The organism is Schaalia sp. ZJ405, assembly GCF_011038885.2.
Classification (GTDB): Bacteria; Actinomycetota; Actinomycetes; order Actinomycetales; family Actinomycetaceae; genus Pauljensenia.
Window position 1 is genome coordinate 1,898,411 of record NZ_CP064952.1, and the last position, 57,671, is coordinate 1,956,081.

The window sequence follows — 57,671 nt, forward strand, 5'->3', positions numbered from 1 at the left end:
CCTTTCGATCGTCCTTGTCGTGGCTACGGAAAGTACGCGTTGGAGCGAACTCACCGAGCTTGTGGCCCACCATCGACTCAGTGACGAAGACGGGGACATGCTTACGACCGTCGTGCACGGCAATGGTCAGGCCCAGGAAATCCGGGGTGATGACCGAGCGGCGCGACCAAGTTTTAATGACGTTCTTCGAACCCGACTCGTTAGCGGCGTCGACCTTCTTGAGCAGGTGGTCGTCGACGAACGGGCCCTTCTTCAAACTACGTGGCATATTTATCGACTCCTACTTAGCGGTTCTTGCCGGTCTTACGACGGCGAACGATCAGGCGATCGCTCGGCCTATTCGGACGACGGGTACGACCCTCGGGCTTACCCCAGGGGCTGACAGGATGACGGCCACCGGAGGTACGGCCTTCACCACCACCGTGCGGGTGGTCAACCGGGTTCATGACGACGCCACGAACGTGGGGGCGCTTGCCCTTCCACCGCATGCGGCCAGCCTTACCCCAGTTGATGTTGGACTGCTCAGCGTTGCCAACTTCACCGATGGTTGCACGGCAGGTAACTTCCACGTTGCGGATTTCGCCGGAGGGCATACGCAGCTGCGCGTAAGCGCCTTCCTTCGCAACGAGCTGGACCGAGGATCCCGCGGAGCGCGCAATCTTCGCGCCGCCACCGGGCTTAAGCTCAACGGCGTGCACAACGGTACCCAGGGGGATGTTGCGCAGCTGGAGCGAGTTGCCCGGCTTGATGTCGGCGCCAACGCCAGCTTCGATGCGGTCACCCTGCTTGAGGCCCGCCGGGGCGAGGATGTAGCGCTTGGCACCATCGGCGTAGTGCAGGAGAGCAATACGAGCGGTGCGGTTCGGGTCGTACTCAATGTGAGCGACGACCGCGGGAACGCCATCCTTGTCGTGACGACGGAAGTCAATGACGCGGTACTGACGCTTGTGACCGCCACCGCGATGACGCGACGTCACGCGACCATTGGAGTTGCGTCCACCGGTCTTGTGCAGCGGCCGCAGCAGAGACTTCTCAGGTTCGCTGCGCGTGATCTCGACAAAGTCGGAGACCGACGAGAAGCGACGACCCGGAGTCGTGGGCTTGTATTTACGGATTCCCATGTCTGTCTATCCCTCCGGGTCTCAGGCCTGATCGCCGAAGATATCGATGGAGCCCTCACGGAGCGTGACAATGGCTCGCTTAACGTCTTTACGCTTGCCCAGCCCGTCACGCGTGCGGTAGGTCTTACCCTTGCGGTTCTGGGTGGCAATGGAACCGACCTTGACACCGAAGATGCGCTCAATCGCGATCTTGATCTCGGTCTTGTTCGCTCGGGGATCAACCTCGAAGGTGTACTTGCCCTGATCCATGAGGACCGAGGACTTTTCCGTCACCACAGGCTTGAGGATGATGTCGCGCGGATTCTTTTCCGCTTCGATCGTGCTCACTTGGTCTCCTCCTTGGTGCCGAGGAAGGCCTCAAAGGCAGCCTGCGTGAAGATCACGTCGTCGGCGTCGAGGACGTCGTACGTGTTCAGCTGGTCCGCCCACAGGACGTGAACCTCGGGGACGTTACGCAAGCTCAGAGCGGTGAGCTCATCGTTGCGATCGATAACGACGAGGACCTGGCGGTCATCGACGATGGCCTTGAGCGACGCGAGAGCAGCCTTGGTCGACGGCTTTTCGCCTTCGATGAGCTGGGTCACGACGTGAATACGATCGGCGCGGGCACGATCAGACAGAGCCGAACGCAGAGCGCCCTGCTTCATCTTCTTCGGGGTGCGCTGATCGTAGGAACGCGGCTGCGGGCCGTGGACAACGCCACCGCCGGTGAAGTGCGGCGCACGGATCGAGCCCTGACGAGCGTTACCGGTGCCCTTCTGGCGGAACGGCTTCTTGCCACCACCGGACACCATGCCGCGCGTCTTAGTTGCGTGCGTGCCCTGGCGTGCCGCAGCAAGCTGAGCGACAACAACCTGGTGCATCAGCGGAATGTTGGTTGGAACGTCGAAAATCTCGGCGGGCAGCTCAACCGAAGCTGTCTTCTGACCGGCGATATCGACAACGTCGACGGTACGAACGTCAGACATGATCACGCACCCTTCACTGAGGAGCGAACGAGGACCACGCCGTTCTTGGGACCCGGGATGGCGCCGCTGATGAGCAGCAGGCCTTTCTCGGTGTCGACGGCCTGGACCTTGAGGTTCTGAACGGTCCGGCGCACGTTACCCATGCGACCAGCCATACGCAGGCCCTTGAAGATGCGACCGGGGGTCGCGCAGGCGCCGATAGAGCCGGGCTTGCGGTGGTTGCGGTGTGCACCGTGGGAGGCGGAAACGCCGGCGAAGCCGTGACGCTTCATGACGCCGGCGAAGCCCTTGCCCTTGGTGTTGCCGGAAACGTCAACACTCTGACCGGCCTCGAAGATGTCCGCATTGAGTTCCTGGCCGAGCTCGAAAGAGTCAGCCGCGGAGGTGCGAACCTCAGTGAGGTGACGGCGAGGCGCGACGCCAGCCTTTGCGAAATGGCCCGCGAGGGGCTTGGTGACCTTGCGCGCATCGATTTCTTCGAAACCGATCTGAACAGCGGTGTAGCCGTCAGTCTCTTCTGTGCGCAGCTGCGTCACAACGTTGGTGCCGACCTGCACGACAGTGAGGGGCACGAGGCGGCCTTCGGCATCCCACACCTGGGTCATGCCGAGCTTGCGGCCGAGCAGCGCCTTAACAGGCGCGCCAGCGTGCTGCTTATTGTCAGTTGTCATTGCAGAAGTCCTCAGAGCTTGATCTCGATGTTGACGTCCGCCGGCAGATCGAGACGCATGAGCGAGTCGACGGCCTTGGGCGTCGGGTCGATGATGTCGATAAGCCGCTTGTGAGTGCGCATTTCAAAGTGCTCGCGGCTGTCCTTGTACTTGTGGGGCGACCGAATGACGACAAACACGTTCTTTTCGGTCGGCAGCGGCACCGGGCCCACGACTGTGGCGCCCGCACGCTGCACGGTGTCCACGATCTTGCGCGCGGAGCTATCGATGACCTCGTGGTCATACGACTTGAGCCGGATGCGGATCTTCTGTCCCGCCATGCCGTCTTACCTCTTCTCGTACAGATTCGTCACCGGTCCCCGCTACGTCATGTGCCGTTTGGCTCACCTATTCGCGGTTCCCCCGTCTGTCGGGAGGCGGACCGTTGTCTTGTCTAAAGATCTTGGGCGGAATGCCCGTGTCAACCGGTCGGGTGACCGGATAACAATGCCTCGCGTGCGCGAGGCAACCGTGCCAGTCTTCCAGATTCATACGCACTCAGACAAGTGCGTCACTCACATTGAGCGTGTGAATCGTCCAACAGGCCGATCTGGATCTCTTGCTACCGGGTTCATCACCACTGAGGCGTTGATTCCCTTTGTAGCACCGGGTAAATACACTACCCCGCGCTCGGGCGTGTCGCAAAATCCTGTGGATGTGAGACTCGCCTTATTCGGTGCGTCACTGTGCTTTTATCGCCTTGCTTAAGACTCCCAGGCGAGGTCACGTGTATTCAGCCAGCACCCACTGTGGTGGCCGACTACGTCACAACGAATAGATTCATTGCGACACAAACGGCGAAAAAGCAGCCTTATGAGCCTATTTCAAGCCAAAAACGTCACACTGCAAAAATTCATTGCTACGCCGGCGGCTCTCAAGCATCGAATGTCAGGCAAACACAAAGGGACCCCAGTCCGAAGACTGGGGTCCCTCATGTGTGAGATCAGCGGGTCTGAGACCCTACCGGATCACTTGGAGATTTCGGTCACACGACCGGAACCAACGGTGCGGCCACCCTCACGGATAGCGAAACCGAGGCCCGGCTCCATAGCGATCGGCTGGATGAGCTCGACGGAGATTTCCGTGGTGTCGCCAGGCATGACCATGTCGGTGCCCTCGGGGAGGGTGATGACGCCGGTCACGTCGGTTGTACGGAAGTAGAACTGCGGACGGTAGTTCGAGAAGAACGGGTTGTGACGGCCACCCTCGTCCTTCTTGAGGATGTAGACCTGGCCGGTGAACTCCGTGTGAGGAGTGATCGAACCGGGGACAGCCACAACCTGGCCGCGCTCAACTTCGTCACGCTTGGTGCCGCGCAGCAGCAGACCACAGTTCTCGCCTGCCCATGCTTCGTCCATCGACTTGTGGAACATCTCGATACCGGTGACGGTGGTCTTCTGAGGCTCGCGGATACCGAGGATCTCGACCTCGGAGTTGATGGCGAGCTTGCCACGCTCAACACGGCCGGTGACAACGGTGCCACGACCGGTGATGGTGAAGACGTCCTCGATCGGCATGAGGAACGGCTTGTCCATGTCGCGCTCGGGGGTCGGGACGAACTCGTCCACAGCGTCCATGAGCTCTTCGACCTTCTTGGTCCACTCGGGGTCACCCTCAAGAGCCTTGAGAGCGGAAACCTGAATGATCGGAGCTTCACGATCGAAGCCCTGGGACTCGAGCAGGTCGCGGCATTCTTCCTCAACGAGCTCCAGCATTTCCTCATCGTCGACCATGTCGGACTTGTTGAGGGCAATGAGGATCGTCGGAACGCCAACCTGGCGAGCAAGCAGAACGTGCTCGCGGGTCTGCGCCATCGGGCCGTCGGTGGCGGCGACAACGAGGATCGCGCCGTCCATCTGAGCAGCACCGGTGATCATGTTCTTCACGTAGTCAGCGTGACCGGGGGCGTCAACGTGTGCGTAGTGACGCTGCTCGGTCTGGTACTCAACGTGAGAAACGTTAATGGTGATACCGCGGTCGCGCTCCTCAGGAGCGTTGTCGACCTGGTCGAACGGCGTGTAGTCGTTCAGCTCGGGGTACTTGTCGTGCAGCACCTTGGTAATTGCAGCGGTAAGCGTCGTCTTGCCGTGGTCAACGTGACCGATCGTGCCGATGTTGACGTGCGGCTTGGTGCGCTCGAATTTGGCCTTCGCCACTTGTGTCCTCCTGGACTCGGGTAGATTTCTCAGCCTTTGGCTAGGTGTCACTCTAACACCCACTAGGGCCTGAGACCTACAGGGATTTTATTGGTGTGAGGCGGCTCGCTTCATCGCCGTAGTCTGAGCTGCGGAACAGACTCAGCGAGCCAACCCCGGTGGGACTCAAGCGCCCCGAGACTTTCCAACGATTTCGTCGGCAACGTTGCGCGGAACCTCAGCGTAGGAGTCGAACTCCATTGAGTAAACCGCGCGGCCCTGCGTCTTGGAACGCAGGTCGCCGACGTAACCGAACATTTCTGACAGCGGCACCTGCGCCTTGACAACGCGGACACCGTGCTGCTCATCCATCGAAGAAATTGAACCACGACGGGAGTTCAGATCGCCAATGACATCACCCATGTACTCTTCGGGAGTACGAACCTCAACGGCCATGATCGGCTCGAGGAGAACGGGGCTTGCCTTCTTCGCGGCCTCGCGGAAGGCCATCGACCCGGCAACCTTGAACGCCATTTCCGAAGAGTCAACCTCGTGGTAGGCGCCGTCAAGCAGCGTCGCCTTGATGTCAACCATCGGGTAGCCGGCAAGAACACCGGACTGCATGGCGTCTTGAATACCCGCGTTGACAGACGGAATGTACTCGCGAGGAACGCGGCCACCGGTGACCTTGTCCTCGAATTCGTACTCTTCCTCAGAGTCGGCGGGAATCGGCTCGAGCGCGATGATGACGCGCGCGAACTGACCGGAACCACCGGTCTGCTTCTTGTGGGTGTACTCGTACTTGTCAACCGTCTTGCGGATGGTCTCACGGTAGGCAACCATCGGAGCGCCGACGTTCGCCTCAACCTTGAACTCGCGACGCATACGGTCAACGATGATGTCGAGGTGAAGCTCACCCATACCACCGATGATCGTCTGGCCGGTTTCCGGATCCAGCTCAACGGTGAAGGTTGGGTCCTCTTCGGCCAGCTTCTGGATCGCGACGCCCATCTTCTCCTGGTCAGCCTTTGACTTCGGCTCAACCGCAACCTGGATCACAGGCTTGGGGAAGGTCATGGATTCGAGGACGATCGGCTTGTCCTGTGCACACAGGGTGTCACCTGTCGTCGTGTCCTTGAGGCCGATAACCGCGTAGATGTGACCCGCGTGGGCAGCATCAACCGGGTTCTCCTTGTTGGAGTGCATCTGGAAGATCTTCCCGATACGCTCTTTCTTGCCCTTGGTGGAGTTGAGAACCTGGGCGCCCGACTCCATCTTGCCGGAGTACACGCGGACGAATGTCAGCTTGCCGTAGAACGGGTGCGCGGCGATCTTGAAGGCAAGGGCCGACAGCGGCTCGTTCTCATCAGGCTTACGAGTCTCGGTTTCTTCTTCGGTATCTGAACCGGGCAGGAAGCCCTTGACATCACCGATGTCGAGCGGGGTCGGCAGGAAGTCAACAACCGCATCGAGCACGGGCTGAACACCCATGTTCCGCAGGGCGGTACCGCAGTAAACGGGGAACGCCTGACCGGAAACCGTCAGAGCACGGATGCCTTCCTTGATCTGGTCGATGGTGAGTTCACCGTTCTCAAGGTAGGCCTCGGTCAGTTCGTCAGAACCCTCGGCGGCGGCCTCGATGAGGGCCTCGCGGTATTCCTCGGCCTGAGCCTGGTATTCCTCGGGGATCGGTCCGCGAACAACGAGGGAGCCGAGGGTCGGCTGTCCTTTGTCGTCCTTGGCCGGGTAGGTCAGGGCTTCCATCGTCAGCAGGTCAATGTTGCCAACGAAGTCATTTTCGGCACCCATCGGCACCTGCATGACGATCGGGGTTGCGTGGAGGCGATCCTTGATGGTGGACACCGAGAAGAAGAAGTCGGCGCCCATCTTGTCCATCTTGTTGATGAAGCAGATACGCGGAACGCCGTACTTATCGGCCTGACGCCACACGGTTTCGGACTGCGGCTCAACACCTTCTTTACCGTCGAACACTGCGACAGCGCCGTCGAGGACGCGCAGTGAGCGCTCAACCTCAACGGTGAAGTCAACGTGTCCGGGGGTATCGATGATGTTGATCTGGTTGCCCTTCCAGAAGGACGTCACGGCAGCAGACGTAATCGTGATGCCGCGTTCCTTCTCCTGCTCCATCCAGTCGGTCGTTGATGCGCCGTCGTGGGTTTCGCCGAGCTTGTAGTTAATACCCGTGTAGAACAGGATACGTTCCGTCACGGTTGTCTTGCCGGCATCGATGTGAGCCATGATGCCAATGTTGCGGACCTTGTTGAGATCCGTGAGCACCTCTTGTGCCACGAGTGTGGTTCCTTCGTTCGAAGTTTATGGGTGAGGATGCCGGGAACATCCAGGTGAAGAGGGCGAATAGTCGCCCTCGCCACCCGGTGCCTTACCAGCGGTAGTGAGCGAACGCGCGGTTCGACTCGGCCATCTTGTGCATGTCCTCGCGACGCTTGACAGCGGCGCCAAGACCATTGGACGCATCGAGGATCTCGTTCGCGAGGCGCTCGGTCATCGTCTTCTCACGACGCTGACGAGAGAAGTCAACGAGCCAGCGCAGAGCAAGCGTCGTCGCACGAGCGGGACGAACCTCAACGGGAACCTGGTAGGTTGCGCCACCGACTCGGCGGGAACGAACCTCCAGCGCGGGGCGGATGTTGTCCAGCGCGCGCTTGAGCACGGAGACGGGCTCCTGCTCGGTGCGTTCGCGGACCGTTTCGAGTGCGCCGTAGACGATGCGTTCGGCGACGGTCTTCTTGCCGTCGAGGAGAACACGGTTGACAAGCTGGGTAACGACCTTGGAGCCGTACACCGGATCATCAACGAGGGGGCGCTTGGGAGCCGGGCCCTTACGAGGCATTACTTCTTCTCCTTCTTCGCGCCGTAGCGAGAGCGGGCCTGCTGGCGACCGCGCACGCCCTGAGTATCAAGTGAACCGCGAACGATACGGTAGCGGACACCGGGGAGGTCTTTCACACGACCACCACGAACGAGCACGATCGAGTGCTCCTGCAGGTTGTGGCCTTCACCGGGAATGTACGCCGTAACCTCAATGCCGGACGAAAGGCGCACACGAGCAACCTTACGGAGGGCTGAGTTCGGCTTCTTCGGAGTGGTTGTGTACACACGCGTGCACACGCCGCGACGCTGGGGTGAGCCCTTGAGCGCAGGGGTCTTCACCTTCGCGCGCTTGGAGCTGCGTCCCTTGCGAACGAGCTGTTGAATGGTAGGCACCGGATCTCCAGTTCTTTCCGTCGTCGGCTCCTCACCTGATGGTGTGGAGCCCTGGTAGGTCAGTCATCCGCGACTGTGGATCCCCCGCGGACACACTGCGGTCCATCAGGGGCCGGTGCGTCATGATAGCCACCGAAGTGGCCAGAGAATCACGCCCGGAACTCCGACGGAAGGAGTCCGCTACCGATAACGATCTGGTGAATGTTCAGCAGTCGCTCAATCGGCCGTCAGCATGTGAGCCGACGTTGAAGATCCCGCTTGTCACGGGAACCGTCCTCCAGGTTACGCGGTGAGCATTGGGGCGGTCAAAAGCCTACGACGTGAGTTGCAGCGCATTTCCTTCCCCAGATTCAGCAAACACCGCTCGTCCTCGTCAATTCTAATGAACGAGGACGAGGCGCCTCTCCCCCGGTCTGTTCCGCTGACCGGTCCGCCGGTTCCCCTCAGATAAGCAAATAAAGAGCCGGCGGGCAAACACGGAAGCCGCAGCTTCTGCGCTTGCCCGCCGGCATGGAATCACCGCACCGATCACGTCATGCGTGAACAGGTCACGAGCGGCATTCTCGGAGGTTTATTCCTCGACGCGTGACGAGGAATCAGCCAAACCCGATTCTTCGGGATCCGCTGCCGGCTCCACGGAAACCGTGGACTCAGCTCGACGAATCCGGTAACGCTTGATCGCGAGGACCTCAAGCCCGAGAGCAACGAGGACGATGAGCGCAAGACCACCCCAGGCGATGTACTCCCAGGCCGCACGCTCAACCTTCGGCTGCCCATCCTCGTAGATCCATGAGTTCGCCACCGTGTAGAGGATGTTGTGAGCGGAAGTGCGCAGAGCCTTCACACCGGTCGCACTGCGGTCCTTGACGTGGTTAACTCCCAGGTCCAGGGTTGCCAGGGCCATGTCGCCACCGTTACGGGTCAGCTGATCCATGTTCTGGTAGCCGTAACCGGCGAAGTAGTCCGTCAGCGTCATCCCTTGGAAGCCCCACTCACCTCGCAGAACATTCTGCTGAAGCTCGGGGAGAGCACCGGCGTACACCGTGCCGATGTAGTTGAACGCGGTCATGACGCCGTGGGCGCCACCCTCCTTGATGCCAATCTCGAAAGGACGCAGGTAGATTTCACGAATCGACTGCTCATTTGCCCAGGTCGCAAGCATGTGCGTACGGTTCGTCTCCTGATCGTTGAGCGCGAAGTGCTTAACGAACGCGTAGACGCCGTGCTCAGCTGCACCTTGGATTTCTTGAGCAACCTGTGTACCGGCAAGCATCGGATCCTCGGAGAAATACTCGAAGTTACGGCCTGCGTATGCGTAGCGATGCGTGTTCGTTGCGGGGGCGTACCATCCGGCAACATCCATGTCGTGAGCCATCGTGCCAATGGCCTCACCGAAGTCCTTCGCGATCTCCTTGTTAAAGGTCGCAGCAACAGACACAGCGGCAGGCAGACCGATGGATCCCACGCCGGTGAAGTTGTTGTTGAGCGAGGCCGGACCGTCGACATCGGAGACGCGAACCTTCCCCACGGACTTCACTGCGACGGAGCCATAGCCGCCGTTGGCGACCAGTGAATCCATGTCGTCAACGCTCAGCTGGTCAAGCAGTTGCTCCCACTTGGGATCGTCGTAGTCCAATCCGTACATGTCACCGAGGACGAGACCGTTCTTCGCTCCGGTCGTCGGCATCTCATCGGCCTCATCGTTGAATTTCTCCGCCTTGTAGTTGGAGTTCGCAACGAATGCGTCCTGGTGAGCTTTCGACATCTCAAAGTTCGTCGGAGCAGCGGTCGCCTGATCACGGTTGGCAAAACCATTGGCGCGTGACAGGTAGGTGACGTCGCCGGCTGCCTGATCAAACTGGTTCGTCGCGGGAACACGGTCACCCGCATGGGACATGTCCTCGGAGTTGTAGACGACGGTTTCGTCGACAGTGACAACAGACGAATCAATTTCCGTATGTGAATTTTCACGAATCGACACCGTGTAGTCACCGGCCTCAAGCACATATGCCTTGGCATTGACCGAATCGTAGGAGGCCATCTCGTCCTCGTTAAAGGAGATCGTCACCGTCTCGGAGGCACCGGGTTCCAGGAGAGATGTCTTGGCATAGTCAGCGAGGTTGACGGATGCCTTTTCAATACCGCCATTTGTGTATGGGGCTGAGTAATACGCCTGAACAACGTCCTTTCCTGCGACATCACCAGTGTTCGTCACGGTGACGTCAAAAGAAATCTTTCCATCGGCGCGGGTGATGTTCCCCATCTTCTGCTCGAATGTCGTGTAGCTCAAGCCGTAACCAAAGGGGTAGACCACCTCGTCGTCATAGTTGATGACGCCTTCCTCAGCAGCGGTCTCATACCAGCGGTAGCCCACGTAGATTCCCTCAACGTAGTTGACAAACGAGGGGTAGGTCGTGTTGTCGGAGAACGGGTCATCCTGACCGTATTCCTTCATGTTCGTGTAACCGAAGTTGCCGAAGTTCTTCGCCGCAGGCGAGTTCTTGATCGTGCGCGCGAAAGTATCCGGAGTCTTCGCCGACGGGTTGACCTCACCATCAAGAATGCGCCCAAGAGCGTTGAAACCGACTTGTCCGCCGGGGATCGCCCAGACAATCGCATCAATCTCCGGATCGTCATTGAGCTCGCCGAGCTGGAAGGCGTTCGCAGCATTGACCACGACGACGACCTTGTCAGAGGCCGACTTCGCTAGCTCAATCATGTCCTTTTCAGGGCGGGTCAGCTCAAGGTAGCCCTGACCATCCTCAAAGTCCGCGTATTCCTTGGAGTTATTCGTGTAGGAGAATGCGCCATTCTCCTTCACTTCCTTGTTCACATCCTGCGGCAAGTCGAAGCCTTCACCACCGGAGCGCGCGATCGTGACAATCGCCGTGTCAGAGTATGACGTGACGTTGGAAATCAACGAATCGGAATACATGTCTTTCGTGGGCTCAGGCAGGGACCAGTCAGCCTGGAACATCCCGATTTCGGGGCGGTCTTCCCGGAAGTCCATGTAGAACTTCGTCAGTTCATCATTAGTCTGAAAACCGGCATTGTGCAGGCCGTCAATCAGCGAGGTCGTCGGATTGTCAGGGTTAAGAGAGCCTGAGCCAGTTCCACCGTAAATCGGGTTCGTTGAGGCCCATCCCCAGACGTTGACCTTCGAGTCCGCAGCAAGCGGCAGGGTGTCCTCTGAGTTCTTCAGCAGAACCATGCCTTCATCAGATATTTCGTTGCCGAGCTTTTCAACACTGGCTTTCGTTTCGTCCGTCAGTACGCCCGAGCCGGAAGCTAGGTCAAGAACAGTCTTAAAGCCGCCGTAGAGCATAGAGACAAAGGCAACTGCGACGGCGACGAGTGCGGCAACCCACGTGGTTGCGCGAGTGAGTTTGCGCTTGGGTACGGACAGTTTCCTGACCGCGATCGTGACAAGGAGCGCCACAAGGAGGATCACGCCAATGGCGATCAGCTGGAACTTGATCGATTCGACGAGCTTTGCAACGTCATCCCAGTTGATGGAGAGCATGTGGAAATACCTCTCAGGTCGGGGCACCGATACGGTGTGGATGGCCATGTCCTGGGGCCGAGAAACATAGGGATTTCTCGCTCAGATCACGGATGAAATTCCCTTGATTTCACACATGCGTTTGCTTCCGCTCGCGCTGTCATCCTCGACTGTGGATCGACTGTGAACCTTGTGTGAAACCGAGTGAGTTCCACTGGTATTCAACCCATCGTCGGATCGGATTCCTACAGAGCTCAATAATCTGCATTTTCGGGGGCACAGTCTGCCACGCACAGCTACTCCTGTGCCTCACCTTAAGCAACGAAAACATAGGTTTTCTTAGTGATCATTAACGAGGACGCATCGGGGGTGGGCTCGAACTCTGAAATGTTCGAGCCCACCCCGTACGACGTCATGCCGATCCGCTAAAGCTCCGAGTATCCGTCCCCGGTTTCACTCGGGTCATTCAGCGACGCCATCGTTTGTGTTGACGCGGTGAGGATGTCTCCTCGTGACACGTTCATTCAGTGATGGACGTCGGATGTGAAGCATCCTCATCGGAATCTGAAGGAGTCTCCCCCGTCGCAGTGTCAGTAGGCTCCACCGTCACCGTAACCTCGTCTCTGCCCCGCGCGATGAAACGACGCAAGGCAACGACGAAGAGCACAACGGCGCCGGCTGTCAGAAGAAGAGCCACACCCCACGCGATCCACTCCCACGGGAGCATCGGTGAAGCGGGTGTCCCGTCGGCGTAGATCCATGAGTTCGCCGTTGTGTAGAGGATATTGTGTGCGGCTGTGCGCATGGCGATCACCGATGTCGCACTACGGTCGTGAACGTGGTTGGAATCAAGGTTCAACGAAGCGAGCATTGTGTCGCCACCAGCACGGATGATCTGATCGGCATTCTGATATCCGAAGTCAGCGAAGTAGTCCGTGAGAACCATGCCTTGGAATCCCCACTCATCACGCAGAACTCCCTGAAGAAGCCCCGGCGTTGCGCCCGCGTAGACCGGTCCGATGAAGTTATAGGCACTCATGACAGCGGTTGCTCCGCCATCTTTCACCAGGGACTCAAAGGGCTTGAGGTAGATTTCACGCATCGTCTGCTCATCCGCCCACGTCGTCAGCTTCGACATGCGGTACGTTTCCTGATCATTGAGAGCAAAGTGTTTCATGAACACGTAAATGCCCTCGGCCTGAACCGCAGCAGCCTGATGCGCCGCGGTCTCTCCGGTGAGGAAAGGATCCTCCGAGTAGTACTCGAAGTTACGTCCCGCATAGGCGGAGCGATGCGTATTGACGGCTGGTGCATACCAACCCGAAACTTGCATCTCCTTGCCCATCTTCGCGATCATCTCACCATACTGGGTAGCCAGATCCGTGTTGAAGCTCGCTGCAAGGGAGACACTGGCGGCCATACCGATAGACCCGACCCCAGTGAAGTTATTATTCAGAGCCGCGGGACCATCAACGTCAACGTTCTGAACCTTTGCAATGGACGAGACCGCGGGGGTTTGATATCCACCGTTAGCGATGAGTTGATCCATGTCGTTAACACTCAACTGGTCAAGCAGCTGCTCCCACTTGGGATCGTCATAGTCCAATCCGTACATGTCGGCAAGCTCGATGCCATTCTTGGCTCCGGTTGTCGGCATTTCGTCAGCCTCATCGTTATGTTCTGCGGGATCGTAGTTCGTGTTATCCACAAACTGCGCTTTACGCTCATCGGACAGCTCAAAGTTCGTCGGAGCTGCCGTTGCCTCGTCAAAGTTGGCGAAGCCATCAGCACGCGACAGCAGGGTGAAGTCGCCTCGCGCATAGTCGAAACGGTTCGTTGCTGCTGTCTTATCCCCGTTGTGCGTTGTCTGTGCGGAGTATGTGATCGTTGCAGGAATGTTGAGTGTCTGTTCCTGGAGAATCTCGTGAGAGTTTGCCCGAATCGAAAGGCCGTAGTCTCCGGCCTCCAGCACATAGGCTTTGGCATTTGCGTAGTCATACGAGGCCAGATCCTCGCGGTTAAGTGTCAGCGTCAGCGTCTGCGAAGCTCCGGGGTCAAGAATCTGAGTCTTGTCGTAGGCGACAAGGTTCGCTGAAGCCTTTTCAATCCCACCGTTGGTGTAAGGCGGGTTCGAGTAGAGCTGGACAACATCTTTACCGGCAGCGCTTCCCGTGTTCGTCACGGTGACGTCGACGGTGATTTCACCCGTGGCAGGATCGAGGACGGGAGCAGACATCGTCTGCTGGAACGTCGTGTAGGACAAACCGTAACCAAAGGGGTACGTCACCCATTCGTCGTAATTGATGAGGCCCTCTTCGGCAGCTGTCTCCCAGAAGCGGTAGCCCACATAGATACCTTCAACGTAGTTCGAGAAGGTCGGATGGTAGGTATCCCCAGACCACTGCATCTCGTAGACGTGCTCATCCATGTTCGTGTATGTGAACACGCCAAAATTCTTCGATGTTGGCGTGTTATTCAGGTCCTTCACAAAGGTATCTGGAGTCTTCGCAGAGGGGTTGACATCACCGTTGAGGATCCGTCCCAACGAGTTGAAACCGACCTGACCGGGCAAGACCGTCCAAAGGATCGCATCAATCTCGGGATCTTTCGCTAGTTCGTCAAGCTCAAAAACGTTTCCACCGTTGTAGAGGACAACGACCTTGTCAGAGTTGGCTTTCGCAACCTCAATCATGTCCTTCTCAGACTGAGTGAGAGACAGATAGCCCTGGCCATCGGCGAAGTCCTTGTAGTCCTTGGAGTTCTCTTTGTATTGGTATTGATTCTTCGCGGCAACAGTCGCGTTCATATCCGAGGGGAAGTCATAGCCTTCGCCGCCGCTGCGAGAAATCGTCACAATAGCGGTATCTGAAAAATCACGGACCGAGTTCAGGAGTTCATCGGTGTAGGAATCGGCAGGGGGCTCGGGAAGAGAGATATCCGTATCCGAGAACATTCCGGCGACCGGCCGCTCCGCCGCGTAGTCGGTGTAGAAGTTCACCAGGTCGTTGTTCACGCTGAATCCCGCATTTTCCAGGCCAGTGAGCAGTGATGCAAGCTGGACATCAGTGCGCATTGAACCGGATCCCGTACCACCGTACACGGGGTTAGTCGATGCCCATCCAAAGGTGTTGAGTGCACTGCCTTTACTCAGGGGAAGAGTGCCGTTCTGATTCTTGAGGAGAACCATTCCTTCGTCGGACATCGCTTCGTTGAGGCTCTTGACCTCATCCATTGTTTCCTGCGTGAGCGCTCCACTGCCGGATGCGAGATCAAGAGGGGTCTTCAACCCGCCATAGAGCATGGTCATCACAGCAACGATGACGGCAAGGAGTGCGGCGATCCATGTTGTCGAACGGACGAATTTACGTGTGCGGGTCTTCATCTTGAAGACAGCGATGGTGATGATGATAGCGAGGGCGAGGACGATGCCGATAACAACGAGCTGGGTCTTGAGCGAATCCAGCAGTCGAATGACGTCCTCCCAGTTGATCGCGAGCATTCTGGCTCACCTTTCCTTGAGTCGCGTCGATGGGACATGCGGTGATTTACCTCGGCGCTTCGTTACGCCGCTCCCCTCATTCAGGAACATCGGCGTTCTCAGCTGCTGAGGTATCTCACGTGCTATCCCAACACCGCATCATTCAGACATGGACGCGTTTTCGGTGTTCTGTCCTTTCCCGTACGTAAACTGCACACTCACATCGCTTCGGCGCTCGTGACCCCACACATCGTGCTGCCAACCCATTCAAGATACGGGAAACGACATGCTCTCCGGTCTACCGGGACATAACAAAAGGGTGCGCGTGCTGCCTTGTGCAGCACGCGCACCCGATGACGTCTTCAGCAGGCTGAGCATTCAGCTTGCTGATGCGTTCAGTGGACGCTTACTCGTGGAAGGTCATCCCGAAGTCGATGGAGCCGAGGGCGTCGAGGAAGTCCTCCGACACCTCGCCGTCCTGGAAGTCGATCTCGGAGTAGTTCGAGTTCGCCAGCGCCTCAGGTGTCGGCTCAACGACAACCTGATTGTAACGCAGCAGACCCGTACCAGCCGGGATGAGCTTACCGAGAATGACGTTCTCCTTGAGCCCAACGAGCGAATCAGACTTACCGTTCATCGCGGCCTCGGTCAGAACCTTCGTTGTCTCCTGGAAGGATGCAGCCGACAGCCACGAGTCCGTTGCAAGCGACGCCTTCGTGATACCCATGAGCATCTGACGACCCGAGGCCGGCTGTCCGCCCTCGGCGGCAACCTTACGGTTCTGCGTCAGGTACGCCATGCGGTCAACAAGCTCACCCGGCATGAACGTGGTGTCACCCGGTTCGAGGATCGTCACGCGACGCAGCATCTGGCGAACAATAACCTCGATGTGCTTGGAGTGAATACCGACGCCCTGGTCGCGGTAGACCTTCTGCACCTCATCCACCAGCTGCTTCTGAGCGACGTTACGACCCATGATCCGCAGGATTTCCTTCGGATCAAGCTGGCCCTCAGTCAGCGGAGTGCCCGCGTCGATGTGCTCGCCCTCGGACACGAGAAGCTTCTGACGACGCGACACCTCGATGACCAGGTCTTCCTTGCCGTCATCACGGGTGATGACAACGCGACGCGCCGCAGGATCCTCATCGTCGATGTGGACGCGGCCGGCGGCCTCGTTCATCTTCGCTTCGGTCTTGGGCGAACGCGCCTCGAAGAGTTCCTGCACACGCGGCAGACCCTGCGTGATGTCAGCTGCCGAGGCAGCACCACCGGTGTGGAAGGTCCGCATCGTCAGCTGCGTGCCGGGCTCGCCAATCGACTGAGCGGCGATAATGCCGACGGCCTCGCCAATGTCAACCTGCTTGCCGGTCGCCAGGGAGCGGCCATAGCAGGCAGCACATGTGCCCACCTGGGACTCACAGGTGAGGACCGAACGCACGGTGATCTCACCAACACCGGCTTTGACCAGCTGCTCAAGCTGCTCATCTCCGAGGTCGGAGCCCGCCGTCATGACGACCTCTCCGTCCTCGTTCACCGCATCACGTGCGAGGTTACGCGCGTAGGCAGTCGTGTCGATGGTCTCCAACGCTTCCCACTCGCCGAACTCGTTCTTCTCGGCGATCTGGATCTTCACACCCTGACGGGTTCCACAGTCGGCCTCGCGGACGATGACATCCTGTGAAACGTCAACCAGACGACGGGTGAGGTAGCCCGACTCCGCGGTACGCAAAGCCGTATCAGCCAGACCCTTACGAGCGCCGTGCGTCGCAATGAAGTATTCAAGAACCGTCAGGCCCTCGCGGTAGTTCGCCTTGATCGGACGCTCAATGAGCTTCTGCTTCGGGTCAGACACCAGACCACGCATACCGGCGATCTGCTGAACCTGCGACCAGTTACCACGAGCACCCGAGGACACCATGCGGTAGACGGTGTTGCGCTCGGTGAAGTTGGACCGCATGTCGTTCGCAACTTCTTCGGTGCATTCAAGCCACAGCTTGACCAGCTCTTCGTAACGGGTTTCCTCAAGGATGATACCCGTCTCGAACTGCTCCTGAATCTCAGCGGCTTTCACCTCGTAACGCGCGAGGATCTCTTCCTTACGCGGCGACTGCTCAATGTCAGAGAACGCAATGGTGATGCCTGACCACGTTGACCAGTAGAAGCCCGCGGACTTCAGCGCGTCAAGGGACTCGGCAACAAGAACGTTCGGGTAGCGCTGCGTCAGGGCGTTGACGATCGCTCCCAGCTGCTTCTTGCCCACAACCTCGTTAACAAACGGGAAATCAACGGGAAGCTGCTCGTTGAAAATGGCGCGTCCCAGAGATGTTTCGAGGACGATGTCGTCACCCTCGGACCATCCTTCCGGGGCCTGCCAATTCGTGGGCGGCACGATGTCGGTGAAACGAATCCGAGCCGTTGCATTGAGGTCCAAGTCGCCCTTGTCGAAGGCCATGCGGGCCTCAGCCGCGGAGGAGAACTCCGGAACAATCGCATTGCCCTGCTCATCTGTGGCGACCGCGACGGACGGATCCGGGGTCGACGTCAGGTGGAACAGGCCAATGATCATGTCCTGCGACGGCATCGCCACGGGGCGACCGTCGGACGGCTTGAGGATGTTGTTCGTCGACAGCATGAGGATACGGGCCTCAGCCTGCGCTTCCGCGCCAAGCGGAAGGTGAACGGCCATCTGGTCGCCATCGAAGTCAGCGTTGAACGCGCCACAGGCCAGCGGGTGCAGCTGGATCGCCTTGCCCTCAATGAGCTGAGGCTCGAAGGCCTGAATACCCAGGCGGTGCAGCGTGGGTGCGCGGTTAAGCAGCACCGGGTGCTCGCGGATGACATCGTCGAGGACGTCCCACACCTCGGGGCGCTGACGCTCAACCTTGCGCTTAGCTGCCTTGACGTTCTGCGCGTAGTTCTTCTCAACGAGGCGCTTCATGACGAACGGCTTGAACAGCTCAAGGGCCATCTGCTTGGGCAGACCACACTGATGGAGTTTGAGCTGAGGGCCAACGACGATAACGGAACGACCGGAGTAGTCAACGCGCTTACCCAGGAGGTTCTGACGGAAACGCCCCTGCTTGCCCTTGAGCATGTCCGAAATCGACTTCAGGGGACGGTTACCCGGTCCGGCAACGGGACGTCCACGACGACCGTTGTCGAAGAGAGCATCCACGGATTCCTGAAGCATGCGCTTCTCGTTGTTGACGATGATCTCCGGTGCGCCCAGCTCAAGCAGGCGCTTGAGGCGGGTGTTGCGGTTAATCACTCGACGGTACAGGTCATTCAGGTCGGAGGTAGCGAAGCGACCGCCGTCCAGCTGGACCATCGGACGAAGATCTGGCGGAATAACCGGGATATTCGTCAGCACCATCGACGCCGGGGAGTTCCCGGTGTGAACAAAGGCGTTGATGACTTTCAGGCGCTTGATCGCGCGGGCCTTACGTGGACCCGAGTCGTTAGCGATCGTCTGACGCAGAGCCTCAACTTCGCTCTGCAAGTCGAAAGTCTCCAAGCGCTTCTGAATTGCGGCAGCGCCCATGTCACCCTTGAAATAGGTGCCGTAGTTTGCCACCATCGCACGGTAGAGTCGTTCATCGCCCTCAAGGTCACCAACTTTGAGGTTCTTGAATCGATCCCATACATCTTCCATGAACTTGATGTCGTCATCGAAGCGCTTGCGGATCTTCTGCATGTCACGCTCGCCGTTCTTGCGGGCGCGTTCACGCTCAGCCGCTGTGGAGCCTTCCTGCTCCATCTGGGCCAGCCTCTTCTCCAGGTCTTCTGCGAACTCGTTGATCGCAACGTCACGCTGGTTTTCCAGCTGCGACTGGCGAACTTCAAGTTCGTTGCGAAGATCCATGAGGTCTTCCTGGCGGCCCTTGTCATCGACCTCGGTAATCATGTACGCGGCGAAGTAGATGACCTTCTCCAGGTCCTTCGGCGCGAGGTTGAGCACGTACCCGAGGCGGGACGGCACACCCTTGAAATACCAAATGTGCGTGACGGGGGCGGCAAGGTCAATATGTCCCATGCGTTCACGACGCACCTTGGACCGCGTGACCTCAACACCACACTTCTCACAGATGATGCCCTTGTAACGAACCCTCTTGTACTTGCCGCACGCGCACTCCCAGTCGCGCGTGGGGCCGAAGATCTGCTCGCCGAATAGACCGTCGCGCTCGGGCTTGAGCGTGCGGTAGTTAATGGTTTCTGGCTTCTTGACTTCACCGTGGGACCACGAGGCAATGTCCTCGCCCGTAGCCAGGGTGATTTTCAAGCTGTCGAACGTCTTGGCGTCCAGCAAAGTCTTTTCTCCCTAATCAGATCGCGTCGATAGTCGCGGCAGCATTCGGACGGGCATCAAGAGTGATGCCGAGATCCTCACGTGCATTGAAGTCCTCATCCTGATCACGCAGGTCAATGGCGTTGCCGGCTGCGTCGAGAGCCTCGACGTTCAGACACAGCGAGCGCATTTCCTGAATGAGCACTCGGAAGGACTCGGGAATACCGGGCTCGGGAATGTCCTCGCCCTTGACGATCGCCTCGTATACCTTGACGCGGCCGGTCGTGTCGTCGGACTTGATAGTCAGCAGTTCCTGCAAAGCGTAGGCCGCGCCATAGGCTTCGAGGGCCCACACCTCCATCTCACCGAAACGCTGGCCACCGAACTGGGCTTTACCACCCAGCGGCTGCTGCGTAATCATCGAGTACGGGCCGGTGGAACGTGCGTGAATCTTGTCGTCCACCAGGTGGTGGAGTTTGAGCATGTACGTGTAACCCACGGCGATCGGATACGGGAAGGGTTCACCGGAACGCCCGTCAAACAGACGCGCCTTACCTTCCTCGTTCGTCAACTGACGACCATCACGGTCCGGGTTGACGTGACGCAGCAGGCCCTGAAGCTCTTCGGCCTCAAGACCGTCGAAAACGGGCGTGGCAACAAGCGACTCAGGATCCGCAACAACGCCGTCAGCCGGCAGGTGACGGGTCCACGATTCTCCCGCTTCCACGGCCTTGGTTGCGTCCCATCCCTGGTGGGCGAGCCACCCGAGGTGATACTCAAGCACCTGGCCGACGTTCATACGGCCGGGAACACCCAGCGGGTTGAGGATGATATCAACCGGAGTTCCATCTTCAAGGAAGGGCATGTCTTCAACGGGAAGGATCTTCGAGACAACACCCTTGTTTCCGTGACGGCCCGCCATCTTGTCACCAATGGTGATCTTGCGTCGCTGAGCGACGTAGACGCGAACGGTCTGGCGGACACCGGGATTGAGCTCGTCTTCCTCGTCATTGAACTCGCGCACGCCGATGACGATGCCTTCTTCACCGTGAGGAACACGCAGGGACGTGTCACGTACCTCGCGGGCCTTCTCACCGAAGATCGCACGCAGAAGACGTTCCTCCGACGTCAGTTCGGTCTCGCCCTTGGGCGTGACCTTACCCACGAGGATGTCTCCGGCTGTGACCTCAGCGCCGATGCGGATGATGCCGCGTTCGTCAAGGTCAGCAAGGGATTCCTCCGAGACGTTCGGAATGTCACGGGTGATTTCCTCTTCACCAAGTTTGGTTTCGCGGGCATCGACCTCGTATTCCTCGATGTGGATCGAGGTGAGGATGTCTTCCTCGACCACGCGACGCGACAGGATGATCGCGTCCTCGTAGTTGAGGCCCTCCCACGACATGTAGGCAACGAGGAGGTTCTTCCCGAGGGCGACTTCGCCATTGTCCGTGGCAGGACCATCGGCGAGGACGGTTCCAACCTCAACACGATCGCCTTCGTTGACGATGACACGCTGGTTCGTGCAGTTACCCGGGTTGGAACGCTCGAACTTCTCCAGCTTGTAGGTATCGCGTCCGCCCTCGTCAGTTGACACGATGACGAGGTCGGCGCTCACCTCGGAAACGACACCCGCGTGAGCGGCGAGCACCATTTCACCGGAGTCCTCCGCGGCGCGACGTTCCATGCCGGTGCCAACGAGCGGCGCCTGCGTTGTCAGCAGCGGAACGGCCTGACGCTGCATGTTCGCGCCCATGAGAGCGCGGTTTGCGTCGTCGTGCTCAAGGAAAGGAATGAACGCCGCGGCAACGGACACCATCTGACGTGCAGACACGTCCATGTAGTCCACGCGGTCGCGCGCAATGAGCATCGGGTCTTCGCCGGCCACACGGCACAGGACGTGATCTTCAGCGAAGGTTCCGTCCTCGTTGAGAGGAGAGGATGCCTGCGCGATGAAGTGAGCGATCTCGTCGTCGGCGGTGAGGTAGGCAACCTCGTCCGTGACGCGCCCGTTTTCAACGGTACGGTACGGCGTCTCAACAAAACCGAAGGGGTTAATGCGTGCGAAGGTGGCCAGCGAACCAATCAGACCAATGTTCGGGCCTTCAGGGGATTCAATCGGGCACATACGTCCGTAGTGCGACGGGTGAACGTCACGGACCTCCATGCCTGCGCGGTCACGGGACAGACCGCCGGGGCCCAGCGCCGAGAGACGACGCTTGTGTGTGAGGCCAGCCAGCGGGTTGTTCTGGTCCATGAACTGCGACAGCTGGGATGTTCCGAAGAACTCCTTGATCGCGGCCACAACGGGACGGACGTTAATCAGCGACTGCGGGGTGATCGACTCCGCCTGCTGCGTGCCCATGCGTTCGCGAACCGTGCGTTCCATACGAGCCAGACCGGTGCGGACCTGTGCCTGAATCAACTCGCCAACCGCGCGGATACGGCGGTTACCGAAGTGGTCGATATCGTCAGATTCGACGCGGACCTCAACGTTTTCGCCATGACGCACGCCAGCGAAGGTCTTTTCTCCCTGATGAAGGGCCGCAAGGTACTTCACTGTTGCAACGATGTCTTCGAGGGACAGGGTTGACGCAGTCGGTTCCGCGTCAAGAGCCAGCTTCTTGTTGATCTTGTAACGACCAACCTTCGCCAGGTCGTAGCGCTTCGACTCGAAATAGAAGTTGTTGAGCAGCGTCTGAGCGGCGTCAACGTTCGCAGGTTCACCTGGGCGAAGCTTGCGGTAGATGTCGAGCAGCGCCTCTTCCTGGGTCTGGACTGTGTCTTTCTCCAGAGTTTCAAGCACAACCGGGTAGTCGGCGAAAGATTCGCGGATCTCGGCCTCGGACATGCCAATGGCCTTGAGGAAGTGCGTGACCGACTGCTTACGCTTGCGGTCAATACGCACGCCCACGGCGTCACGCTTATCGATCTCGAACTCCAGCCACGCGCCACGAGACGGAATGATCTTCGCGCCGAACACGTCCTTGTCGGAGGAACGGTCAGATACACGCTCGAAGTACACGCCCGGAGAGCGGACAAGCTGAGAAACAACAACACGTTCGGTGCCGTTGATGATGAATGTTCCGCGCGGGGTCATCAGGGGGAAGTCACCCATGAAGACGGTCTGCGACTTGATTTCTCCGGAGGACTCGTTGAGGAACTCGGCGGTCACGTACATCGGAGCTGAGTACGTGTAATCCTTCGCCTTCGCTTCATCAATCGAATACTTCGGCTTTTCGAGGCGGTGGTCGCGGAACGACAGCGACATCGTCTCTGCGACATCCTTAATCGGCGAGATCTCATCGAAAATCTCTTCCAGACCGGAGACGTCGGGAACGTCAGTGCGTCCCTGAGCTTTCGCGGCTTCGACTCGTGCTTTCCACGCGTCGTTGCCCAGCAGCCAATCGAAGCTCTCAATCTGAAGGCCCAAAAGGTTTGGAGCCTGAAGCGGTTCGCGGAGCTTAGCGAATGAGATACGGTTCCTGGGCTGGTTGGCAGTGCTACTGGCAGCCAAAGGGGATCCTTCCCTGCAAGGTTCTTGCGCTTACGCCCACGGCCCATTAACTGCTACCGGCCTCCCCCGCTTAGCGCCTGTTGTTGCGGGTGGGTACGGTGCACCTCGGACACAATAAGGCGCAACTAGCCATCTTAGGCATACTCTGCGACCGCATCAATACCATATGTCTTTTGTGTTAGGTTTCACTGACCTCTGAGATGTCATCCATCACGAGCATCTGTGGGCGAGCCACTGTGAGCGGACGCTGGCACACATGCACGTACCCTGTCGCCGCTGGCATGAACCGGACAGGCTTCATCTTCACGCAATCAGGCCGCTGAGTGCTCTCCAGCTTGCTCTCGATACTCACCCGCCACTCACGCGAAGCGACACAGGCCATCTTTTCGTTGATTCCAGGCCGTTTTCTTGTGGTGCCCCAAGCCGGGCTTGAACCGGCGACCGACGGATTATGAGTCCGCTGCTCTAACCGACTGAGCTATTGGGGCGCTCACAGTTTAGTCGGTTTTCCCCTCCCCATGCGACATCGCCGGCCCGGCGTCGTCATCATCATTGGCGAGGGCGAGCTCGTCCTCGTCAATCACCTCGGCACTCTCAGGCGGAGGTGACCGCCCCCGCGGGACTGACGAACACGCGCGCCGTTGCCGACACCCCCAGCGACAACGTTTGACCCGAGGTACATACCGTTACCGTCATCGCATCGGAAAAAGGTTCACTCTCGCCAACAGTCAGACGCTCACCAACTGTGACCCCGTGTTCTTGAAGGAACTTCAGGAGTTCTGCACTGGAATCGTCGATGCGTTCGACAATGAAGTCCCCACCGGGAGTGACCAGGGAAAGAGGAGAGGCATTCTCGGCGGCCTCGTCAACGGATCCGTCGGCTCGCGGAATGACATCACCGTGAGGATCCCGTGTCGGGTGATTGAGGAGATCATCAATGCGTTCGACGAGGAGGTCCGAGACCGCGTGTTCAAGGTTCTCGGCTTCTTCGTGAACCTCATCCCACGAATACCCCAGAGTCGTCACAAGGAATGTCTCAAGGAGGCGGTGGCGACGAATCATCGCCAAGGCGTACATGCGTCCCTCGTCGGTGAGCGCAACGGCACCATAGGGCGCATGGTTGACGAGACCCTGGCCGGATAACTTACGGATCGCGTCCGATACGGACGACAACTTCAGGCCCGTTCGCTCAGCAATTTTCTTCGGGGTCACAGGCTCATCAGACCATTCGGCAAGGGACGCCACGGCCTTTAAGTAGTCCTGCGTGGATGCGGAAAGATCTGAAAGCGCCATACGTTGATTATCGTCCACACGCGCCCACTTAGCCACTGTCGGCCGATGCTTTGGCGGGGCATCTGAACAGATTCCAGCTTGTGCAGCCACCCCATCGGCAACAGTCCCGCGGGATGACGTCGACGTGAACGATCATCTGTGAATCCGGCAACGCAATTGGGGTGCCGCCACAGCGACACCCCAATCGTCACGTCGAGAACGACGACAAGAACTCAGTCTCCCTGAGCAGCCATTCGCAGCATCCACGCCTGCTTTTCCAGACCGGCGGCGATGCCGATGAGCAGGTCGTTGGAGAGGTGATCGACCTCGTCAACCTCATCGAGAGTGGCCTTGATGCGATCAGAAACACCCATGAGCATTTCTTGGAATTGGCTGTAGACCTCGTCGACCTTCAATTTGGTCCCGTCGAATTGCTTGACTCCCGACTGCGACGCGACCGTGGCGGAGCGCGCATCAGGGATCATGTCGAGAGCAGCCATACGTTCAGCAACCTCGTCCGCGTCGAGACGCACCTGGTCGATGATCTCGTCCAGCGCGAGGTGGAGGGAACGGAATCGGGAGCCCTCAATGTTCCAGTGTGCCTGCTTGCCCAGCAGTGAAAGGTCCGTGAGGTCGACGAGCGCCTGCTGTAGCGCCTTATTGACAACCTGTGAGTACTCAGCCATGTGGATCTCCTATCTGTTTCGTCCGGAAGACGTTGCACCCACGCTGACACTCCCCCATCTTCGTGATTGAGCACCACCTGTGGCGGTCGCTTCTGTCTTCCGTAACGATCCGGGCTTACCTACGTCTTTCAGTGTAGTTGGTCTGGTCAGAGCCGCAACCGGAGATTGAGTCTGAGGGACTCAATCTCGGTCGGGAGCACCTTATTTCCCTGATTGCGCACCATTCCCCTGATTGTGCGCCCTTTCTGTGCGACCATTGGCCACATGCGATGGGCGACGAAGTCAACATGGATACGCATCGCTGTACTCTTCGCCGCATATCTGATACTGCCCGCGATACTCCTTGGCATCACCCGCACCCTCAGCATCACCCACCCCACAGGTACCTGGGATGGAGCGAAGTCTTCCTGGCTGGCGATTCTGTTCCTCATCCTGCCGCTCATCACCATCGACGTAGCCGCGTGGGATGGCATGAAAGAGGGATGGAGCTTCCTCTGGGCACTCGCCCCACTGATCTGTTTCCTACTCCCGATGTTTCTATTTTTCAACGACTCCGCTCTGATCTACGGCATCATTTATAGCGTCCTCGGAATAGTCGCGAACGCTGTCGGTTCACTTTTCTCACTTGTCCGCCCGCGCCGCAGGCAATAAACCGCGCACAATAAATACGTGTGCGACCTCGTGCGACGAATCATCGACAGACCATCGTCGCCCCCAGGATCCGAGCCATTGCATTGCCAGAAGCTGGCCTAGACGCCAAAGCTGGGTTAGCGGACAAAATGTGTTGGTAGTTTAGGTTTCAATTGTTGTGTTGGGGCTTTAGTCCCATCGATTTGTGTATGGGGTGGTGTGGTGGATTTCTGCCCAGACGATTGCGTCGCCCCATTGGGGGATTGATGTGGCGGTTTGGTGGTGTTGGGTGGCGTGGTGGTAGGTGTTTTCGATGTCGCTGTCAGTGGGGAAGGTTTTGAGGAGTTGTGCTGGTGGTAGCGGGTTTGGGCTGTGCATGTAGCACCACCAGAAGATCGCTTTGATGCGTCGGGTTAGGCTCATGCCTCTGTGATCGCGCAGCATTTGGCGTAGGGGTGCGTTGATGGCTCCTTCGATGCGGTTATTGGTTGATGGCATGGTGATGTCCCATTCGTCGTCAAGGAAGGTGAATAAGCGTTTGTCTGCGAGGATTTTGTTGGTGGAGTTTCGGGCTTTAACCAGGCGCGCATGGGTGTATTCGAGGGTTCCATTGGGGGTTGCGGTGCGTTGGGCAAGGAATGCCTCCCAGCGGCGAAGCCAGTCCATGTAGTCGCGGATCCATTGGCGTGCCGATTGGGGTGTTTTAGCTTTCAACAGCGCTAGGGCGAGCTGGCGAAGCTCTTGAGAGGCTGGTAGGCGTGGATGGCGTGTGGTGGCTGTGGTCAGGTTCATGAATACATGAAAGACACATCGTTGGACACTAGTGTCGGGCCAATGTTGGCGGCGAGCTTTCTCAAAACCACCACTGCCGTCAGTGACAACCACATCGGGTGGGGCGATGCGGCTCATAAGCGCACCCCACGCCCTGGAGTTCTCACTACGAGCCACATACCAGCCCAGCACGTGTTCGTTGGTGCAGGCAATCAACACGACCGCTTGACGGCCCAAATGCAGGCCATCAACGAAGACGACTGGGTGGACTTCGTCAACGACGGGACAAAAAGGCCATAACTGCCACAAGCGTTCGTTCTTACGCCTAAACGTTCGTCCCGCCCCTGGCATGTTCTTTTGAAGTTCACCCGATGTCAGCCACTTCAAAAACCGCTCAAGAAGCTTCGCGGTGTTATCAATGCGCCCCACCCGTGACACGCCGCACGCGCGACACCTCCACCGTTGAGTTCCACGAGACGTGTACCCATACCGCGTCATCACAAGACCACAAACTTCACATCGAGGAATATTCATTCCTCAACGATCAGAAAAAACAACTTCAACGCCAACTATTCACTGCAACCACAACCAAAACACACCCACCGACCAACACAAAATGTCCGCGACGCAAGTTGGAAACCACCAACTTCAACACCGACTTTCCCCCGCCATACCAACGAAAAACAACCCAAAAACCAACACGAAAAGTCCGCTAACCCCCAAAGCTTGGGCTTATAAGGCGGATGAACGAAGGAAAGCCGCCCGACTCAGAGTCGAACGGCTTTCCGGGAGTATGTACGCACCCTAACCTCGATGCTTTGCAGGTCTACAACTTGTAGCCTGACTGACGGGTGCTGGCAATTCAGACCAAGGCCGTCAGCAAGTCTCATTATTCACAGAAATGCTGTGAGCATCAACTGGCATAGGGTCATTTTTCTGGCCTCGTATGGTCAAGATGTTAACTTTTCCTGCTCGAACATCGTCGAAAGAGTCGAGTTCAAGAGCCCTGCGGAAACGGGCAGAAACACGCCTCTTCGGCGAGAGCTTTTTCCCTTCAGGGATTGGGACACTGTTCCTACGGGCGTAGGCAATGGAACCGGCGACGATATCCGCAACCTGCACCAGATCCATAGCACGCGAATCGACATCATATGCTTCAACAACCGCCCGGGTTCCAAATCTACGATTGACGCGGTTACGGACGAGCTCTGCAATGGTTTTCCCTTGAGGAGTCTAAACGAGGTCTAAGAACACGTTGACCAATTCACCTCGGTTAGTGTTCCCTTTAACGAGAAGCTCAGCCATTCTCGCTTGTTGCTCCCAGGTGGGTACGTCATCGGAGAAACCAGAGACAGAGTCATAGACGGACCCTCCAACTCTAATGTCCACTGCTGCGATCACCTCAACGAGATCGAAATAGAACTGGATATTCTCTCCAGTGATGGAAGAAAACTTGATCTCGTTGTAGTACTTGTGCCACTGTCGAAGTGCTCGGATTTCGCGCGAAAGCGATCCAGGATTACGGACCTTGACGAAACCGACAACAAAGAAACCGCCGCTACTGTTACGGCTGCCGGATTCATCAATGTAGATTGACGACACCTGATCAGAAGCGATGGAACTCATGTCGCAGCACTCCAATTTCATTACAAACTCTGCGAACTGAACCTACTGGACGGTTAGTCGGTATATAACAATACCCTCGCATCCTGTGGTTGCACCAGTTGGACAAGCGATTGAGCTGCCTCACAGGCCCGCAGACCCACTAGATAAAGTGTCAACAATACAGAGGACAGGCCCGTTCCAACAGTCATCCTGTAGAAGCCGATGCGAGCAAGCGCTCCTCTAGCCGACAAATGGAACTAGACAGCGATATCCGCCTTTATCGCATTGAGTGCGGTAAAGGCGGACACCTTTGTTGCTCACACAACCACGGCCTATCACCCTTCAGTGCGATCCCGCATGGCGATAATCACCGAAGCAACAAGAGCAACGACCAATCCCCCAAGAATGGCTAGTCCTCCAAAGACATTAATCGTCGAGAGGGCGGTGAGTACATAGAACGAGCCGGCACCGAATACGACGAGGAGCGCACCGATCACGTATGCAAGCTTTGCTGCCAGGCCACTCCCCGTCTTCAGGGCCGCACCAATTCCCACAAGCGACACACTGAAAATGAGTAGCGCGATGAGCCATTGTGCCCAGGTCGGAGCTCCGCTAGTGGTGTGCAATGCATAGAACCAGAGCACAGCAAATATGGCGACAAGCACCAACGAGGAGATTGCAGGTAAATAACGTATTTTCATTTAGATCATCCACATTTCATGCGCAAGAGTTGAATACGTGAACCGCTGTCACCACGCCGTAATATACGCCAGCAGTCGCCAGACAAGATGCCTGTGTCGCACCTTTTGAATACGTGACCATGCAGTTGTTCCGCAAGTTGAGAAGCAGTGAAGCATCACAAGACCGAGACGCGCACCCCTTACGTTCATAGCACATATCATGAATAGCGCACGGGCCGCGGAAGTCAGCGTTAGGACCGGAGGGGTTCGGAAACTCGTCTGGTGAACTTGTGCAATAGTCATGAAGTGCCCCACGCTTGGGGTCATATACGTAATTCGAGGGAACCCTAATCAGACTTGCCCTCCACTGTCCCACGCCAGCCACGGAGTCCGGTGCTGTTGCATCAAAGTAATCGATTCTGTAGTGGGTCACCTCAGGCGATGAGCTCATCAACCGAAGAATATGATCATCCAGACCTGCTTTGGCTGGCCGCACCTCACCGGTGCTGGTTATACCGTAAAATTCAGTAACGACTCCAACCAGTTCCCTGTCAGCGTTGGAAATGTAAAGTGATTGAGTCGCGTCATCTAAAGCAAACGTGTACCCCTTCCACTGAGACAGATCCAGATGCGCCCCTCCTTGGCTAGCAGCAAGCGAATAAGGGAGCTGGAGGGCATAACTTTGACTGGCAGTTGGCACAACACCATCAGTAAGACTCAGTCCCAAAGCTTCGGCACGCTCGTCTATGCTGGCCGTTTCCACAACAGTTCGGGTATACGAGGTTCCTGCGTCAGCATTGGCCACTTCCACAGAAGATAGTCCTCCCAGAAGAGTGAGGGGAGCCGCGACAGCTAATCCAACGATGATTGCAAATCTTCTTCTCATGTTTCCTCCTTGAAACCTGAGACCTTGTGGCCTCATTCACACAGTGTCGCTTAAAAAGTAACCTTTGTCTGCAAACTGTGCTCCAACTCACTAGTCTTCCGGAGGGTTGCATCCCACATCGATCCAGTCGTTCATTGACTACATAGACCGACACCAGTTAGGTGTGGAACTTCAGACAGATTGTCACGGCACCGGCGCATCGCACAGAGTTACCACCCCCACAAACAAAACGTTCACATTCACTTTTGGGAATTGACCCAAAAAAGGGGAACCACCACTATCGAACGAGAGGTGCCTGCAGGATCATTGCAAGGCGAGTGCCACGAGGGTACTTGTAACGTTCATTGAGAGTGCGATTCGCCGAAGCGAGCGCGGAGCACCCTGGCCAGCCATAACCCACACAAGTCAAGGAAAATAGATGCTCACAATGAATCACAACGAGCACAAAATAGGTCTTTAGCATCAGCGAATAATGCAGGGGACATAGCGGACACATCTAGAGGCAGGCTGGATGCAGCTGCCTATGGAGTGGGGGCCAAACGAGTTCAGGCGAGCGCAAGCTTGGTTTATACCCCACCCAAACTTTTCTTTCATGCGTAGTTCGATGCTAAAATAAGCATGAAAGTAAAGGAGGTGATGGTGTGATGCCCCAAAATGCCTTGGAAAAACTTGTACAAGCCAACGATGGCGTGTTACGTGTGTCTGCCGCTATCAAGCTGGGCATTAGCGCACCAACGGTCTATACGTTCGTCCGCAGACGTGGATTGGACCGCCTCTCAAAGGGCGTTTATGCCGATCCCAATGGATGGCACGATGAGATGTGGCTGACCTCGCTGCGCTGGCCACGAGCAGTTTTTTCCCACCATAGTGCGTTACTTGTCCACTCACTCACCGACCGGGAACCGGCATCACTATCAGTCACAGTCCCATCGGGCTATAACGCCTCCACGCTACGCGAGACAGGAGTGCAGGCGTTCTATATCAAGCCTGACTTGCTCGACATGGGCAAAACCGACGCGACCACGCCCGACGGACACACAGTGCCGTGTTACAACCTTGAGCGCACCATCTGTGATGTCTTACGATCCCGTTCTAGCATCGATCCGCAAGTCCTCACTAGCGCACTGCAAAGTTATGTGCGCCGAAGCGACAAGCAGCTTGGATTACTCTCCTCATATGCCGAGAAGTTGGGGATGAGCGGACTGGTCACTCAGTATCTGAAAGTTTTGCTATGACCATCACCAGCGCAGCCCAACTCAAAGGACGAATCAAAGACATCGCACGTGAACGCGGAATTGATCCACGCGTATTGTTGCGGATCTACATGATGGAACGATTCTTGGATCGAGTTTCTCGCTCTACTTACCAGGATCGGTTTATCCTCAAGGGAGGTATGTTGATCTCCTACCTCGTCGGAGTCAACCTGCGCACCACAATGGACATCGATACCACCATGTACGACCTGCCACTCAACCTCAGCGGCGTCCAGGAATTTATCGACGAGACTCTCAGCATTGACACCGGAGACAGCGTCTCCTTTGTGCTGGTACGACTTGAGGAAATCATGGAAGAAGCCGACTATCCCGGTATTCGAGCCCACCTTAACGCCATATTCGACGGCACCACCACACCAGTCAAAATCGACATCTCTACCGGACATACCATCACTCCCGCAGCAGTGACAACCTCGCTTGAAGCAATGTTTGCTGAACCGATCCCCATGCTGGTCTACCCCACGGCAACGATCATCGCCGAGAAACTCCAAACTGTCTTGTCGCGCGCAACGTTCAATACTCGAATGCGCGATTTCTACGATCTCTACGCCCTCACCCACACGTTTGGCACCCACCTCGATCCCACCGAACTACAGGCAGCTTTCCTAGCCACAATGGAAACCCGCAACAGCATGCCACTAGTCCGCCAAGTCCCAGGCATCATGAACTCCATCTCAGCCAGCACAAGCATGCGTGAGCTATGGAACCAGTACAGCCGACGCTACAACTGGGCACAAGACATCACCTGGGAAGATGTCCTCGCCAGCACGCAAGAACTTCTCCACACCGCCCTACCTGACTTCTAGTCGGAGGGATACGCATTGGAGTTTGAGTGGGATACAGTAGGATCCATCGGGCAGGATAAAGCATGTTCCACTACTCAAAGTGCGCAGACTCCAGGCTGACGCGCACGAAGACACGACTACGGGATCTGTCATATAAGCCCAAGGTCACCGTCAGCAGCGGTGATGTACGTGCCCATGCGGTCTTCAGAAAGCAGATGCACCACATGCGCACTATTCCAACCCGTCATTGACACATCCACCTCCTACGGTAAAATGGCAATCGAAGACCCCGGAACGATCACCAGCTTCGGCTGAATCGCCGGGGTTACGTCTATCCAAGGCTACCTACCCGAGCCCTGAATACTTCGAGCATTAGACCCATATTTCGTCTATTAACCCGCAAAAATTTGGGGCTAATAGGAGGGCTATAGGCCAAAATTTGGGGTTAGCGGACAAAATGTGTTGGTAGTTTAGGTTTCAATTGTTGTGTTGGGGCTTTAGTCCCATCGATTTGTGTATGGGGTGGTGTGGTGGATTTCTGCCCAGACGATTGCGTCGCCCCATTGGGGGATTGATGTGGCGGTTTGGTGGTGTTGGGTGGCGTGGTGGTAGGTGTTTTCGATGTCGCTGTCAGTGGGGAAGGTTTTGAGGAGTTGTGCTGGTGGTAGCGGGTTTGGGCTGTGCATGTAGCACCACCAGAAGATCGCTTTGATGCGTCGGGTTAGGCTCATGCCTCTGTGATCGCGCAGCATTTGGCGTAGGGGTGCGTTGATGGCTCCTTCGATGCGGTTATTGGTTGATGGCATGGTGATGTCCCATTCGTCGTCAAGGAAGGTGAATAAGCGTTTGTCTGCGAGGATTTTGTTGGTGGAGTTTCGGGCTTTAACCAGGCGCGCATGGGTGTATTCGAGGGTTCCATTGGGGGTTGCGGTGCGTTGGGCAAGGAATGCCTCCCAGCGGCGAAGCCAGTCCATGTAGTCGCGGATCCATTGGCGTGCCGATTGGGGTGTTTTAGCTTTCAACAGCGCTAGGGCGAGCTGGCGAAGCTCTTGAGAGGCTGGTAGGCGTGGATGGCGTGTGGTGGCTGTGGTCAGGTTCATGAATACATGAAAGACACATCGTTGGACACTAGTGTCGGGCCAATGTTGGCGGCGAGCTTTCTCAAAACCACCACTGCCGTCAGTGACAACCACATCGGGTGGGGCGATGCGGCTCATAAGCGCACCCCACGCCCTGGAGTTCTCACTACGAGCCACATACCAGCCCAGCACGTGTTCGTTGGTGCAGGCAATCAACACGACCGCTTGACGGCCCAAATGCAGGCCATCAACGAAGACGACTGGGTGGACTTCGTCAACGACGGGACAAAAAGGCCATAACTGCCACAAGCGTTCGTTCTTACGCCTAAACGTTCGTCCCGCCCCTGGCATGTTCTTTTGAAGTTCACCCGATGTCAGCCACTTCAAAAACCGCTCAAGAAGCTTCGCGGTGTTATCAATGCGCCCCACCCGTGACACGCCGCACGCGCGACACCTCCACCGTTGAGTTCCACGAGACGTGTACCCATACCGCGTCATCACAAGACCACAAACTTCACATCGAGGAATATTCATTCCTCAACGATCAGAAAAAACAACTTCAACGCCAACTATTCACTGCAACCACAACCAAAACACACCCACCGACCAACACAAAATGTCCGCGACGCAAGTTGGAAACCACCAACTTCAACACCGACTTTCCCCCGCCATACCAACGAAAAACAACCCAAAAACCAACACGAAAAGTCCGCTAACCCAAAATTTGGCGCACTTTGACAAAACAAAACCTGCTGGCGCGAAGTTGTATCAACACCAGCAGGAACTTGTGGAGCTAGGGGGATTCGAACCCCCGACCTTCTCATTGCGAACGAGACGCGCTACCAACTGCGCCATAGCCCCAAGGACGGGTAAGAGCTTACCACTCTTAGCCCATCAAAGGCGAAATCGAAATCGTGGAACAGGCAACACCCACACAGTTCGGCAGCCAGGACCAACGAACGAACCGCCACCACTACACCGTCAGTTCACGGCGATCAGACCGCGTTGACGGTGTTTACTGCGCGCGTCGAGATTCCAAAACCGCGTCAAGATCAAGAACAACTTCCTGATCAGCAACCACTTGCTCCGTTGACCGCACCGTCGCAGGGGTGCTGGCTTCAACGGGTCGCGCCGGTGTTGAGGCTTCAACTCGCGGGATGCCGCGCAGGTCGGTATCCGAATGGACAGTGCGCGCGGAGATTCGCCCACGCATGGCGTACATCGGTGCTGGAATGTTCGACACGGTCCAGCCGCGACGCTCAACGGTTGCTTCGGGAGCGGGCCCCTGCTCATCGGTGTCTTCAACGCGGGAAACGTTGGCCGTCGAGGATACATCCTCAGCCGAGAGTGTCAGCTCCGCCTCACCTTCCTCATTCGCGGATACGTCCGAGGCCTCAAAGGTGTCCACGTCCTCGTCACGTAGGGTTTCCGGTGAGTGGACCTCGTCCTCGGCCCTCTCGGAGGTGCCCTCAACCACGCGAGGAGTCAGGGTTTCTGGGGACGAGGACGAGCGCGCACCTGACCCGCGAGAGAGTTTGTCGCGCAGTTCAAGAAGTGTCTCAATCTCTTCCCTGTTGGTTTTCTCAGAGCGGATGGCGGCGTAACGCGAGGCGACAAGAGATCCTGCGAGAATTCCCGCGGGAACAAGTGACCATGCCCAGCTCAGAGGCGTTGTGACCGCAACGATAAAGACCAGCAGTGTGACGATGGCAAGCGCACCGGAGGTCACCATGCGTCGGCGCGCAGCGGCGGTTTCGTTGGCGATTCGGGCGGCGCGTTTCGCGCGCAGGCGTGCAACGTCTCGCACGTGCTGGTTGTTCACGCGATCAACCCGGATGTTGGGTCGCTGGTTTTCGACGCTGTCCATGACATCTCCACTCTGCACGACCGTGCGTTTCTGACCAAGCAGTGGCCCCCCTGCTTGGTCGCAGTCGTGCGCTGCATCGGCTGTCGTTTTCAGGAGCCTGAGACGGCTGGAGAATCGGTCACTTTCTCGTGATTGAGTGATCGCTTCTCGACGTGCAACAAGTTGCGGCATTGCCGTCAGAATCACGACGAATGCCGCGATGATGATCAGTCCCCCATACTCCACGAATCAACAGTACGGGTTTAAGGATGCTCAATTCGGTGTTTGTTTCGCGTGTTGACGGACGAGATCGCCGCAACGTTGTCCCAATTTCACCAGTAGTCACATCTGTAACACCAGGCACTCGTGACCCAGCTCAACAAGGCGCTGATCTGCACTAACCACACAGCAACACGTCGCTCACGCAGCACGACCTATTCGTCGATACTGCGCCCCCACACAGACCGCACCAATCCCCCATCCGGGTAGGACTCCGAGTCAATCGAAAATGCCACGTGATCGGCCCACTGTCCCCCGATGTTCATGTACCGAGGACGCACACCCTCCTCGTACAAACCGAGCTTGCGGCACAGCGCAAGAGAACGGGCATTTTCTGGGCGCACACACACTTCGAGCCGATGGAGCCCGGCCTCGCCAATGACGGCGTCAATGACGATTGCCGCACCGAGCGACCCGACCCCGCGGCCAGCCCAATCTGAGAGCACCCAGTAGCCCATGAGTCCCTGCGACATCGACCCGCGTACAACATTCGACACCGTGTATTGGCCGATGATTGCGTCATCGGCGAAAATCCCCATGACCAGGAGTGAGCCGCGACGTTGCTGACGATCCGACGCACGCTGATACTGGGCGATCGTCGGGATTATTTCCGGCGACCCCTGCGGTAGCGTTGCCTCCCACGGTCCCAACCATTCCCGATCAGATCGACGGACATCGTCGAGGCGCGCATGCTCACGCCCGACCAAGGGACGGATCGTCAAGGATTGGGGATCCCACGACCCGCTCGGAGGCACCATAAATGCCGGCTGAATAAAGCCGCGTTCCGCCGGCTCAGTGACAACATACTCCCACTGAGAATAGGGGCGCCCCCAGATCCGAGGACGAGGACGCCACCCCCACGAAGGCACCGATCCAGGAGACGCTAATCCAGAACTAAGCATTGGAGAAGATCCCCTGCCCGAACGTTCGTCGTCTCCTCGGGAACAACCGCGAGCGCATTAGAATCCGCCAGAGCCGACAGGAGAAGCGACGCAGGAGCACCCATGACGCGCGCCTGATACCCCACCTTTGGATCACCCACGAGCCGCACACGAACAAACTCACGGCGACCACGAGGCGAGTACCACGACCGATCGACGGCTGCACGAACGCTCGGTCGGTTGAGCACCGTCCATCCCTGCATATGCCGCAGAGCCGGACGGACAAATACCTCGAAGCACACCTGAGCGGACACAGGGTCACCCGGGAGACAGAAGATCGGCGTGCCCTCCTCCCCTTCACGGTCACCACCGACGTACCCAACTCCGAGGATGTGCCCAGGCCAGGCAGCGACGTTATCGAAACGCACGGTTCCGAGTGCGCCGAGCACTTCGCGAACGGTGTCGCCTGAGCCGTAGGAGATTCCCCCGGTTGTCAGGATGAGATCGGCACGAACCAGCTGATCCTCGATGGTTTCACGCAGACGATTCCTTTCGTCTGGCACGGCGGCAACACGGAAGGTCTGCGCTCCGGCGTCGGCAATCGCCGTTGACAGCGCATGCCCGTTAGCGTCGAATACTGTGCCGGGACGTGCGGGGCGTCCGGGTTCAACGACTTCGTCACCGATCGAGAGGATGACGACGCGCGGACGTGGATGAACGAGGACGTGTGAGCGTCCCACTCCTGCCAGCAGAGCCACCTGTCGAGCACCCACACGTGTTCCCTTGCGCAGCACGATATGGCCTTCGGCAACGTCCTCTGCTTTACGCCGAATGTTTTCTCCCACTGCCGGTTGTGTTCGCACGGCGACTGTGGAGATCCCGTGATCGGTGAAGTCGAGAGCGACAACAGCGTCAGCACCCGTCGGAACGGGAGCTCCCGACGCAATGCGGATCGCTGTCCCGGCGATGAGGGCTGCTGGGTTGACATCTCCGGCGCGGATCTCCTCAGTGACGGACAGCGACACCGGTGCATCCGGGCGGGCTCCGGCAAGATCCTGGGAACGCACGGCGTACCCGTCAAGCGCCGCGAGATCGGCAACGGGGAGGTCGAACGGAGCCTGGACATCTTCGGCGAGGACGCACGACACGGCATCGGCAAGTTGAACTTCGAGGGGTGGCTGCTGTCCGACAGCAGCAATACAGTCTTGGTAAAAGTCAGCAACAGAACGCATGATGTTTACTTCCCGAGTTTCTCTTCGAGGAATGACCGGAATGTGGGGCCCAGTGTCGGGTCTTCAAGGGCGAGTTCGACATTTGCAGCGAGGTAACCCAGTTTGTCACCCGTATCGAAACGCCGTTCATCGATGACCACACCGTAAAGGCCTCCACCTTGGGCAGGATCGGTATCAATCATCTGGGCATAACCGTCGGTGAGTTGAATTTCTCCGCCGGCCCCGGGACCGAGGTTTTCCAGAGCATCAAATACCGCGGGGTCGAGGACGTAGCGACCAACAACCGCGTATTCCGACTTCACCTGGTCAATCGGCGGTTTCTCCACGACGTCGGTGATTCGCATGAGTTTGCCAGGTTCAACGTCGACACCGTGCGGAACATCAATCACTTCGACCGCTGTTGACGCATAGGCCGTTGCCTGCTGCGCAGTGACCTTGAGGAGGGCAACGACGCTGCCGCCCAGAGCCTGCCGCACCTGGATCATCTGCGAGAGCAAGCGCGACCCCGGTTCCATGAGGTCGTCGGGAAGGAGCACGGCGAAAGGATGGTCTCCCACATGCTGTTTCGCCTGGAAAATCGCATGTCCTAAGCCCAGCGGATGCCCTTGACGAACCGAATGAACGCGAGCAAGACCGCGATGGAGGCGAACCTGTTCAAGCGCTTGCGCTTTACCTGCCCGTTCCAAGTCCGCTTCTAAGCCGGGTTCGTCGTCGAAATAGTCCTCGATCGCGTTCTTGCCTGCGCGCGTCACAAAAAGCACGTCGGAGATTCCTGCGTCTGTGGCTTCCCTGACGATGTATTCAATGGACGGACGATCAACAATCGGCAGCATCTCTTTGGGAACCGACTTCGTGATCGGAAGGAACCGCGTGCCACGACCGGCTGCGGGCACAACGGCATGGATCACGGGGCAAGGAGTGTTCGTCATGTCATCCACATTAGCCGAGCACCCCTACATTTGACGCGAAGCTCACTCAGTCCTGTGCATCGGCGTCCCGGCATCGCTGGGCGGCCACTTCATCCCGGACGCAGCCTGGACTCCCAACACGCCGTCTCACGTGCGCGAAAGGGGTGCCCGGAGGTGTCAATCCGCGCCCGGTCACGTCGCACATTCCATGTCCACGGAAAACATCCGTTGGGCAGACCTGCGAACACCTGATGGAATACGCGATGAACTCCTGGAATACTCGGTGACGTGACGGGTCACCACGAATCAGCTTCTTCTCTCCCCAAGGGTTTCATGAACGAAGGTTTCATGAACGAGGACGAGCGCGCCTCATCCGGCGCGCATCCCACCGATGAACTCTCATCCTTAAAACACCAGTGGCGCCGCCGGATCCGGTCGGCACGCGCAGATAGCGCACATCATCGCGAGGTTTCTCAGGCACACGCATTCGCACGCTCCTGGGAACGGCTCGTGAATCTTCTCGCTCTTCCACACCCCTCACTGCCTGCGCTCTACGTTCCAACGATCCAAGAGCCTGATGTTTCCGCGATCATCGATGCCAGTGCCCGCTCGATCTTGCCCGTCCTCGTCAATGACATCGGACGGTACACCGAACCCACGTGGGGATTCCACACCCCGGGCTCTCCTTTGGAGACGCCTCTGACGGGGCCCGCCCAGCCGAAGGAACCACACGAAGGGCCCGACGCACTCGCACAAGCGGACATCATCCTTGTTCCCGCACTCGCTGTTGATCGATCCGGCACCCGACTTGGTCAGGGCGGGGGCTGGTACGACAGAGCCCTCCAATTTGCCACCCCCACAGTTCCCATCGTTGCCGCGGTGTTTGACGAGGAGTTTTTCGACGCCGGAACTCTGCCTCGCCAACCACATGATCTCCCCGTTGATGGGGTGATCACACCATCGCGTGCGCTGATCTTTAATCGGCATGACAGCCGTCATCCACAGGCCCCGATCCCCCACTGATTCTGTCCACAAGAACTCTCCACATGCGTTCCTATCACCAGGATCGGCCAACGCTCGGCTCCATCCACAGCAACGCGTAGTGCGGCTGACAGGAAACCTCACCGGAGTCATCCTTGGCGACATGGAGTTCTTCACCGCATGGCCCGTGATACGCAAAATTCTCATCGGGATCGCTGCCGCACTCGTCGTTGCCACCGTGATCTGGTTCCTGCGCCCAACAAGTCCGGGAACCAGTGTTGTCGTGGCAACACGCAATCTGAAAACCGGTGATCGACTCTCCCCAGCGGCAACAACCCACGTCACGGTTCCACCCAACGCAGCCCCGGCGGATGCGTTAACCCGCGATCAGCTCCCCGACGTATGGGATGGGCCCGCAATCACACAGGGGACAATCATCACAGAATCCCTGGTCAGCGGGTCAGTTCTTGGGCGCGAACTTTCACGCGACCACGCACAGATTTCCGTTGTCCTCGAACGGATTCACCTGCCCGACATAGCTCCCGGAGACTTCGTTGATGTCTGGGCGATCCCAGAAAACTGTGACGACCCTAGCTGTTCTGCATTTTTGCTGGCCGGCAAAGTACGCATAGTCTCTATGAAGGACGGTGACGCATCCCAATGGGATACGGCACAACCGATCCAGGTCGATCTCGTGGTGAACAGTCAAGACCAGGGAACAATCCTCGGACACGCACGGACAGGCACCCTTGGCCTCACTCTCCGCTCCACGGATACTCGACCTCCATCAATAGACAACTAGGAGTCACTCATGATCCAAGGCTTTAAGGATTTTATTTCCCGCGGCAACGCCATCGACCTCGCTGTCGGTATGATCATCGGCGCTGCCTTCACCGGCGTCGTCACCGCACTCGTTGAAAAGGTCATCAACCCTCTCATCGGCGGCCTGATCGGCAAGCCGAACTTCGATAACTTCCTTGAGTTCCACATCGGCGATGCCCTTGTTCAGCCCGGTGCCATCATCACTGCGCTGGTGAACTTCCTCCTCATCGCATTCGCCCTGTACTTCTTCCTCGTTGTTCCAATGAACAAGCTCAACGACATGAAGAAGAAGCCAGCAGATGAGGGGCCTGCCCAGGTCTCCGATGAAGTCAAGCTGCTCCAGGAAATCCGCGACTCGCTGGTCACCCGAAACTCCGATAGCTAAGACTCAGCGGCAACACGTACGTGGCCTCGTGCTTTCGAGCACGGGGCCACAGTGTTTTCACGATCACGATGGGGTTTACACGATGGGGTTTAATCGCACGCGTATCCGACCGTGGTCACCGGCACGATCACCCGAGACAGTACCTGCACCAAACGGTCGTTGCTTCCCGTCGCCTGGCTGTAGAAACGTGCGGCCACGAACTCCTCACGTCCCGTCGTTCCCGGTGCAAAGTAAGAGGATTCCAGCCTCCAGCCGGCTTGCTCGGCCAGCTGGGAGAAGAACACGAACTGGCTGCGAGTGTTGCCCTCACGGAAACTGTGGATGACGTTGAGTTCTCCCCACACCTCCGCCAGCTCAGCCGCAAAAGAGTCACGCCCCATCCCCCGTAACAGATCCTTAGCCGCAAGCCGCCGGTACTGTTCCTCGGCAGCTCTGCCAAGCTCGGGACCAGCCGGGTAATACCGGTAGGGAACGTCTTGCGGAGCCCGGGGGTCCGACGGCGGGAAGTTCACGACATCCGGGCCCGTCTTAACCATGAACGTCATTGGTCCCACCCGTTCCTCTCCCGCCCATTCGTACACGTCGTGGAAGATGTAGCGGTGGATGGCCTTCATGTGCTCGTAGTCGAATCGGCCTTCGATCGGATGCTTGGCCAGTTCTTCGATCCGGAACGCAGCTGCACCCTCTTCGAGACGTCGCAGCTTGATCGGATCGGTTTCTCCATACGGCTTACCAGGCTGGATGAACTTATTGCGCAGCACAGATGTCCCTGGAATGAAATAGTCATCCCAGGTACGAAAGACGTGCCTGCGAGCCATCAGCCCTGAATGTGGCGGCGCAGGGCTGCCACGGCCTCGTCTCCTGTCATCTCATCACGGGCAAGACGGCCCATGAGGTCACGCACGACAGGGTCAGTCACCTCGTGACCAGCAAGGGCAAGTGCAGCGTCGGCGAACGCGATCCGCTCCTTGGCATCGCTCTTCGCGACGTCAGCGATGACGGCGGACTGAGCCATGACCGACCTCCTTCTCCCAGATACCCCAATTCTACTCTCAATCCCGAACCCCATCGAGAGACAACGAGTCGAGGACGACGTGATCCGCACGCACAGAACAACGGCAGGGTATCGATACTATCGACCAGCATCCGCGGCGTTTACCCCCGCACACGTGGCGGCAACGCAACATCAGGGACCTACGCTCGAGCCTGCGAATGCGGCGGAACATTCTCCAAAAGCCGGGCGTCGTTCGCACCGTCACCAATATCCGGTGAATCCGCAAAAGACCCCGGCCGACGATCACCGGCAGAGACACGATCCTCCCAGGAAGGCTGCAATCCCTTGCGTAATAGTTCTTCATCCACCGGGGAAACGAAGGACACTGCCCGTCGCCGACGCTTCGTGGGAACAGATTCAGACAACCGCTGAGGTGTCATCGGCGCTCGTCCTCGTCCCCCGCAATACTCGTCTTCACGTCACTCTTGCCAGAAGAAGAGTCACTCGTCGACGAAGAACCCGACGTGTCCTGCGTCGTGGAGCCAGCACGAACCCCCTCTTCACCAATATGAGGGGCCTGCGGTTTCGTACGCCTGACAACATTTCCCAACACAGCGTCGGACTGGAATCCTCGGCGTTTAAGTCCGAGGGCAATCCGCAGTTCTTCAACTGTTTCTTCATCGGAGCGAACAAGGCCGTCGGACCGAACCCACGCGGCCATCTCATCAAGTTGATCATCCGAATATGCCGCCAGAGGAAGGCCCTGGGCAATCGCGGGACGTTCCGCACGCAACGGAGTTTTCACCACGTTGATTGCTGCAAACTCAGATGTTCGCTGATCATCACGCTGACGGGCCTGACTTGTTGTCTCCACACGCTCGTCAAGATCACGCTGCGAGACGGCATTTGACTCCACGACAGCGGCGTCGGCTCGTAGCGGCGCATCGATCTGATCTGAGGCGTCACCGGGAACGAGGAGCACCTCGTCTGACCTGCCATTGACTTCATCCACGGCATCCAACACCAGCTGGACAATTGTGTTCGCTTCCTTCGCGGGGTCAATGAACACCGCCATTGACAGCGTCGTGTACACCTTCCAGTCCTGCTGCTCAAACATCGCCGGCCACATTCGATCACGCAGACGCTGCGACGGCTGAGCAACGTAGGCATCGTCGTCGGTTAAAACAGCGACGAGGAGACGGCCGGGCACCTCCGGGTGCCCAATGGCCAAGGGAATACGCATTCCACCGGGGATTCCGACGTTCGCCACGACTTCGAGTCCCATGCGGTACAGACGGTCCGCGAGATCAACGAGGAGACGATCTGGCTCGGCCTCGAGAATCGGCCACGAGTCATGTCCTTGACCAGACTGCCCCTCGGCGATTTCGAGAAGATCCAGGAGCATCTGCGCTCCCTCAACCTGTAGGCGTTCCCGATCAATATCTCCGGCGCGGAGGCTAGAAACGAGGACGAGTTCCCCTCGGACAGCGCGAAGAACATCCGCCATCACCGCAACACCACGGTCGGAAGAAAACACTCCGAAGTCATGAATCACACGGCCGTGCGGAGTTTTGGCAAATCCCAGTGTCATGATCACGCGATCACGACTGAGCCCCTGAGCGTCGTGAGGTCCCACAACGACAAATGGCTCAGCTATTCCCGCATCAAAGAAGCTGACCAATCCCGGTTCTTTGGAGCGCACCCTGTCAAGAGCCGCACGAATACGTTCCGCGTGACGCTCGTTCAGTGCAACAACCCCCAGGGAACGTTCGGGCTGCTCCATCGCGTGACGAGTGACAAGCTCAACGACGGCGTCAATCTCAACCGACGTTGATTCCACGGCGGAAGCCCCGGGAGCCGGCATTCCCTTACCATCAACCCACACCGCATTGACCGGCGCTTCACCGGCGGTCCACGGGACAGGAACCCCCAGGTGGTCAATGCGGTGACGTGCCAGAAGCAGAGCGACTTGGTCATTTAGGCGTGACGGAGCAACGTCCATTGTGGTTGTCGGCAGAACATCTGCGAGCCGACGCACCGCTCCGCTCTCGCGAGCATTCGCCACGTCCGCAAGGACAACGACCTGCCGCGCCCTCGCGATCAGCGGAACAAGTTCCGCCAGAGGAAGCGGATCAATCTCATCGAGGACGAGAACATCTACTTTGTGTCCCTCGCGGATGATCCGTGGAACAACTGTGGGAACAGTGAGGATCACGGGGACAAGGCGCGCGGTGATCGGGTGGTTTGCCAGCAGCTCACCGTCGGACGCACCACGCTCAATGACAGAATTTAAGGACCCCACTTGATCGGCTCGGGTGGCCAGCGTCTGCTGACGTATCCGACGCAGTTGACTAATTGCCTGCGGTGCCAGAGTCGCCACCTGGGCGGCGTCAAGTTCGCGCCCCTGAGCAAGTGCCTCCTCCAGGGATGCGGGGTCGACGCCGCCGAGTTTCGGTTCGCTCGCGAGCATCAGGCCAAGAATTGATGCCCACCATGCCAGGTCGAGTTCCGCATCGATCGCTTCGCCTTGAACGTGGCGTTCCCGCAGATCCTGAACCAGCGGGTCGAGGCCGATGTGGGAGAGTTCCTTGAGCACGCTCACCCTCAGGGGAAGTTCATGCGCCCCGTCAACGTCTCCGGCCAAACGATCAAAGAGAGCCGCCAACTCTGAGACGTTCATCTGGTCGAGGTGCGGGTAGGCGGTGGAAAACATCGGCTCAAGACGGTGCAGATTCTCGCGGACCTCTGCTGTGAGGTGCTCGACCTCGTCAAGACGACCCGGAAGCGTTGGCCACCCATCATCGTTCGTGTGCGATTGCCAGACGTCGCGGCGTTCCTGAACCAACAGAAGTTCCCGGTGCAGGTCCTCCACGTGAACCCCGGGACGCACGAAGTCCTCTGCTTGCTTGACGAGGCGGTTGCGGTCGCGTCGACTCATCGAAATGCCGTGGTCACGACGCCACTGGCGCGAGGCCGTTGCAATGACCATGTCGGCGGCGGAACGCTCAAAAATCTGCGGCTTGAACACGTCGAGGACGTCACGAACCCCGGAGAACATCGCCAGTTGTTCTTCCCAGCCAACAAGCGTCGTCGCCGCGGTGATCCCCGCTTCACCCGACACCGTTCCCATGCGCACGCGCAGCTGCGGGAGTAATTCCTGGGAGAGGCGAACAACGCGGGAGAGGACATCCGTGACCTGTTCGGCTGAGTTAATGACGATGCCAGTCCAGGCGTCACTGCGGGTCTTCGGCGAGAAAATCCCCAGGTCATCCGCCTTTCTCAGGAGATCTCGCGCATGTTCACCGCGGTCGCGGGCAATGTCAAAAAGAACATCCTGGCGTAGGCGCACCCGCGTTGAGGGACCTGATCGTGAGCTTGTCAGGTCCGTGAGGACTTGGAGCGCGTCAAAGGCACTCACGCCGAATTGCTTGAAAGGACGATGGAGGTAGGTTGTGTACGAACTCAGAGTCTGACGCACCTCACGCAGCCGCGAGCGCAGGTCGTCGACCTCCTGCTGGTCGAGAACCGGTGAGGTGTCGAGCATTGCGTAGCGGAGCTTTTCCGCCAGCGTTGTCGCATTCGGCGTTACGCCGTCCACGCGAACAACCATTTCGCCGACGCCGAGTTTCTCCAGGCGATCAAAGGCCCGCGCTGTGCGAGAAGGGGAGCCTCCGATGTGGATCACTGTTCGACCAGATGCCCCCACGTCGGCCAGGATTGCGGCGACGAGAGAGGTGTCATCGGCTCCGTCGGGCACGTCAACGAGCAGTGACCGCCCTTGGGCAACAGCTTCAATGACGTCTTGTTGGCGTGGAGTCAGGTCACCGACTCCACGTTCCTTCCACGGGTCACGATCCTGCGGGTTCGCCGGTGGGAGTTCCTGGCGGGTACGTTCCGCGGATGCTTCGTCGCCGGCTAGTGCTCGGACGATCTCGGATGAGAAGAGGATCCGTGGATCGTTGAGTTCGCGCAGTAAACCGGTTGCCGGGTGCTCGAAAATCCCGATGACAAGGTCGTCACGCAGGTCAAATCCGTCGAGTGCGCGTCCGGCGTCTCTGAGCTGAGCAAGGTAATTCGATGAGGAAAATCCGTGTGCCGTTGTTGCTCGCGCAACAAGAGTTGCCGCGTCAATGGTGATTCCTTGAGCTGCGAATGCTTCCGTGAGTTGCGGATCGAGATCCCCTCCGGGAAGCATCGTGATCGTCGCGTCGTCCTCGTTCATGGTGACGCGAGCGGGACGCAGGAGAGCCGCCGACTTCACTTCGACTCCGTCGCGAATCCATGTTGCGTGACCGATGGACAGGTGGATTGGTCCAACGCCGTGGCGTGCTGCGAGTTCATGGCTTCGGTCGATGATGTGGCGAGCGCGTTCGAGGGCGCGCCGATGTGAGACGGGTTCGCGCACCAGGAGCGACAGCGCCGTTTCCTGACCGGCGTAGAGCTTCGCGAGTCCACCCGGGTGTGCCTGTCCGATGGTGAGTCGGGGTGCTCTTTCACCGTCAATGCGGGTGACCTGCGTGAGCTCATCTTTCCACCGCGACAGGGTGTCCTCGCTGCCGGAGGTCACCGTGGACGTCGGCAGGAAGGGCGGGCGCTGAGTCGTGCGCTGTTCGTCGCGCGAACTGTGTTCGGGGGATGTTTCCCCCTGAGAGTCCGAGCCGTGTGAACGTCGAGAGAATATGGAAGCCACACGCTAACGGTACTGTTCTTAGGGGCCTACGGCTCGTTGGCAGCGCCGCGCCGCGCCAATTTTGTGGCTTTTCTCCGCGGCTTCGCCACGTGTTGTGCCCCCGAGACGATTCGAACGTCCGACACCCACTTTAGGAGAGTGGTGCTCTATCCCCTGAGCTACGAGGGCCCGCTGGCAAAACCCCACGCGGGCGGCCAGCACAGTTGCCTATTCTACCAGTCCGCTTCGGTCACTTTGCACCCAGAAAAACGGGCACGGCAGGGAACCTCTGAAGATTCCACGCCGCGCCCGCTCGTCCTCGTGAAGAAAACTGAGATTAGCGACGCCCCCAGTCGGGAGCTTTCACCTGCTCGACCTGACCCAGGTGATCTGAGGGAACCACCATCACGGGGCACGTCGAATGGCTGAGAACACTCTGCGATGTTGAGCCGAGGAACACGCCGGCAAGACCGCCACGCCCTCGCGTTCCCACAACAACGAGGTCAACCGCGGTGGAAAACTCAATGAGCAGCGAGGCTGGGGACCCGTCCAGGGCGTGACGTGCAACGTCGAAACGGCGACCATCGAGAGCTGAGTCGATGGCGATTCCCATTCCCTTACGCACGTCACGCAGCACCGTTGAATGGTCGGATTCCGAAGGAGCCCAGGTCATCATCGATCCACCAACCGCTATCGGAACAGCGGAAACGGCGGTGAGTTTCGCATTCCACAGGATCGCTTCATCGATTGATGCGCGCAGCGCTGACGAGGCCTGATCGGAGCCATCCACTCCGACAACCACGCGCTCAATGGGGGTGAATTTCTTCCCCTCGATGTGTTTGGGAACCACGACAACAGGACATTTCGCGTGGGATGGAAGAGCCGATGAGACGGTGCCGAGCAGCCGATCAGCAAAGCCGCCGCCACCGCGTGACCCCACAACAATGAGATCAACTTCTGCTGACATTTCCACGAGGACGCCTGCCGGGTCACCGGGCTCGGTTGAACCGGACACATCCGATACGCCACATTCCTTGGCCTTTGAGATCGCATCGTCAATGACCTGCTGTGCTCCGCGTTTGAGAGCCTCGTCGTCAAGCACAGCGTATCCGCCGTCGAGCGCTGCGGCTGAGTACGACGCGAGGGCGTAGGTACACAGCACATGAAGACGGGCGTTCATGCGTTTTGCCCGCTCCGCTGCCCAGGTAACGGCAGCCATGCTTTCTGTTGATCCGTCTACTCCGACCAGGATTACTTCGCTGGAACCCATGTCGACCTCCTCGTGATGTGAGTCACTGATATTGTGCCTCATTTTGACGCGCTTCGGAAACATCAGCGACGAAAATGACGATTTTTCTTCATGACATACGTCCAGTTTCCGAGGCCGACGCCGGCACTTGGCACTCCCCAAAAAAGACAGCGCATTCAACGCCGCTGATCAGGCCGCAACTCATCTGACATCCGCAGGCGGAATCCCACCCGGAACGACTCAGACTCGACGTGCAAGACGCGAAAGATACCCGTCCTCGTTCCTCAAAAGATCCGACGCCAGTCCCTCTTCCACCAGGTGCCCGGCATCGATCACGAGGACACGCGCGTCCTCGTCAATGCGATCAACCTGGTGGGAAATCTCCACAACCGTCAGATCGGGTCGCGCCAGACGAATCCTCGAACGTACCTCCCGCGCCGTGGCTTCATCCAGCTGGCTCATTGCCTCGTCAAGGATGAGGACATCGGGCATGGCCACGAGCGCACGCGCAATTGCGAGACGCTGAATTTGGCCGCCGGAAATGTTGGACCCGTCAAGGGTGATCGCCTGATCAAGCCCATCGGCGTGACTGCGTGCCCACTCCCCCAGACTCACCAGGTCAAGTGCCTCCCACAGGCTCTCATCCGTGGCGTTCGGCGCACTCAGAGTGAGGTTCCCACGCAGCGACGCTGACAGAAGAGAGGGACGTTGAACAACGAGGGACACCCGCGAGCGCAGGTCATCGAGGCGCAGGCGTCGGATATCGACTCCGCGGTAGGTGATTCTCCCTTCGCGAGGATCCCATCCTCGGGCAAGAAGCGCGGCCACCGTGGATTTGCCACCGCCTGACACGCCAACAATGTACGTCCACGTTGCATCGGTGATCTCAAAAGATACGTCGGACAGCACGTCGGTTGCACCGTCATACGAGAAGGACACATGAGACACCGACACCGTTGGGGCCGTGGGATCAACCTCTGGCGCCGATGCATCGACGGCATCCACGACCTGCGGCGGCGCATCGATTGCTGCCCTCACTCTTTCCGCTGAGGCGAGAGCTTCATCAAGTCCGTCAACAAAATCGTCGACTCCGCGTAGAGGTGCCCACAGGGCGACCCACGCCGCACATGCCAGCAGCGCTGACTGCACATCACCAGCACCGACAACTCCGACCAGCGCCGCAAGGGTGGCCAGCTCGATTGCCATGAGGAAAGCGGCGCGCACAGCTGCACGTCGACGCACGCGGCGGCGGATGGTCTCGGCGTGGGCTTCCGCTTGTTCCCACTGAGCGAGGCGTTGTTCTTCGGCTCCAAATCCGAGGACTTCTCTCAAGCCCTGGATCGAATCTCCCAGGTGCGTGGCGATCTGCGCATTTGTGGCCGCCAAATCCCGATTGTCCTGCCATGACAGGAGACGTCCAAGTGCCGGACCAGCGATCATGAACACAGCCGAAATAGCCATGACGAGGGCGTAGGACCATCCGAGGTGAAAGCCCACCCAGGTGATCGACGCAGTGGGGACAAGGATCGCGGCAATCATCGGAGGGATCGTGTGAGCGAAGAACACTTCGATCCGGTCGATGTCGCGGGTTGCGCGTTCGGAGAGTTCCGCGGCCGCGTGGCCTTTGACCACGGCCGGAGCCTGCGGAACGATCGCGTCGTAGAATTCGGTGCGCAGCCAGGCGAGCATGGTGAAGGCCACCCAGTGCCCGGCATAGTGTTCGAGGTAGCGGAAAACCGCTTTGACCAGTGAAAGACCGGCAATCCACGCCATCGCCGGGACCAGCGGAGCGCCGAGACAGGCACCCGCTGCCATGACGAGGATCGCGACCATCAGCAGCTGATTGATCACCCGGGAACTCACAGACAGCGTCCACATTGGTCGGACGCCCTTTGTGCGAGCGAGCAGCCATGCGATGATTCCCCGTTGCCCTGAGGTCTGCGTCTGCTTACCCGATGTGGCCGATGTCTGTGCGTCGCTCACCGTTGTGTCCATTCCGGTAGCTGGTGTGCTCATTGACGTTCCTCCACCTTCTTGTCACCAACAACGAGGACGCGGTCGACGTTGTCAATGGCTGCGCGTCGGTGCGCAATCATGAGGACTGTTCGCTGACGAGATATCCGCTCAAGGGCCTGCACGATGAGCGCTTCACCGGTGAGGTCCACCTGGGATGTCGGTTCGTCAAGGAGAAGGATCGGACTGCGTTTGAGGAAAGCCCTGGCGATTGCCAGGCGCTGTGCCTGACCACCCGATAGTCGGGCACCGTGGTCGCCGACCTGCGTATTTAATCCGTCGGGGAAGGAACGAATCTCGTCGGCAAGGTTGGCCTGTGTGAGAGCTTCAATGAGTTCGTCGTCGCCTGCGTCAGGCGCTACCATCCGCAGGTTATCCGCGATGCTTCCGTTAAACAGGTAGGTGCGCTGCTCCACGACAGCCAGGTCACGGCGGATGGATGCGCCGCTGGCATAGTCAACATCATGGCCGAGGACGCGCACCTGACCTGATCGGGGTTCAAGGTAGCCCTGAATGACGGCTGACACAGTGGACTTTCCGATGCCTGAGGGACCGATGAGCGCGACCCTCTCCCCCGCGTTCACGTGCCAGGTTACGTGTTCAATGAGGGTGGGGCCCTTAGGCCAGCCAACGGTGACGTCGGTGAATGAGAGGGCTGGTTCGGCCTCGTCCTCGTCCCCCTTGTGCTGACTGAGAGGCATCGGCGAGGACGACGTGCTCCTGGCCCGGTGAGAAGCCTCGGTGACCGCGTCTACCTCGCGTGCCAACGCAGAGAGTTGATTCTGCGTTGCCCGGCCACCGATGCCGATGTAGAAGAACTGACCGATGAGGTCGACTGGAGCCACCAGGATCATTGTGAGAATCAGGAGGGACAGTGCGCGACCCGGAGTGAGGGTTCCTGCGTTGACTCCGCTCGCACCGAGGAAGGTCGCGAGCAGCACCGCCACCATTGAAAAAATGATGTCCATGAAGAAGATCAGCGACTGGTTTCCCGCAAGTAGCCGCATGATTGTTCTGCGGTGGATTTCATTCTCGCGAGCGAGGTCCTTCGCATAGGCTTTGCCGGCACCCGCGTAGATGAGCGATTCTAGAGCGCCGATCCCCTGAAGAAAGGACTGGCGCAAAAAGGTCTGTGACCCGCGGAAACTCCGACCCGCCGCACGTGTGGACTTGTTGAACACCTCCATCAGCAATGGGCCAACGACAACGAGAAGCACCATGAGCCCAGCCGCCACCCAGGAAACAGCGAAACCGATGACGAGGCAGACGATGATCGGCGATGAAAATGAAGCGAGAGTGGCGGAAAGGAAACCTCCACGATAGCGGGCTGCACGCATCGCTCCGTTCGTTGCAAGATCAAGCATTCGTCCGGAGCGATCCTTCAGGCGAGTTGGCCCCAGAGCAAACCACGCGTCCTGAGTCAGTCGACGAAATTCACGTTCCGTTTGCGCCTGTGTTGTCAGCGAGTGCGAGACCGCGCAGGCTGACATTACGGCGGCAAGACCACTCCACAGGAATGTCATCACCCACCACTGTGGAGCAAGGACCCCTCCGCCACGTGCGGTGTCCACCCCGGATCCGATCCACACCGCTGCTAAGGATGCTGCGAGCACTGAACTCCATCGGTAGGCGACCTGGAGATAGGTGTCTTTCCTGGCAACCGCCGAGGTGACGCGCGGATGGAGAGGGGTTTTCGGGCGTTTTCTCGAAGAACCCGGCGCGGTGCCAGAAGTGTTGCGTGTACTCACGAACGTTCTCCTCAGTGTGAATGCTGAACTCGCTGGATCAGTATTCCACAGAACTTTGGTTGTCCTAACTGTTGTCCTCGGAACACGAAACTGCCGACACACATGTGCCCGCCGAACCAAGGTTCGGCGGGCACACCCCTGAAAGGAAAACGGAATCAGTAACGAACGAAGTATCCGCCTCCACGCACAGCGGCAACGGTTGACAGCTGCCCCGGATAGGTGGCTTCCACCATCATGCCGTTACCCACGTAGATCGCGACGTGACCGGGGTAGGCAACAACGTCACCGGGCTGCGGGGTTGACACGACCGTGCCACCTGCGGCGATTGCGTCGGAGGTACGGGCAACGGAGATTCCTGCCTGAGCGTAGGCGTACTGAACCAGACCAGAGCAGTCAAGGCCGGCGAGGGATGAACCGCCGTACACGTAGGGAATACCCGTCAGAGCCAGAGCGATCGACGCAATGTCGGATCCGGCAGCGTTGACTCGCGCTTCCGTAGCGGCGGCCGAGGCAATCTCGGCGCGCACTTCGGAGCGGTCAGCTGCGGTCTCTTGCTCGGCCGGAGCTGCGGCACCGGGAGCTTCAGCGGTAGCGGAAATCTCGTCCTCAGTCCAGGCGATATCTGGAACATCCACCGTGGTGACGTTGCCAACGGCAATCGTCGTGGAGGTGAGGTCAGCAGCGCGAGCGCTTTCCTGCGCAGCGTTGACCGGTGCCGCGTTCGCGGTACCAGCAACAACGGCTGTCAGTGCAAGGCCAGTGGCTGACGCAAAAGCGGTCGGACGGATGGCGTTCAGTGAAGTAAGAGTGTCGGCCAGATCAGCGATCGGAGTGATCGGACGGCGCGCCATGCGGTGGCGCGGGACGTGCCTGACTGTTGTCACGTGCGTTGTTTCTCCTTGGTGAACCTACGAGGTCAGCTGTCGGATTCGGGTAGGAGACCCGGTTCGAGAACTCGAACTTCACCCCTAGATCCTTACGGATCGCAATTGGTTCCCCCGTGTTGGACGTGTTTTTCAGCGTTTCCAATGTCCAACTTCGGTGCTTGGAAAGCTGTGTGATCCCGTTGATCGATATGAACTCTATACCCAAGAGCCCACGAATGTCACGCATTGATAACGATCTGTCGAAACTTTCACCGTTTCGCGCGGCATTGCACGAATGTCAGGACGTCACCGGCTCAACAAATAGGTGCGGAATCAGGGCATTTGGAAGGGAAACCTGCCCCAGCGAGCACCCGTCCTCGTCAATTGAGGAAAGCGTCACAAAATGAGACTCAGGGCAGATGTCGACCAGTGAGCCAGGCATGATGCCCGCAGCTTGGAAGGACTCCAGAAGAGAAGGCTCGGCCTGAATCGGCTCACCAATGCGCGAGATCCTCATCGTTCCACGCTGGTCACTCCGCACCGTCAGCTCAAGTGATTCCCCACGTTTTTCCCACGCCCGGCCAGGAATCGCATTCCCGTAGGGATCTGTCTGAGGGGATTGCAAAAGCTCCTCAAGGTGCTTTTCAACGTCATCGGACATCACGTGTTCCCAACGGCACGCTTCCTCATGGACCTCATGCCAGTCGAGGCCGATGACATCGAGGAGAAGCCTTTCGGCGAGCCGGTGTTTACGCAGAACTTCGATGGCGTGTGCGCGCCCCTCCTCGGTCAGTTCCAGGCGCCGGTCACCCATCACGTGAAGGAGACCTGAGCGTTCCATACGCGCCACCGTTTGCGAAACAGTTGGGCCCGAGTGACCCAGTCGCTCAACGATGCGGGCGCGCAGAGGCGTCACCCCGTCCTCTTCCATTTCGAGGATGGTCTTGAGGTACATCTCTGTGGTGTCGATGAGTTCCGCCACGATACCGATCCTTTCCGCGCGCTGCCGATGGCCAGTTGACCCGGTCCTTCCAGGATACGGCCAGTTCAACCCACATGTGGGTCACAGGACGTTTTCTCCCGAACCGCGCGCCCTCAATGATCCACTGACGCATCTGCGCCGACGTAATATCTTCACCGTCGTGTCATGGAATTCGCTCTGGCACATGCTGAGATACATTTTCTTCATGAACACTTTGCCGCCGCTGCCTCCCGAACTCCTCCCCCACGACGGACGTTTCGGATGCGGCCCTTCCCGCATTCGTCCCGAGCAGATTGATGCTCTGCGTCGGCCTCTCATCATGGGAACGTCACACCGTCAAGAGCCCGTGAAGAACATCGTCAACTCCATTCGACAGGGACTTACAGACCTCTTCTCACTGCCATCGGGGTACGAGGTCGCTCTGGGCAACGGTGGTGCCACCGCTTTCTGGGATATGGCCGCGGCCTCGCTGATTCGCCGTCGCGCCCACTGCGCAGTTTTCGGCGAGTTCGGCGCAAAGTTCGCCGAGGAAATCCGACGGGCCCCGCATCTGGTGGCCCCCATCGTCACCGAGGCACCCGCCGGGCAGCTTGCGCGTATTTCTCTAGACGAGGACGAGGCCGACACCCCCGCCGACACCTTCGTCTATCCGCATCACGAAACGTCAACGGGTGTTGTCTCACCGGTGTACCGATGCGGGAACGCAGACGCGCTCACCCTTGTTGACGGCACATCAATTGCCGGGGCGATGAGCGTTGATCTGTCACAAAGCGACGCCTACTACTTTTCCCCACAGAAAGTCTTCGGCTCCGATGGGGGCCTGTGGGTAGCGATCCTGTCTCCAGCTGCTCTCCAACGCGCGGAGGAACTCAATGGGGCCACCGACCGATGGATCCCGAAGTTCCTCAACGTGTCATCAGCTGTGGCACAGTCGCGCAAGAATCAAACATTGAATACTCCGGCGATCGCCACCTTGGTGATGATGGATCAGCAGATTCAGTGGATGCTCGCCCAGGGCGGTCTAGAGACGATGGAACGCCGTGCTCGTCAGTCCTCAGATCTTCTCTATGCGTGGGCTGAGTCATCATCGGTTGCTCACCCATTTGTTGAGGCTCCTGAGTTGCGTTCCCCCGTCGTCGTCACCATCGAATTCGATGAGGTCGTTGATGCGAAAGCGATTGCCTCTCACCTGCGCCGTCAGGGAATCGTCGACATTAACGCCTACCGCGGGGTTGGGAGGAATCAGCTGCGCATCGGCACGTGGCCAGCAACAGATCTTGAGGACGTTGATGCACTTATTGGGTGCCTTGATTTCGTCCTCGAGCATGCCCTGTAGAGTTTGGGTTTTTCACCAGGAACTCATTGACGAGGACGAGTCGCGTTTGCGGGCTCCGGCCGTGAGCTGTTGATCGGGCTAGTTGCTGACCTGAGCTAGTTACTCACCGGGCTAGTTGCTGACCTGGGCACGACGCTGCCCCTCGGTGTTTTCCTCAACGATTCGGGCCCTCTCAACCGGCCCCTCAATGGTGACGGAACGGCGCGACCGCGACAGACGCAGGTGAAGATCCCAGTATTTCTTCGCCCAGAGCGCGCAGACGATCGCCACGAGCACCGAAGCGATACCTCCGACGAGGATTGACCAGCGCGCACCCCAGGTCTCACCGATCCACCCAACAAGCGGTGAGCCGATCGGTGTGACACCGAGGAAAATCATCGAGTAGAGAGCCATGACGCGTCCTCGCATGGACTCATCGGTTGTCATCTGGATCGTTGCGTTCGCGGCGGTAATCATCGTGAGCATCGCAAGGCCCGTGGGCAGACACAGCAGTGCGAACGACCAGTACGTTGGCGACAAGCCGAGAAAAATCTCCGCGATTCCATACAGTCCGGCGGCAATGATGATCATCCGCATACGCGGGAGCCGACGTCGCGCGGCCAGGAGCGATCCAACGAGCGCCCCGGTCGCCATGAACGAGGAGAGAATGCCGTACTCTCCGGCTTGTTTCCCAAAGACTTCGGTCGCCATAAGTGCCGACGTCAGTTGAAAATTCATACCCAACGCGGACACCACGGCAACGGTGACAAGAATGACGATGATGTCGGGGCGGTGACGCACGTAGCGTATTCCCTCACGGATCTGGCCTTTTTGACGCGGCACTCTCCTGCGGGGAACCAGCTCGTCCTCGCGAATGAGAGCAAGGGCCACGACGGGAGCAAGGAAGAGCACGGCGTTGATGATCAACACCCAGCCGATGCCGACCCATTGAATGAGAAGACCGGAGACCGCCGGCCCGATCATACGCGCGGTGTTGAATGCCGTTGAGTTCAGGCCGACGGCATTGGGGAGGTCGGTCACTGTGACGAGTTCGGAAACAAAGGCCTGCCGAGCCGGAGAGTCCAACGCGGAGACAACGCCACCGATGAATGCGAGAACGTAGACGTGCCATAGCTGCGCCGAATTCGTCAGGACGAGGACACCGAGGATCAATCCGAGCAACCCCGTGACCAACTGCGTGAATTGGAGGAGGTGGCGCCGATTCATTCGGTCGGCAAGTACTCCGGCCCACGGCGAAAGGAAAATCATGGGAAGGAACTGCAGGGCGGTGACGACGCCGACCTGCACCCCCGAGTTGGACGTGAGAACAGTGAGAACCAGCCAATCCTGAGCAACTCTCTGCATCCAGGAACCGGTGGACGCGATGATATTTGCGCCGAACCACAGTCGGAAGTTGACGTAGCGCAGCGAGTGAAATGTTTTCGACATCCTGTGATCCTTTCTCGCTGCTTCATCTGTGCGTCATTGACGAGGACGAACGATCCCCCTTGCGTACTGTCAGGCACCTTGCCCTCGTTGGGACTTTCGGCGCATCTGCGCATCTGTGTCTGAACGCGGCCTCTTTTACCAAGGATACGAAGACCCCGCGAGATTGTCTCCCGCGGGGTCTTCGTCAGGTTCTTCGTGACGAATCAGGCGAAGAGCGCCTCGATCGGTCCGAGGAGGAAGTAAATGATGAAGAGGAGCGCAACGAACCACATGAGCGGGTGCACCTTCTTCACCTTTCCACACGCAACCATCAGGACAACGTAGGTTAGGAAGCCAACGCCAATGCCGACGGTAATCGAGTAGCCGAACGGCATGAACGCGAGCGTCATGAACGCCGGCAGTCCAATTTCGGGCTTCGTCCAGTCAATGTCAGTGACCTGAGTCATCATGAGGAAGCCAACGAAGACGAGGGCGGTTGACGCAGCCTCAGTTGGGACAACCTGGACGAGTGGAGCAAAGAACGTTGACAGAAGGAAGAGAAGACCGGTGACAACGGAAGCAAGGCCCGTGCGTGCACCCTCGCCCACACCGGATGCGGATTCAATGTAGGAGGTGTTCGACGAAACACCGCCGACACCACCAGCGAACGCCGCGAGGGAGTCAACAACGAGGATCTGGCGTGTACGCGGAGGATTGCCGTCCTTGTCAAGGAGGTTTCCTTCCGCGCCCACGGCGACCATCGTGCCCATCGTGTCGAAGAAGTCGGCGAGCATCAGCGAGAAGATCAGAAGAATAACGGCAACGAGGTTGAGTTTGCCGAAAGCTCCGAAGAAGTCAACCTTGCCGAGGGTGTCGAACACGGGAATCTGAACCGGCGATCCCTGCAGCGCGGGCACACCCTGCTTCCATCCAGTGAGGTTCTCAGCGCCTTGTTCAGCCGAAAACGCGCCGATCTTCGCCACGGCCTCGACAATCACCGCGAGGACTGTCGAGGCGAGGATCGAGATGAAGACAGCGCCTTTGACATTGCGGACGTACAGGATGAACATGAGGAACAGGCCGAAGATGAAGACGAACATCGGCCATCCGGTGATTGAACCGGAGATTCCGAACTCAACGGGAGTTGCTCCGGTGCGGATGATGCCGGCGTTGACCAACCCAACCAGCGCGATGAACAGGCCAAGGCCCACGGTAATCGCGGTCTTGAGGTACTGCGGGACCGCACGGAACACCGCCTCACGGAAGCCCGTGAGAACAAGAAGCAGAATGAGAATGCCTTCCCAGGCAACCAGGCCCATAGCCTCGCCGTAGGTCAAGCCTTGGCCGAGGACCAGAGTGAAGGCAACGATGGCGTTGAGCCCGAGGCCCGCAGCCAGCGCAAGCGGGTAGTTGGCAATGACACCCATGAGGATTGTCATGATGCCGGCAACAAGCGCCGTTCCGGCAGCGATACCGCCCGTCGTGATGCTTCCATCGTCAGGAAGCGCCGCTCCGAGGATCGACGGGTTGACGACGAGGATGTAGGCCATCGCGAAGAAGGTGACGATACCGCCGCGGATTTCTCGACCGATGGTCGAACCGCGCTCGGAGATGTGGAAGAAATGATCGATTGACTGTGCGGCCACATTTTGGGATGGGGCGGCCTTTTGCTTTGTGCTCACCTGCTTAATACTGCCTCTAAAGATATGAAAGCGTCCAATATCACCGTAGTGAGATAGGACAACCTTGATCAGGCCGTCATCAGTTCAGCTCTCAAACCACCCGCAGATCCATCAAAACGTAGGACTTTAGGCGCGGGGCATCGGCTCCGTGTCGATCGCTGCGTCGTTGAGATGCGAGGGACGTACGGGCCACTGCGTTGAGTTCTTTGGTACATCCGTTTCTGAATGTGCACCACACGTGTGATCGAGGCTGACGACGCGACCATCGTCATGAGCCCACTCATTGGCGCACACACCGAAAACGGTGCGCATCTGACCCGACATTTTCACAAGGAACCCGCACGTCGAACAGGTATTACGGGGACGGCGACCGGATTTGGGGCCCTGTTCAGAGGAGTACCAGCGGGCAATGGCCTGCTCACGTCCTTCCTCGGAGAGGACGCGGGGCCGTCCCAATCCGAGTTCCCTGATGAGGGGCAGATCCACATCGTCCGAGGTATCTTCAAGTCCTGATTCCAGCCGGGGGTCGTCAGCCTGATAGGGAATCGTATCTTCGCGACCATAGTCGCCCGGGCGCAGGCGTTCTTCCCACGGAACCCATTCGGGGGCAAGTAATGCCCCATCCTTCGGGATCATGTCGACTTCGCAGACGGTGACGTTCTTCGAGCGCGGAACCCGCGCGATGGTTACCGCCCAGACCCAGCCGCGATACCCGGGGTTGTCAACGGCGAACCAGTGTGTGCCCAGACGTTCGGACTCCATGA

General features: G+C 58.3%; 43 protein-coding genes, 3 tRNA genes and 1 riboswitch (2 of these 47 running past the window's edge). Of the genes, 7 read left to right on the plus strand and 39 right to left on the minus strand.

Translation table 11 applies throughout. The features are described from left to right. The 17 genes from rpsS to G7Y41_RS08135 all read right to left on the minus strand — a co-directional run. Positions 1-268, minus strand: partial view of a 30S ribosomal protein S19 gene (rpsS, locus tag G7Y41_RS08055; protein ID WP_003790621.1) — the 5' portion only. 14 nt of this gene lie to the left of the window's left edge; the window shows 268 of its 282 coding nt (coding positions 1-268); the start codon lies at positions 266-268; its stop codon lies off the left edge, out of view. Between the two features lie 16 nt (positions 269-284). Beyond that, entirely contained in the window at positions 285-1,121 is an 837-nt protein-coding gene (rplB, locus tag G7Y41_RS08060; protein WP_165216466.1) for a 50S ribosomal protein L2, read from the minus strand. 21 nt (positions 1,122-1,142) lie between these two features. Continuing rightward, complete coding sequence (gene rplW, locus G7Y41_RS08065; RefSeq protein WP_165216467.1) at positions 1,143-1,448, minus strand: 50S ribosomal protein L23; 306 nt, start codon at positions 1,446-1,448, stop codon at positions 1,143-1,145. Further along, positions 1,445-2,089: a 50S ribosomal protein L4 gene (gene rplD, locus G7Y41_RS08070; protein WP_165216469.1), complete on the minus strand. Its 645-nt coding sequence runs from the start codon at positions 2,087-2,089 to the stop codon at positions 1,445-1,447. The genes rplW and rplD overlap by 4 nt, the downstream gene beginning before the upstream one ends. Before the next feature lie 2 nt (positions 2,090-2,091). Next, positions 2,092-2,760 (minus strand): 50S ribosomal protein L3, encoded by a 669-nt coding sequence (gene rplC, locus G7Y41_RS08075; RefSeq protein WP_165216470.1) that lies wholly within the window; start codon positions 2,758-2,760, stop codon positions 2,092-2,094. 11 nt (positions 2,761-2,771) lie between these two features. Continuing rightward, on the minus strand, positions 2,772-3,080 hold the full coding sequence (gene rpsJ, locus G7Y41_RS08080) for a 30S ribosomal protein S10 (protein ID WP_003790631.1): 309 nt from the start codon (positions 3,078-3,080) through the stop codon (positions 2,772-2,774). Between the two features lie 687 nt (positions 3,081-3,767). Continuing rightward, positions 3,768-4,955, minus strand: coding sequence for an elongation factor Tu (tuf, locus tag G7Y41_RS08085; protein WP_165216471.1), 1,188 nt, complete (start codon positions 4,953-4,955; stop codon positions 3,768-3,770). Between the two features lie 165 nt (positions 4,956-5,120). Continuing rightward, a complete protein-coding gene (gene fusA, locus G7Y41_RS08090; RefSeq protein WP_165216472.1) occupies positions 5,121-7,244 on the minus strand; it encodes an elongation factor G in 2,124 nt (707 codons plus the stop codon). Positions 7,245-7,335: 91 nt separating this feature from the next. Further along, entirely contained in the window at positions 7,336-7,806 is a 471-nt protein-coding gene (gene rpsG / locus G7Y41_RS08095; RefSeq protein WP_005962255.1) for a 30S ribosomal protein S7, read from the minus strand. Beyond that, positions 7,806-8,180, minus strand: coding sequence for a 30S ribosomal protein S12 (gene rpsL / locus G7Y41_RS08100; RefSeq protein ID WP_022867497.1), 375 nt, complete (start codon positions 8,178-8,180; stop codon positions 7,806-7,808). The genes rpsG and rpsL overlap by 1 nt, the downstream gene beginning before the upstream one ends. 571 nt (positions 8,181-8,751) lie before the next feature. Beyond that, complete coding sequence (locus tag G7Y41_RS08105) at positions 8,752-11,703, minus strand: glycoside hydrolase family 3 C-terminal domain-containing protein (protein ID WP_165316055.1); 2,952 nt, start codon at positions 11,701-11,703, stop codon at positions 8,752-8,754. Positions 11,704-12,202: 499 nt separating this feature from the next. Then, positions 12,203-15,181, minus strand: a complete 2,979-nt coding sequence (locus G7Y41_RS08110) for a glycoside hydrolase family 3 C-terminal domain-containing protein (RefSeq protein WP_165316054.1) — start codon at positions 15,179-15,181, stop codon at positions 12,203-12,205. Between the two features lie 385 nt (positions 15,182-15,566). Further along, positions 15,567-19,466, minus strand: coding sequence for a DNA-directed RNA polymerase subunit beta' (locus G7Y41_RS08115; protein ID WP_165216475.1), 3,900 nt, complete (start codon positions 19,464-19,466; stop codon positions 15,567-15,569). Positions 19,467-19,482: 16 nt separating this feature from the next. Next, positions 19,483-22,959, minus strand: coding sequence for a DNA-directed RNA polymerase subunit beta (gene rpoB / locus G7Y41_RS08120; protein ID WP_165216476.1), 3,477 nt, complete (start codon positions 22,957-22,959; stop codon positions 19,483-19,485). A gap of 411 nt (positions 22,960-23,370) precedes the next feature. Then, a tRNA-Ile gene (locus tag G7Y41_RS08125) sits at positions 23,371-23,447 on the minus strand. A gap of 106 nt (positions 23,448-23,553) precedes the next feature. Further along, positions 23,554-24,252, minus strand: a complete 699-nt coding sequence (locus tag G7Y41_RS08130; RefSeq protein ID WP_165316053.1) for a metal-dependent transcriptional regulator — start codon at positions 24,250-24,252, stop codon at positions 23,554-23,556. A gap of 212 nt (positions 24,253-24,464) precedes the next feature. Then, positions 24,465-24,917, minus strand: a complete 453-nt coding sequence (locus G7Y41_RS08135) for a Dps family protein (protein ID WP_165316052.1) — start codon at positions 24,915-24,917, stop codon at positions 24,465-24,467. Positions 24,918-25,181: 264 nt separating this feature from the next. On the opposite strand from G7Y41_RS08135, the gene G7Y41_RS08140 reads away from it, so the two are divergent. Further along, entirely contained in the window at positions 25,182-25,568 is a 387-nt protein-coding gene (locus G7Y41_RS08140; RefSeq protein ID WP_165316051.1) for an iron ABC transporter, read from the plus strand. Positions 25,569-25,736: 168 nt separating this feature from the next. Here the strand turns inward: G7Y41_RS08140 and G7Y41_RS08145 are convergent, their stop codons facing one another. From G7Y41_RS08145 to G7Y41_RS08155, 3 genes are all read right to left on the minus strand, one after another. Beyond that, positions 25,737-26,852 (minus strand): IS1249 family transposase, encoded by a 1,116-nt coding sequence (locus G7Y41_RS08145; protein ID WP_196819491.1) that lies wholly within the window; start codon positions 26,850-26,852, stop codon positions 25,737-25,739. Between the two features lie 699 nt (positions 26,853-27,551). Then, positions 27,552-27,944, minus strand: a complete 393-nt coding sequence (locus tag G7Y41_RS10100) for a DUF3800 domain-containing protein (protein ID WP_231367278.1) — start codon at positions 27,942-27,944, stop codon at positions 27,552-27,554. Between the two features lie 314 nt (positions 27,945-28,258). Beyond that, a complete protein-coding gene (locus G7Y41_RS08155; protein WP_165316442.1) occupies positions 28,259-28,624 on the minus strand; it encodes a hypothetical protein in 366 nt (121 codons plus the stop codon). Positions 28,625-30,133: 1,509 nt separating this feature from the next. Here G7Y41_RS08155 and G7Y41_RS08160 point away from each other — a divergent pair. Both G7Y41_RS08160 and G7Y41_RS08165 read left to right on the plus strand, forming a co-directional pair. Continuing rightward, a complete protein-coding gene (locus G7Y41_RS08160; protein ID WP_165316444.1) occupies positions 30,134-30,724 on the plus strand; it encodes a type IV toxin-antitoxin system AbiEi family antitoxin domain-containing protein in 591 nt (196 codons plus the stop codon). Then, on the plus strand, positions 30,721-31,569 hold the full coding sequence (locus tag G7Y41_RS08165) for a nucleotidyl transferase AbiEii/AbiGii toxin family protein (RefSeq protein WP_165316443.1): 849 nt from the start codon (positions 30,721-30,723) through the stop codon (positions 31,567-31,569). Before G7Y41_RS08160 ends, G7Y41_RS08165 begins: the two co-directional genes overlap by 4 nt. A 476-nt stretch (positions 31,570-32,045) precedes the next feature. Here the strand turns inward: G7Y41_RS08165 and G7Y41_RS08170 are convergent, their stop codons facing one another. From G7Y41_RS08170 to G7Y41_RS08195, 6 genes are all read right to left on the minus strand, one after another. After that, positions 32,046-33,161, minus strand: a complete 1,116-nt coding sequence (locus tag G7Y41_RS08170; protein WP_196819491.1) for an IS1249 family transposase — start codon at positions 33,159-33,161, stop codon at positions 32,046-32,048. A 254-nt stretch (positions 33,162-33,415) separates the two neighbouring features. After that, a tRNA-Ala gene (locus tag G7Y41_RS08175) sits at positions 33,416-33,488 on the minus strand. A 154-nt stretch (positions 33,489-33,642) separates the two neighbouring features. Continuing rightward, positions 33,643-34,719, minus strand: coding sequence for a hypothetical protein (locus tag G7Y41_RS08180; RefSeq protein ID WP_165315564.1), 1,077 nt, complete (start codon positions 34,717-34,719; stop codon positions 33,643-33,645). 188 nt (positions 34,720-34,907) lie between these two features. Continuing rightward, positions 34,908-35,621 carry a GNAT family N-acetyltransferase gene (locus G7Y41_RS08185; RefSeq protein ID WP_331272600.1) on the minus strand — a complete coding sequence of 238 codons (714 nt, stop codon included), beginning with the start codon at positions 35,619-35,621 and terminating at the stop codon, positions 34,908-34,910. Between the two features lie 14 nt (positions 35,622-35,635). Then, positions 35,636-36,865: a molybdopterin molybdotransferase MoeA gene (locus G7Y41_RS08190; RefSeq protein WP_165315565.1), complete on the minus strand. Its 1,230-nt coding sequence runs from the start codon at positions 36,863-36,865 to the stop codon at positions 35,636-35,638. 5 nt (positions 36,866-36,870) lie between these two features. Beyond that, complete coding sequence (locus tag G7Y41_RS08195; protein ID WP_196819492.1) at positions 36,871-37,794, minus strand: UTP--glucose-1-phosphate uridylyltransferase; 924 nt, start codon at positions 37,792-37,794, stop codon at positions 36,871-36,873. 312 nt (positions 37,795-38,106) lie between these two features. Between G7Y41_RS08195 and G7Y41_RS08200 the strand changes: the two genes are divergently transcribed. The 3 genes from G7Y41_RS08200 (at position 38,107) to mscL (ending at position 39,961) form a co-directional block, all read left to right on the plus strand. Further along, the gene (locus G7Y41_RS08200) at positions 38,107-38,796 is read left to right on the plus strand and encodes a 5-formyltetrahydrofolate cyclo-ligase (RefSeq protein ID WP_165315566.1); all 690 of its coding nucleotides are present in this window, start codon (positions 38,107-38,109) and stop codon (positions 38,794-38,796) included. A gap of 79 nt (positions 38,797-38,875) precedes the next feature. Beyond that, complete coding sequence (locus G7Y41_RS08205; RefSeq protein ID WP_165315567.1) at positions 38,876-39,556, plus strand: CpaB family protein; 681 nt, start codon at positions 38,876-38,878, stop codon at positions 39,554-39,556. 9 nt (positions 39,557-39,565) lie between these two features. Next, on the plus strand, positions 39,566-39,961 hold the full coding sequence (gene mscL, locus G7Y41_RS08210; protein WP_165216489.1) for a large conductance mechanosensitive channel protein MscL: 396 nt from the start codon (positions 39,566-39,568) through the stop codon (positions 39,959-39,961). Between the two features lie 89 nt (positions 39,962-40,050). Here the strand turns inward: mscL and G7Y41_RS08215 are convergent, their stop codons facing one another. The 10 genes from G7Y41_RS08215 to G7Y41_RS08260 form a co-directional block, all read right to left on the minus strand. Continuing rightward, positions 40,051-40,779: a Fic/DOC family protein gene (locus G7Y41_RS08215; protein WP_165315568.1), complete on the minus strand. Its 729-nt coding sequence runs from the start codon at positions 40,777-40,779 to the stop codon at positions 40,051-40,053. Then, on the minus strand, positions 40,779-40,976 hold the full coding sequence (locus tag G7Y41_RS08220; RefSeq protein ID WP_165315569.1) for a hypothetical protein: 198 nt from the start codon (positions 40,974-40,976) through the stop codon (positions 40,779-40,781). Before G7Y41_RS08220 ends, G7Y41_RS08215 begins: the two co-directional genes overlap by 1 nt. Positions 40,977-41,155: 179 nt before the next feature. Next, entirely contained in the window at positions 41,156-41,380 is a 225-nt protein-coding gene (locus G7Y41_RS08225) for a toxin (RefSeq protein ID WP_165315657.1), read from the minus strand. 11 nt (positions 41,381-41,391) lie between these two features. After that, positions 41,392-45,645, minus strand: a complete 4,254-nt coding sequence (locus tag G7Y41_RS08230) for a prevent-host-death family protein (protein WP_196819493.1) — start codon at positions 45,643-45,645, stop codon at positions 41,392-41,394. Positions 45,646-45,740: 95 nt separating this feature from the next. Beyond that, positions 45,741-45,813, minus strand: a tRNA-Arg gene (locus G7Y41_RS08235). A 148-nt stretch (positions 45,814-45,961) separates the two neighbouring features. Then, entirely contained in the window at positions 45,962-46,894 is a 933-nt protein-coding gene (locus G7Y41_RS08240) for a universal stress protein (protein ID WP_165315570.1), read from the minus strand. 219 nt (positions 46,895-47,113) lie between these two features. Beyond that, the gene (locus G7Y41_RS08245) at positions 47,114-48,889 is read right to left on the minus strand and encodes an amino acid ABC transporter ATP-binding/permease protein (protein WP_165315571.1); all 1,776 of its coding nucleotides are present in this window, start codon (positions 48,887-48,889) and stop codon (positions 47,114-47,116) included. Further along, positions 48,886-50,634, minus strand: a complete 1,749-nt coding sequence (locus G7Y41_RS08250; RefSeq protein ID WP_165315572.1) for an ATP-binding cassette domain-containing protein — start codon at positions 50,632-50,634, stop codon at positions 48,886-48,888. The genes G7Y41_RS08245 and G7Y41_RS08250 overlap by 4 nt, the downstream gene beginning before the upstream one ends. 155 nt (positions 50,635-50,789) lie before the next feature. Continuing rightward, complete coding sequence (locus G7Y41_RS08255) at positions 50,790-51,518, minus strand: C40 family peptidase (protein ID WP_331272601.1); 729 nt, start codon at positions 51,516-51,518, stop codon at positions 50,790-50,792. Between the two features lie 6 nt (positions 51,519-51,524). After that, positions 51,525-51,666, minus strand: a riboswitch (cyclic di-AMP (ydaO/yuaA leader). A 132-nt stretch (positions 51,667-51,798) separates the two neighbouring features. Further along, positions 51,799-52,482, minus strand: a complete 684-nt coding sequence (locus G7Y41_RS08260; protein ID WP_165315573.1) for a metal-dependent transcriptional regulator — start codon at positions 52,480-52,482, stop codon at positions 51,799-51,801. Between the two features lie 205 nt (positions 52,483-52,687). Between G7Y41_RS08260 and serC the strand changes: the two genes are divergently transcribed. Further along, positions 52,688-53,818 (plus strand): phosphoserine transaminase, encoded by a 1,131-nt coding sequence (gene serC / locus G7Y41_RS08265; protein ID WP_165315574.1) that lies wholly within the window; start codon positions 52,688-52,690, stop codon positions 53,816-53,818. A gap of 111 nt (positions 53,819-53,929) precedes the next feature. On the opposite strand, the gene G7Y41_RS08270 is transcribed toward serC, so the two are convergent. The 3 genes from G7Y41_RS08270 to G7Y41_RS08280 form a co-directional block, all read right to left on the minus strand. Next, complete coding sequence (locus G7Y41_RS08270) at positions 53,930-55,246, minus strand: MFS transporter (RefSeq protein WP_165216507.1); 1,317 nt, start codon at positions 55,244-55,246, stop codon at positions 53,930-53,932. Between the two features lie 203 nt (positions 55,247-55,449). Continuing rightward, on the minus strand, positions 55,450-56,907 hold the full coding sequence (locus tag G7Y41_RS08275; protein WP_165315575.1) for an NCS2 family permease: 1,458 nt from the start codon (positions 56,905-56,907) through the stop codon (positions 55,450-55,452). Between the two features lie 126 nt (positions 56,908-57,033). Continuing rightward, positions 57,034-57,671 carry the 3' portion of a DUF3027 domain-containing protein gene (locus G7Y41_RS08280; RefSeq protein WP_165315576.1) on the minus strand. The gene runs 184 nt beyond the window's last position, so the window shows 638 of its 822 coding nt (coding positions 185-822); its start codon lies off the right edge, out of view; the stop codon is at positions 57,034-57,036.

Bases quoted from the DNA above. Each gene is read 5' to 3' on its own strand.
- serC (WP_165315574.1), top strand. From the start codon at position 52,688: ATGAACACTTTGCCGCCGCTGCCTCCCGAACTCCTCCCCCACGACGGA.
- rplD (WP_165216469.1), bottom strand. From the start codon at position 2,089: ATGTCTGACGTTCGTACCGTCGACGTTGTCGATATCGCCGGTCAGAAG.
- rplC (WP_165216470.1), bottom strand. From the start codon at position 2,760: ATGACAACTGACAATAAGCAGCACGCTGGCGCGCCTGTTAAGGCGCTG.
- G7Y41_RS08105 (WP_165316055.1), bottom strand. From the start codon at position 11,703: ATGCTCTCCATCAACTGGGATGACGTTGCAAAGCTCGTCGAATCGATC.
- G7Y41_RS08190 (WP_165315565.1), bottom strand. From the start codon at position 36,865: ATGCGTTCTGTTGCTGACTTTTACCAAGACTGTATTGCTGCTGTCGGA.
- G7Y41_RS08215 (WP_165315568.1), bottom strand. From the start codon at position 40,779: ATGGCTCGCAGGCACGTCTTTCGTACCTGGGATGACTATTTCATTCCA.
- G7Y41_RS08270 (WP_165216507.1), bottom strand. From the start codon at position 55,246: ATGTCGAAAACATTTCACTCGCTGCGCTACGTCAACTTCCGACTGTGG.
- G7Y41_RS08200 (WP_165315566.1), top strand. From the start codon at position 38,107: ATGAACGAAGGTTTCATGAACGAGGACGAGCGCGCCTCATCCGGCGCG.
- G7Y41_RS08130 (WP_165316053.1), bottom strand. From the start codon at position 24,252: ATGGCGCTTTCAGATCTTTCCGCATCCACGCAGGACTACTTAAAGGCC.
- G7Y41_RS08195 (WP_196819492.1), bottom strand. From the start codon at position 37,794: ATGACGAACACTCCTTGCCCCGTGATCCATGCCGTTGTGCCCGCAGCC.
- mscL (WP_165216489.1), top strand. From the start codon at position 39,566: ATGATCCAAGGCTTTAAGGATTTTATTTCCCGCGGCAACGCCATCGAC.
- G7Y41_RS08135 (WP_165316052.1), bottom strand. From the start codon at position 24,917: ATGGCTGAGTACTCACAGGTTGTCAATAAGGCGCTACAGCAGGCGCTC.
- G7Y41_RS08165 (WP_165316443.1), top strand. From the start codon at position 30,721: ATGACCATCACCAGCGCAGCCCAACTCAAAGGACGAATCAAAGACATC.
- G7Y41_RS08155 (WP_165316442.1), bottom strand. From the start codon at position 28,624: ATGAAAATACGTTATTTACCTGCAATCTCCTCGTTGGTGCTTGTCGCC.
- rpsG (WP_005962255.1), bottom strand. From the start codon at position 7,806: ATGCCTCGTAAGGGCCCGGCTCCCAAGCGCCCCCTCGTTGATGATCCG.
- G7Y41_RS08145 (WP_196819491.1), bottom strand. From the start codon at position 26,852: ATGAATATTCCTCGATGTGAAGTTTGTGGTCTTGTGATGACGCGGTAT.
- G7Y41_RS08170 (WP_196819491.1), bottom strand. From the start codon at position 33,161: ATGAATATTCCTCGATGTGAAGTTTGTGGTCTTGTGATGACGCGGTAT.
- G7Y41_RS08110 (WP_165316054.1), bottom strand. From the start codon at position 15,181: ATGCTCGCGATCAACTGGGAGGACGTCATTCGACTGCTGGATTCGCTC.
- G7Y41_RS08240 (WP_165315570.1), bottom strand. From the start codon at position 46,894: ATGGGTTCCAGCGAAGTAATCCTGGTCGGAGTAGACGGATCAACAGAA.
- G7Y41_RS08140 (WP_165316051.1), top strand. From the start codon at position 25,182: ATGCGATGGGCGACGAAGTCAACATGGATACGCATCGCTGTACTCTTC.
- rplB (WP_165216466.1), bottom strand. From the start codon at position 1,121: ATGGGAATCCGTAAATACAAGCCCACGACTCCGGGTCGTCGCTTCTCG.
- G7Y41_RS08220 (WP_165315569.1), bottom strand. From the start codon at position 40,976: ATGGCTCAGTCCGCCGTCATCGCTGACGTCGCGAAGAGCGATGCCAAG.
- G7Y41_RS10100 (WP_231367278.1), bottom strand. From the start codon at position 27,944: ATGAGTTCCATCGCTTCTGATCAGGTGTCGTCAATCTACATTGATGAA.
- G7Y41_RS08245 (WP_165315571.1), bottom strand. From the start codon at position 48,889: ATGAGCACACCAGCTACCGGAATGGACACAACGGTGAGCGACGCACAG.
- rpsJ (WP_003790631.1), bottom strand. From the start codon at position 3,080: ATGGCGGGACAGAAGATCCGCATCCGGCTCAAGTCGTATGACCACGAG.
- G7Y41_RS08160 (WP_165316444.1), top strand. From the start codon at position 30,134: ATGCCCCAAAATGCCTTGGAAAAACTTGTACAAGCCAACGATGGCGTG.